This window comes from Nocardia macrotermitis (assembly GCF_009604405.1).
GTDB classification, from domain to species: Bacteria; Actinomycetota; Actinomycetes; order Mycobacteriales; family Mycobacteriaceae; genus Nocardia; species Nocardia macrotermitis.
This window is the reverse complement of record NZ_WEGK01000001.1, coordinates 687972-745642: the sequence shown is the minus strand read 5'-3', so window position 1 is coordinate 745642 and position 57671 is coordinate 687972. Positions and strand designations below refer to the sequence as shown.

Sequence of the window (57671 nt, the reverse complement as noted above, 5' to 3'; positions counted from 1 at the left end):
CAGCGGCTCACCGAGTTTCGTCAGCAGTTCGAGTTCGGTCTCGAGGTAGTCGACGTGCTCTTCCTCGTCCTCGAGAATCGTCTCGAAGATGCGGGCGGAGGTCACGTCACCGCGCGAACGCATCAGTTCGATGCCCGGACGCAGCCGGTTCACCGCTTCCATCTCGACGGCGAGGTCGGCCTGCAACTGTTCGCCGACGGTCTGGCCGATCCGCAGCACGTTGAGCTTCTGATAGTTGGGGAGTCCCTCGAGGAACAGGATGCGGTCGGTGAGGATCTCCGCATGCTTCATCTCATCGATGGACTCGTAGCGAGTGTGCTTGGCGAGCTTGGTGAGACCCCAGTTCTCCTGCATCTTGGCGTGCAGGAAGTACTGGTTGATCGCCGTCAATTCGGCGGTGAGCTGCTCGTTGAGCAACGCGATAATATCCTTGTCGCCTTCCATGAAAGCGATGATGGCACACGCCGAAAAGAGCCCGAAACACCGGGCTCACATTGTAGCAGTGCAAAGGTCAGCCACACCTCAATGTGGCAAGGCTCACCTGAGCGAATATTCAGCTTCTTCCGGACGTACCGTGCATAAGGGAAATCAGGCCGCTGAACTGTCGGATGACGCGCTCGCCGAAGCCGCCATGGCCTGGCCGAACACCTCGCTGAAACGTCGGGTGCAGCTGCCGCAGCCGGGCTTCCAGTCGCAGGCCCGCTTGACTTCCTTGGTCGAGCACGCGCCCGCCTCAACGCAGCTGTGCACGTCGGACTCTGACACGGCGTTGCAAATGCAGATGTACACGGTCGGCCTCGCGGTGCGTTGGGGCGGTTCTAGGCGAGGTTAGCCTCCCCTGCGGAGGTTAGCCTCGCCTTATGTATAGCACGGTTTCTCGTGTGTGAGAACCGTTCACCGCCCTCCGAATATGTGTTCAGGCACGGATCAGCGGCCCCGCAAACGGCACCAGCGCCGGGACACGCCGCCGGTAGCTGCGGTAATCGTCACCGAACGTGTCGATCAACATGTGGTCCTCGACCCGCACCCGGCGCAGCAGCCAGCCCAGGACGAATACCAGCAGCACGATCGAGGATCCGAAGCCGGCGATCAGCGTCAGCCCCAGCATGAGCCCGATCAGCCCGGTGTAGATCGGATGCCGCACCAGCCGATAGGGCCCACCCGTGCGCAACTGATGGTCCTGCTGGATCATCGGCCGCCCGGCCCACATCGTGCCCAGCGCCAGCCGCGCCCACACCATCAGTCCCGCCGATGCGACGACCAGGATCGCCCCGATCCCGCGCAGCACCCCGACCTTCCAGGTGATCGGATCCCAAATGCCGTGCGGCAGTAGCCGAATCACCACGCTCAGCACGATGATCCCGGCGATCATCCACGGTTCGGGCAGGAACGTCCGCACGAAGTGCCAGACCTTCCCCCAGAATCCGCCCGGCCGGACCGCGGCGAACCACACGGCGGTCGCCAACCACACGATCCCGACGACATCGATACTCCAACCGGCCAGCATGACCAGCACATCCAGAGTGTTCATGCCGTCGAGCATGCGCGTTCGAGGCCCCGCGGAACACCACCCGCCAACCGATCCCGCTCCACCCGCGGGTGGATATTCGCTGGCTCACCCCACCGGTCCGGCCCTAACCTGGCCGAACGATCTTTCGGTGAAGGGGGAATGTGGAAGCGACCGTCGCGGTGACGCCGGATCAGTTGCCCGAGTTGTTACTACACGTCGCGGTGGTGCGTCCGGTATTCCTTTGGGGCGCACCGGGTATCGGCAAGAGTTCGCTGGTGCGAGCGTTCGCGGATTCGCTCGGCCTGGACTGTGTGACGCTGCTGGGTACGCAGCTGGCCCCGGAGGATCTGATCGGCGTGCCGCAGATCGTCGAGGACCGCAGCCGATTCGCCCCGCCGGAGACGATCGCGCGTGACGAGCCGTACTGCCTGTTCCTCGACGAGCTGAACGCCGCCCCCGCGGAGGTGCAGAAGTCGTTCTACTCGCTGATCCTGGATCGGCGCATCGGCGCGTACGAATTGCCCGCCGGATCGATCGTCATCGGCGCCGGGAATCGCGCGACCGACAACGCCCTGGCGCGCCCGATGGTCTCGGCGCTGGTGAACCGCATGGTGCACGTCCATCTGCGCGCGAATGTCGAGGACTGGCTGAAGTGGGCCGCGCACAACGGAATTCACCCCTGGATCGTCGAGTACATCGTGCAGCGCCCGGATCACCTGTGGTCCGCGCCGCCCAAGTCCGAGCAGCCGTTCTCGACCCCGCGCGGCTGGCACATGCTCTCGGACGCGCTGCACTCCTACGGTGACGGAATCGGCGACGACATGCTGTGGGTGCTGGCCTCGGGCACGCTGACCACCGCGCACGCCTCGGGTTTTCGTGCGTTCGTCAAGACGATGCGGCACGCCTACGACCTGGACGCGGTGATCAAGGGCGAGGCGTCGTGGCCGCGCGATCCGGCCGATCGCGATCTGCTGTATTTCCTGTCCGAAACGTTCCGGGTGCGGTTGATCCGCGAACTGCCCGCCTCCCGTGACCATATCTCGGGTGGCGTGAGACGCTTTGTGCTGCGCGCGAAGTCGATGCTGACCGAACTCGCGGAGATCTCCGTGGAATGCGCGCAACTGGTGATCGCCTCGGACGAGGCCGGGGTTCCGGTGCTGCCGCCCTGGTTCCTGGTCGAGATCACCCGGGATCTGCCCAGGCTCGCGGCGCGGCGATGAGCGCTCGCGTGCACGGTAAGGCGTCCGATCCGTGGGGCGACAAGCGCAGGGAGGGCGCGAAACAGGTGTGGGCCAACCCGATCTTCCGGCGGCTGAGGATCGGGTGGGACGCGGGTGAGTCGCTGCCCGCCGAGGTGTGGGCGGTCGTCGGACCGCTCGGCGGTATCCGTTACAACCCGCGAGTGCGCGGGGAGCCCGGCGAGTGGGCAGGTGTCATCGCACATCTGTTGCTGCACATGGGATTCGGGCATTCGGATCCGCGGGGTGTGCCCGAGCGGGCGCTCGAGCCGAACCGGGTGAACCTGAAATATCTGCCGGCCCGGCATCAACCCGAGCAGGTGTATCGAGCGGCCTGCTGCGCGTTGGTCGACGATTATCTGGTGGCGATGAAGATCCCCCGGCCGCCGGTCGACGCGCCCCCGCTCGGCGGCACCGACGAGCTGGCGCTCACCGAACGCTGGTGGGCTGCCGGTGTGCCGGAACCGTATCGGCGGCAGGGGTTTCCGGATTTCCTGATCGGCACCGAGGAGCAGGCTCGGACCGGTGATCACCGCGCGCGTTTCGCCGCGGGCATCGCCGAGGCCGCCCGCGACGCGCTCGAGGTCACCGGACGCGATGTCACCGGTGGGCAGCGGCGGACACCGCACGCGTGGGATCGGGCACTGGGCTGGTTCGTCTCCTCGTACCCGCTGCTGGGTGCGCTGGCCGCCGGGATGACGATCGTCGCGGACGCGGATCTCGTTCGGGCATGGGATATTTCGATCGCCGCGGTGAACGCCGAGGCCGCCGAGATCTACATCAATCCGCATGCGGGCCTGTCCACCCAGGAATGGCGTTTCGTGCTGGCGCACGAAATGTTGCATGCCGCACTGCGGCACGGGGATCGGGCCCAGTGGCGTGACGCGTATCTGTTCAATGTTGCCTGCGATTACGTCGTCAACGGGTGGCTGGTGGAGATGGGTGTCGGGGAACTGCCCGAGGGCCTGCTGTACGACCCGGAGCTGAAAGGGCTTGCCGCGGAACAGATCTACGATCGTATCGCCGGAGATCTGCGCAGGGTGCGCAAGCTGGCCACGCTGCGCGGTCGCGGGCGCGGCGATATTGTCGGAGAACCCTTGCCGCACAGTGGAACTCCTGGTCGGTACATCGATCTGGACGAGTACTATCGGGGCGCTCTCGCCACCGGTCTGGCCTATCATCTGTCCGGTGGTCGCGGCCTGCTGCCCGCCGGGTTGGAACAGGAGATCAGGGCGCTGGATCAGCCGCCGCTGCCGTGGGATGCCCAGTTGGCCCGCTGGTTCGACGAATTCGTTCCCACCGTCGAACCACGTCGCAGTTACGCCCGGGCCTCGCGCCGCCAATCCGCCACCCCCGACATTCCCCGGCCCGCGTGGGTGCGCCCGGACGAATCGGTGTGCCTGCCGACATTCGGTGTGGTGCTGGACACTTCGGGATCCATGTCGAGCGAACTGATGGGCAAGGGACTGGGTGCGATCGCGGCCTATGCCCGCGCCCGCGACGTCCCGCGCGCCCGTGTGGTCTGCTGCGACGCCGCCGCGCACGACGCGGGATATCTGCCCGTCGACGAGATCGCCGGACGCGTCCGAGTGCGCGGCCGGGGCGGCACCCTGTTGCAACCGGGTATCCGTCTGCTCGAACGCGCCGAGGATTTTCCCGCCGACGGCCCGATCCTGATCATCACCGACGGCATGTGTGATGTCGTCCGCGTGCGCCGCGACCACGCCTTCCTGATTCCGGCCGGGGCGTCACTCCCGTTCCGTCCGCGCGGTCCGGTGTTCCGCATGCGCTGAGCGCATTGGGGACCGGTCGACTTCGTATGTGCCGGAACAGATTCAGCGGGTTACGTCGTTACGCCGAAAAACGTCGCCGGATCGAGGGATGCGATGGGTGTCCAGCGGGGTGCCGGGGTGTCGCCGGTCGGGGCTTGCTCGGTGTCGGCACTGTGGAAGCCCTGGAGATCCAGTGCGAGCCAGGGGTTTTCGTCGATCTGGCGGGCGAGGGCGTAGCAGGTGGCGAGCAGGTGTAGGCAGCGTGGGTTGCGGGCGGCGCAGGAGCAGTCGGTGAGGTGGAGGGTCGGGGCTACCGTGATGCCGTCGGTGCGCAGGGTCGCGTGCGTCTCATCACCGAGTTCTACCGTGTCCGTGGGGATTCGGGTGGATATGGCGGTGATTGTGGTAGGAGACAAGGGCGTGAGTTCGAGGTAGGTGGTCGAGGCCTGGGCGCCGCGGTGGATGGTGGCTCGGATGGCGGTGCCGTCGATTTCGGTGTGGACGCCGTTGTTGCGGGCGATGCTGCGGGCGCGGGGGAGTAGGGGGTCGGGGCGGGTGGTGCGCAGCGGTTCGGCGAGGCGGACCCAGTCCATTCCCCAGGCGGTGTAGCCGAATTCGTTGTCGGGCATGTCAATTGCCTCGCTTGCGACGCAGGAGGGTGAGCAGGTGGTCGTCGTCCAGGCGGGCCAGGGCGGCGACCGCGCCGGTGCCGGCATCGGTGTCGGAGGTGAGATCGGCCAGGGCGGATTTGCGGTCGTGCATCGCCGCGATGTGCTCCTCGACGGTCGTTCCGGTGGTCAGGGTGGTGACGGTGACCGTGCGGGTCTGGCCGATGCGGTGGGCGCGATCGGATGCCTGCGCCTCGACGGCGGGATTCCACCAGCGGTCGTAGTGGATCACATCGGCCGCGCGGGTCAGAGTGAGTCCGGTACCGGCCGCGCGCAGGCTCAGGATCAGCACCGGCGGCCCGTCCGCGGACTGGAATCGGGTGACGATCCGGGTGCGTTCGTCGATGCTCAGGCCGCCGTGGAAGAACGGCGCGGTGACCCCGAGCTGTTCGGCGCAGTGCCGCACCAGCAGTTCGCCGGTGCGCCGGAATCGGGTGAACACGAGCGTCGGATCGCCGAGTTCGACATTGTTGGCCAGGATGTCGGCACAGATATCGAATTTCCCGGAGCGCCCGGATAATTCGTCGAGATCACCGGAGATCAGACCGGGGTGGTTGCACACCTGACCGAGCGCGGTGAGCACCGCCAGCACCCGCGAATGCCGCTGGACGCCGCTGCCGAAGCCCTCGTCCTCGGCGCGGTCGAGCAACTCGTCGTAGAGCCGCCCCTGCTCATCGGTGAGATCGCAGATCAGATCGCAGTGGATCTTCGGCGGCAGTGCCGCGGCGACCTGAGACTTCTTGCGGGTCAACACGATCGGCTCGAGCGTGTCCCGCAGTCGCAGCGCCGCGTCGGCCGAACCCTCGTGGATCGGCCGCACGAACCGCCGCCGGAACTGCGCCTTGTGCGTGAACGACCGGGGCACGACGAGGTTCAACAGCGCCCACAACTCGTCGAGATGGTTCTCCACCGGGGTTCCGGTCAGTGCGATCCGCGCCTGCGCGGTCACCGCACGCGCGGCCTTCGCGACCTGGGTGCGCGGATTCTTCAATACCTGCGCCTCGTCGAATATTACTGTCGCCCAGGATCGTTCGCCCAACGGCCCGGCATGCCCGCGCAACGTCGGATAACCCGCGATCACCACGAGATCCGAAGCGTCGGAAGGCAACTCACCCCCTCGCCAGGCCACCGGCCGCAGACTCGGCGCGAACCGTTCGATCTCGTGCACCCAGTTGCTCACCAGCGACGTCGGGCACAACACGAGCTGTGGCCCGTCGTGTCCGAGCAGAAATCCGATGGCCTGCACGGTTTTTCCCAGACCCATCTCATCGGCGAGTACCGCACCGCCGTGCACGTCCACGGTCTCCCGCAGCCAGGCGATCCCGCGCGCCTGATACGGCCGCAGCCGCGCACGCAGCATCGTGTCGAGTTCCGCGCCGACCGCCATCGTCCCGGTCAGCGCCCGCATCGCCCGATCCGCCGAAATGATCCCGGTCCCAGTGGCATTCGGCACCGCGTGTGCGGCGGGCGGCAGCGTGCTCGCGTCCGCGGCCTCATCCAGCGCCGCGCGCCAGGCGCGCACGGACGACGTGCGGCGGGCCACGGTGAGGTGATCCGGTTCGACCAGCATGCACTCGACCTGCGTGACGGCGATATCGCCCGTGTCCGACGGAATCGCCAGCGCGATCCGATCCGGTTCGCCCTGTCCACGAGGTGCGGGCCCGGGCCGACGCCCGGTCCAGGTCCACAGCGCGAACATGTGCCGATCGGGCAGATAGGTGGCGTGAGTGGCGGGCAGAGCGTGCCTCCCTTATCGGCGTACAGCGTACGGTGTAGAGTAACGCCGTACAGTGTACCGAAATTCCAGGAGTCGCGCCGTGACCGAAGAATCGGCCCTCGACCAGGCAACTCGTCTGATGAGCCTGCTCTGGCGAGACGCGCTGCCGCCCCCGGCGCGCGCCCGCGGCCCCCGGCAGGGCGTATCCGTCGACGCGGTCGTGCGCGCCGGAATCGCGATCGCCGACCGCGAGGGCTACGAACGTGTCTCGATCCGCACGGTCGCCGCCGAACTGGGCCTGCGCCCGATGAGCCTCTACACCTACGTCCCCGGTAAGGACGCGCTGATCATGCTCATGGTCGACGCGGTCGCCGCCGAGGACGCACCCATCGATCCGGCCCGGCCGGTGCGCGAACGCATGGCGGCGATCGCGCACGGGGTGCGCGCCGAACTGCTGGCCCACCCCTGGCTGCTCGAGGTGCCGCCGTGGCGACAAGTGTTGGGCCCCGGCCGAATCCGCCGATTCGAACGTCAACTCGCCGCCCTCGACGGCACCGGCCTCGACGATCTGGAGATGGACCGCGTCATCGCGGTGCTGTCCGAATTCGCCACCGGTAACGCCCGCATGGCCGTCGCCGCCGCACGCAGCGCGCGGGAGATGAGCGACGCGCAGTGGTGGGAGATGCACGGACCGCTGCTGGCGCAGGTCATGCCCGAGTCGGACTATCCGCTCTCCAGCCGGGTGGGCGCGGCCGCCGGGCAGACGTACGAGGCCCCCGGCGATCCCGACGGCGCGTTCGACTACGGCCTGGCACGTTTGCTGGACGGTATCGAGAACCATTCGCGATAGTTGTCCGTTCCCCGCACAACAATCGGATCACCCGTCTGCGAGCCGCGACAGGATGAATCGTGGCTTCCGTTACGGTGGCTCGCTGGTAACCAGCCAGGTCGACAGGAGAGGCGCGGAGCTGTGAAATCTCGTCGGATACGTCGCGGCACACGGATGGCGGCCCTCGCCGCGGCCACGGTCTTCCTCGCCGCCGTCGGCATCCAGACCGGAACCGCCGGGGCACACGCGGATCCGATCATCACCTCCGGCTCGCTGCTGGGCGACCGGTCCGCGCCGGACGGTTCGCGGGTGCAGTCGGCCAAACTGCTCGGCAAACGCGACCTGCAACTCATGGTGTATTCGACGGCGATGGGTAAGGCCTTCCCGGTGAACGTGCACCGCCCCGCCGACACCTCGGTCCCGCGCCCGACGCTGTACCTGCTCAACGGCGCCGGTGGCGGTGAGGACAGCGCGACCTGGGACCACAACACCGATATCGTCTCCGGCTTCATGGCCGACAAGAACGTCAACGTGATCCAGCCGATCGGCGGCGCGTGGAGTTACTACACCGACTGGATCAAGGACGATCCGACGCTGGGCCGCAACAAGTGGAAGACGTACTTCACCGAGGAACTGCCGCCGATCATCAACGCGGCCCTGGGCGCCAACGGCATCAATGCCATTGCCGGACTGTCGACATCGGGCACGACGGTGCTGGCGCTGCCGATCGCGAAGCCGGGCCTGTACCGCGCGGCGGCGGCGTACAGCGGCTGCGCCCAGACCAGCGATCCGATCGGCGCGCAGTACATCAAGCTGACCGTCGACGTGTGGGGCGGGGGCAACACCGACAACATGTGGGGTCCGGAGGGATCGCCGCTGTGGGCGGCCAACGATCCGTATCTGCACGCCGACAAGCTGCGCGGCCTGGGTCTGTACGTCTCCTCGGGCAACGGGCTGCCCGGCCCGTACGACACCCTGGACGGCAAGTACGCGCTGCCCGGTCCGGGCGGTCTGGCCAACCAGTTGATCGTCGGCGGCGTCATCGAGGCGGGCGTGGACTACTGCACCCACAACCTCGCCACCCGGCTCGCGCAGCTGCACATTCCGGCGACGTTCAACTTCCAGCCCTCGGGCACCCACTCGTGGGGGTACTGGCGGGAGAACTTCATCCGGTCCTGGCCGGTGCTGGCCAAGGGGCTCGGGGTGTAGCTCCGGTCCGGAGAACAGGAAACGGGCGGCCCCGGAAGGGGCCGCCCGTGTGTGTTTGTCTTCGAAGATTCAGTTGTCGAGCTGACGAGAGGAGCTGATTACAGCGCCGGTGCCGACTCCGTATCGATCACGGCCTCGAGTTCGCGCAGACGGTCCATGTGCTCGTTGGCGTGGTGGTTGCAGAAGAGCAACTCGCCACCGGCGGGCAGGACTGCGCGTACGCGTGCAGCCGCACCGCAGCGGTCGCACCGATCGACCGCGGTCAGTGGGGTGCTAGTCAGGGTTCCTGGCATGACTCCTCCGTCCTGGCTCCCGGCACACAAACCGTTCGCCTAGGTGTGGGGCCCGCGGTCTCCTCCGCGAGCTCGCTGCCGCTACTTCCCAGCAGTGGTATTGACTACTCTGTCAGACGTTTGGGACGGGGGCTTTGTTCCCGAAGATGTTTCACTGTGTTTTCCGTAACATGACCAGGCGTTTCGCTGTGCGCGAACATGCCCGTCGGAAACGGTCTCACCTTGCTTCCGGTTGTCGAGAACTTGCCGATCCAGTTGTCTGTTCGGAGATTACCCCGGCGCACCGACACTCACACTCCGGATACGGCAAACTTCGAGGCCAGTAAGGGTGTCGGATCGGCTAGGGTCGAGGCATGGACGCGCCCGACACCGCAATCCCGAACGCGCACAAGCTCGTTCACATGTGCACCCGCGACGAGTGGGACCGCGCGCGGGCCGCGGGGGACCGGCGTCCCGAGTCGCTCGAGGCCGAGGGGTTCGTCCACCTCTCCGCGCCACGCCAGGTTCACCTCCCGGCCAACCGATTGTTCAGTGGCCGTGACGATGTCGTTCTGCTATGGCTCGATCCGGAGCTGCTCGGCGCGCCCGTGAAATGGGAGCCGGGCGTGCCGTCCGATCCGGAATCCATGCGTTTCCCGCACCTGTACGGCCCGCTGCCGACGCGGGCGGTGGTGTCGGTCAGTGCGTATCGCCCGGGTCCGGACGGGAGCTATCCGGAGCTGTCGGAGTAGCCGTCGCGCGTCGCTCGCTCAGTCGCTCCAGGCGACGCGAGATCAGCAGTGCCACACCGCCTGCCGCCAATCCGATCAGGACCGCGGCGAGGTGGCCGTAGTCGGTGAAGGTTCGCCCGCGCCACACGCCCAGCACGTACCAGCCCACCAGGCACAGCGCCCACACCACGCGCGCGCGACCGGGCAGCCGGAAGGCCAGCGCGGCCAGCACCGCCGAAAAGCCGTACGAGGTACCGACATCCGCGGCGTGCACCACCTTCAGCGGAATCAGTTGGCGCTGTACGGCATACGCGATGCCGGTGACCACGATCAGCGTCGCGCCGACGTGTCCCGAGGCGAACACCAGGATCCAGCGCACCGTCCCCAGCCAGCGTTCGGCCAGGGCCATCACGATCAGGAAGCCCAGGATGGTGCCCCACGGAAATCCGCCCTCGATCCAGAATGCCGAGGCGACCAGCACCTGCACCGGTTCGCGGCGCATATTGTGCAGATTCGTGGACAGCGACAGGATCAGCCGGTGCCCGGCGACGTCGCTGATTCCGCGCAGGGTCCACCAGGTGACGAAGAGCGTGAACGCGTACGCGCAGGAGGCCGGGGCGGCGGCGAGGTGGTCGCGGGCCGCACGCACGCAACTCCGGACCCGTCCGGGGGAGCGCCACCACTCCCGCAGGCCACGCAGGATTTCACCGAAATCTATGGTCCGGGTCCACGGGGACCGGTAGCGGATCAGCGGGGTGGGCACCCGATCATCCTCGCGCGTCCGGGTCGGGTTCGCCTCGGTGACTCGCCCTCGGAATCGGGCGGCGACCCGGCATCGCGCGGCCGGAGCCGACCACGCTCCTGTCCTTCGCGCGACCGGAACGTGGGGACGGGCACCACCGTCGCGGCATGCGCGGTCCGGAAGCCGTTGTCCTGCGGTCGGATCCGGGTCTCGGACGAGTTCAGTCCCGGCTGGGCCAGTACCGGCTGGCGTGCTGCCCCTGGATGCGCGAGAGGTCGGGCTCGTCCGGATCGGTGATACCCACTTGCAGGAACAGCAGGATCGTCACCATGCTGACGCCGATGATCAGCGGTGTGAGCAGCTGCTGGGCGGGTGCGCCGGACGGAATGGCCATCCGGTCCGCCAGATGGGTGTGCATGGCGTACATGCCGGTGTAGTGCATACCGCAGACCGCGACGCCCATGATCATGGCCGCCCCGATCGAGGCGAGCACGCCGCGCACGTGCAGCGCGAACCACAGGGCCGCGGAGGAGGCGAGGATCGCGATGGCGATGGAGAGCAACACCATCCACGGGTCGTATTCCATTGCGGCATTGGACTTCATGGCGTACATGCCCGCGTAGTGCATGGCCGCGACGCCGAGTCCGGTGGCCGTGCCGCCGGTCAGCAGCGAGGCGGGTTCACCGTGTCTGCGGACCACGACCCACAGGCCGATCCATACCACCGCGATCGCGAGCACCGCGCTCAGCAGGGTGATGGGGACGTTGTAGCGGATGCTCGCGCCGTGTATCGAAAAGCCCAGCATCGCAACGAAATGCATCACCCAGATGCCGGTGCCGCCCAGTGCGATGGCGGCGGTGATGATCCAGCCGCGAGGTTGCGGGCTGGTGCGCGCCCGGGTCATGCACCGTAACGCCAGCAACGATCCGATGACGGACTCCTTGCTGGCCAGTCCCCGCCTCATCGATCGGCGACGACATCACCGCACAGTAGCCGCATACTCGCTGGTAGCAAATTTAAATGAGGAACTTCCGGTAAATTGCTGGGATATGCGGACCGAACGAACCGGGCTCCGGCCAGGTCGCGGCGACCGGAGTGCCGATCGGCGTGTCGCCAGTGCGTCAATGGCACTGGAACGTCGCGGCCCGCCGCCTCGGCGAATATCGGGCGACCATCGGCCGATATCGGAGGTTCGCGCGGAACATCCAGTCGCACAGGCGAAGTCGCGGATCGGTGCATTCGTCGGCCGACCGGGTGTGGCACATCCCGGGGCGGGCGATGCTACAGGAACGGCGGCGGCCGCAGGTCCAGTCGGCGCATCATGCGATCCACCAGCTCCGGCGGCATACCGGGCTCGCGGCGCGCGGCCATCGCCTCCGCGCGCCCGGCCTCGAGCACATCGTGGGTGATGCCGCGGATCGTATTGGAGAACCGCAGCGGCTTGTCCGCATCCTTCACATCGCCCGCGGTCGAGGGATCCGCGGTCGCCAGCCGACGTTCGAAACCCTCGCGCAGCCGTTGGGAGACCGCGGGCGGCAACTGCTCACTGCCGACGAGTTCGTCCAGCCGGGTCAGCTCGGCCCGCAGGATCCGCACCCACAGATCGCGTTCCAGGGCGCGCTCGACCTCGGTATCGGCCTGGACGTGACTGACCCGCACCACCGTCGGCAGGGTCGTGCCCTGGAGCAGCAGCGTGAACAACACGACCGCGAAGGCGGTGAACAGGATTTCCGAACGTCCGGGGAACTGCGCCCCGGCATCGGTGGTCAGCGGCACGGCCAGCGCCAGCGCGACGGTCGCCACCCCGCGCATCCCGGCCCACCACGTCACGATCGTCTCGCGCCAGGTGCGGGGCTCGTCGGTGGTGTCGCTGTGGATGACGCCCCGCACGATCAGGGTGCTGACCATCAACCACACCAGGCGCAGCCCGACCACGACCGCGATGACGATGCCCGCCCCGGCCAGCATGCGCGGCCACTCCGGTCCGGTGGCCGCGAGCACCGAACTGAGTTCCAGACCGATCAGCCCGAAGGCGAATCCGGTCACCAGCATATCGATGACGTCCCAGAACGAATCGCCGACGATCCGGTAGTCGCTGTCGCTGAAATCCGTTGCGGCATCGGTCAGATAGAGCGCGCAGACCAGCACCGACAGCACCGCCGAACCGTGCGCGGCCTCGCTCAGGCCGTAGGCCGCGAACGGTAGCAGCAGACCCAGCGCGACCTGCCAGGGGGCCTCCTCGGGACGGCGCATGAGCCGGCTGCCCACCCAGCCCAGCACCAGTCCGACCACGACCGCGACCACCGCGGAGATCACGAATTCCAGAATCGTGTGCAGGGTGGAGAACTTGCCGGTCACCACGGCCTGGATGGCGACGTTGTAGAGCACGATCGCGGTGACGTCGTTGAACAGGCCCTCACCCTCGAGCACCGACATCAGGCGGCGGGGCAGGCCGAGCCGGTCGGCCAGCGCGCTCACCGCGACCGGATCCGGTGGCGCGACCACCGCGCCCAGCGCGAGCGCCGCGGCCACCGGAATTCCGGGATACCAGAGGTGGAACACCGCCGCCACGGCCGCGGCCGTGGCCACCACGAGCCCGACCGCGCGCAGCAGGATCGGGCTCGCGTTACCGGCGAACTGCTGCCAGGAGGTGCGCCGCGCCGAGGCGTACAGCAGCGGCGGCAGCACCAGCGGCAGGATCAGTTCGGGGGAGATCGTCACATTCGGAACCTGCGGAATGATCGCCAGCACCAAACCGAGAACGGTCATCAGCACAGCCGGCGCCACGCCTGTCCGGCGCCCCAAGGGCTGCGCCAGGATCGTCGCGAACGCCAGAATGAAAACCAACACCAACTGCTCCACAAACGACCAGTCTGCCAGCATTTGTGTTGTCGGCGAAGGCATGTCGCCGGGAAGTCCGCGGATTTACCGCCGAAAGCGTTGGGCGAGAAGCGGATCGCAAAATCGGACAAAACGGGCGCGTCGCCGGGTCATCCGGCGGCACGCCCGCTGATTCGTGTCCTAGTCCAGGTAGTCGCGCAACACCTGCGAGCGGCTCGGATGACGCAGCTTGCTCATCGTCTTCGACTCGATCTGCCGGATGCGCTCACGGGTGACCCCGTACACCTGACCGATCTCGTCCAACGTGCGCGGCTGGCCGTCGGTGAGGCCGAAGCGCAGCCGGACCACGCCGGCCTCGCGCTCCGACAGCGTCTCGAGCACCGACTGCAACTGATCCTGCAGCAGCGTGAAGCTCACCGCGTCGACCGCGACCACGGCCTCGGAATCCTCGATGAAGTCACCGAGCTGGCTGTCGCCCTCGTCGCCGATGGTCTGATCCAGCGAGATCGGCTCGCGGGCGTACTGCTGGATCTCGAGGACCTTCTCCGGGGTGATGTCCATTTCCTTGGCCAGCTCCTCGGGCGTGGGCTCGCGGCCCAGGTCCTGCAGCAGCTCGCGCTGGATACGGCCCAGCTTGTTGATGACCTCGACCATGTGCACCGGAATACGGATGGTGCGGGCCTGGTCGGCCATCGCGCGGGTGATCGCCTGACGGATCCACCAGGTGGCATACGTGGAGAACTTGTAGCCCTTGGTGTAGTCGAACTTCTCCACCGCGCGGATCAGACCCAGGTTGCCCTCCTGGATCAGGTCCAGGAACGCCATGCCGCGGCCGGTGTAGCGCTTGGCCAGCGACACCACCAGACGCAGGTTGGCCTCGAGCAGGTGGTTCTTCGCGCGGTTGCCGTCGCGCATGATCCAGTTCAGATCGCGGCGCGTGGTGACCGGCAGCTTGTCGCCCTTCTCGGACAGCTCGCGGAACTTCTCGGTGGCGTAGAGCCCGGCCTCGATGCGCTTGGCGAGCTCCACCTCCTCCTCCGCGTTGAGCAGCGCGACCTTACCGATCTGCTTGAGGTAGGCGCGGACCGAGTCGGCGGAGGCGGTGAGCTCGGCGTCCTTGCGCGCCTGGCGCAGGGCTTCGGATTCCTCCTCGTCCCAGACGAAGTCACCGGAGGCCTTGTCGGCCGCGGTGGGCTCGTCGGCCTCGGCCTCCTCGGTTTCCTCGGCGGCTTCCTCGACGACCTCCTCCTCGGTGAGGTCGTCCTCGGAGACCTCCAGGTCGCCGAGATCCTCGAGATCGAGGTTCTCCTCGTCGGGGTTCTCCTCGCCCTCGCCGTCCGGCCCGGCCTTCTTGGTCGTCGCCTTCTTCGCGGGTGCCTTCTTGGCCGCGGCCTTGGCCCCCGCTTTCTTGGCGGGCGCCTTCTTGGCGACGGCCTTCTTGGCCGGTGCCTTCTTCGCGGCAGCCTTGCGGACAGGCCGTGCGGCGTTGTCCGCGGAGTCGGCCTCGGCCGGCTCGGCGGTCTGTCGGGTATTCGTGGCTACCACGTACGCCCTTTCGTGACTGTGTTCGTGCGGCGTCACGCCAGAGTGATCATTCCGGCGGAGCGGTTCTGTCGGGGTATCCCGGCTCTCGTGCCGGGGTCGGTTTCCGGCTCACCGCCGGGCATGCGTTCCATTGTAACTATCCGAACGATGTGCTTACGGCGCGATACCGGCATCGACGGCCATCGCGGCCCCCACGATGCCCGCGGTGTTGCGCAGGTGCGCCGCTACGACCGGAGTTCGGTTGCCCAGCAACGGGATCCAGTGTTCGGCATCGCGGCTGATGCCACCGCCCGCTACGAACACGTCCGGCCACAGCAGATTCTCCAACGTCACCAGGACCTTGGTCACCTGTTCGGCCCATTGCTTGTAGGACAGATTCTTTCGTTCCTTCACCGAGGAGGCGGCGCGGTGCTCGGCTTCCTTGCCGTCGATATCGATGTGTCCGAATTCGGTGTTCGGCATCAGCGTGCCGCGGTACATCAGGGCCGAGCCGATGCCGGTGCCGAAGGTGAGCAGCATGACCAGACCGTCGATGTTCTTGGCCGCGCCGTACTGATCCTCGGCCATGCCCGCGGCGTCCGCGTCGTTGAGCACCACCACCTCGCGCCCGCCCAGCGCCAGGGAGAACAGTTGGTGCGCGTCGGTGTCGACCCAGCTCTTGTCGATGTTCGCGGCGGTGCGGGCGATGCCGTTGACCATCACGCTGGGCAGGGTGATGCCGACCGGGCCCTTCCAGTCGGCCTTGGTCACCAGTTCGGAGACCGTCTCGGCGATGGCGTTCGGTGTGGCCGGATGCGGGGTGGCGATCTTGATGCGATCGTGTACGAGGTCTCCGGTGGCCAGATCGACCAACGCGCCCTTGACGCCGCTCCCTCCGATATCGATCCCGAATGCTTGTCCCCGAGTGGACATTGACGACTCCTCGTTCCTGTGATGCCGGGCCGAAACAAGTGCGCGCGGCACGATACACGCCGATGTGCGGTGGAGTGCGCGACGGACTGATCTGTGTCGTGCACGACAAGCCTAATGCGCGTGGCGGGACATCTGTGATCCGATGGAGGTCGTGCCGGAATCGACCACTTCTGCCGTCCCTGCCCCCACCCCCGAACTGATTACCGAATTGCGCTGTGTCGCAGTGCATCTCGCGCGAACCGCGGCCGCGCACGTGCGGCTGCGACGGACCCAGGTCCGCGGCGCGGCGGGCGCGTTGCGCGCCGACGCCGTGCAGTCCAAGAGCACCCCGACCGACCCGGTCACCGTCGTGGACACCGAAACCGAGGAACTGATCCGCGCGCTGCTGTCCGAATCGCGGCCCGGGGAACGGGTGTTCGGCGAGGAGGGCGGCGGCAGCGTCGGCGACGGATCGCAGATCGTCTGGGTCGTCGACCCGATCGACGGCACCGTGAACTTCATGTACGGCATCCCGGCATATTCGGTCTCGGTGGCCGCGATGCAGGGGGGCCGCTCGCTGGCCGGTGCGGTCGCCGACGTGCCCGGGGATCAGGTGTACAGCGCGGGTCTGGGCGCGGGGGCCGAGCGGATCGGCTCCGACGGCACGGTCACCGCGTTGCGCTGCACCGAGGTCGACTCGATCTCGATGGCGTTGCTGGCCACCGGATTCGGCTACAGCGCCGAACGCCGCGCCCGGCAGGGACAGCTCATCGCCGAGGTGCTGCCCCGAGTGCGCGACATCCGGCGGGTCGGCTCGGCGGCCCTGGACCTGTGCATGGTCGCGGCCGGCCTGGTCGACGCCCACTACGAACACGGCCTCAACACCTGGGACTGGGCCGCGGGCGCGCTGATCGCCGCCGAGGCGGGCGCGCGGCTACGCCTGCCCGCCGCCGGCACGGTCGCGAAAACCGGTGAACTCGTTGTCGCCGCGGCCCCCGGCATCGCCGAAGAACTCATGACCCTCTTCGACGACCTCGGCGTGTCGAAACCGGTGCCGTAGTACGAGTTCGCCACTCCAGCAACCACACATCGCGCCGCCGACCCAGTTCCGTCAACCCCGTAGGACGCCGACAGCAAGGTTTGCGGCGCGGCTTGCCGCCCGGACGCGTGGCGGGTGCGAGGAACGAGTGCCCGACACGGGGCCGGGCGGTGAGCCTCAGGGCGCCGCGAACCCGCCGTAGCGAAGCGGAGGCCAAAGATACAGCTCAGCAGTTGGCGGTGCGGGCGGCGTCCAGTAAGCCGGAGTCGACGGCCGGGTTGCCCGGGGCCGGGTTCTTGAGGGCCTTGAGGACTTCCTCGGCGTTGTCGCTGGGTTGCAGGTCGTTGCCGAACAGGGAGCCCAGGGCCAGATCGACGGTGTCGTCCTTGCGCTGGTCCTCGATGAGTTCCGCGCAGGGGGCGACGAGTTGGACCGCGGCAGCTGCGGGGCGGCCGCTGACGCCGAACCGGATCTGGCCGGTGCAGTTCAGATCGCCGTTCACGTAGACCGGGTCGTTGGAGTACTGCGGCGGGGGCGGGCTGGCGAAACCGAAGTCGCGCAGGCTCGTCGCGATGTGTTCGGCCAGACCGCGCTCGCCCGAGGCGTTGTAGACGCGCACCTTGGACTGGGCCAGCGGCGCGGGTTCCACATCGTGCAGGCGCGAAGGCGACACCCGCTCACCCAGCCCGGCCGGTTGGGCCGCCTTCGGATCGGTGGCCGGCGAGGGCGAGTTGCACGCCATCGCGGTATGGCTGTGATCCTCGGTCGTCAACGCCTTGATCCAGATGACCGCGCAGATCAGCGCCAGGATCGCAACCATCGCGACCCATGGCTGATAGCGCCGCCGCAGGAACGGACGCCCCTTCTTGTCGGTGGGGCTGCCTTCGGTGATCAGTGAAACCACACCCGACACCATACGAGTTGGCCGGGCTCGAGCAGGTATTTGGCCTCCGTATAAAGGTCCGGTCTCGCCGCGATCACGGGGTGTGGCCGGAGTGGACACCGAATCGTGTCGGTCCCGGTGTGGCGTGTCGATTGCCCCTCAGTTTCGACTCACGAGTGTTTTGATTGCGACTTTTGCCCGTGGGTCCGCTATTGTCTGGCGGCCTGATCCGAATCGACCGAGGTGAATCAGGTACGCGTTATCGGGAACAACCAGGGCACGTCCTGCGTTTACCGAGCGCGATCCGGAACGGATTCCGCAGATCCGGACCGGTGTGCGACGGGTGTACACGTGACGTACACCACCGGCGGGGCGGTACTCGCCGAGCCGATTCCGGCAGGGATCGGTGCGGAGGGAACCGGTCCGGGATATACGAAGTAAGGACGAGGGGATACGACATGGCAACCGACTATGACGCACCTAGGCGCAGTGAATCCGACGAGGTTTCCGAGGACTCGCTCGAGGAGCTGAAGGCTCGTCGCAACGAGGCCGCGTCCGCCGTCGTGGATATCGACGAATCCGATACCGCGGAGTCGTTCGAGCTCCCCGGGGCGGATCTGTCCGAGGAAGTGCTCTCGGTTCGGGTGATCCCGAAGCAGGCCGACGAGTTCACCTGTACGAGCTGCTTCCTGGTTCACCACCGCAGCAGACTCGCCAGCGAGTCCGGCGGACAGCTCATCTGCATGGACTGCGCCGCCTGAGCAGGGCGCGGTAGTAAGCACCACGGGGCGGTCCCGCGTAGCCCTGCACGCCACGCGAACAGCCGTCCGAGTTCCACACAGCTCCCCGTGCAGCCCACGGGAAACACATCCGACAGCCCGCGCTCGGTTCGCCGAGCGCGGCATTCACCTGCGTGGGGCCACCACGCCGGGCATCAGCTCTTGCGCGGTTCGATGCCCAGTGCGGCCAGTACCTTGTCCGGGTGACGGGCGCTGATCAACCAGTACGGTGTCGGGTCGTCCGGATCGTCGAGGACGAGCAGCACCATGGGCCCGATCCAGGGTCGATGCTGAACGAAGGCGGCGGGGTCCAGCTGACGACCCATCGCGGCGCTCTTGGCGCTGGTCGGGACGACTGCTGCCCGGGCAACATACGTTACCGGTAGATGCGCCTTGTCCGTGCGCAATTCGAGAGTTCCGTTCGCATCCGGCGCGACTTCCACTCGATGCCGGCCCATCCACAGCAACACCCACACCGGCACCGGGATCAACAGCACGTACGGCAGCCAGGCGTGGATTCCGGGCGCACCCATGTGCAGGGTGGCGGCCAGCAGGCCGATGATGCCCAGCCCCACGGGCCACCACCACAGCGGCGCCCACTGGCGTTCGGAGTACACCGGCGCGGCGGTCTTTTCGTTCGGCATGGTTACCTGCTGGGGCTGGTCGGACACCACCTCAGACTAGGTCAGGCGACGACCGGGTGACCGCGTAGGCTCCCTGGATGTGACCGGTATTCCATCCATCCCCCTGCTGCGGCTCGATCCCGGCATCCCCGTGCCCACGCGCGCGCACCCGGACGATGCGGGCGTGGACCTGTGCACCACCGAGGACGTCATCCTGGAGCCCGGCGAGCGGGTGCTCGTGGGGACCGGCATCGCGATCGCCCTGCCCAGCGGCACCGTCGGCCTGATCCATCCGCGCTCGGGCCTGGCCGCCAAGACCGGACTGTCCGTCGTCAACACCCCCGGCACGATCGATGCCGGATACCGCGGCGAGATCAAGGTCTGTCTGATCAACCACGACCCGCGCACGGCGATCGAACTGCGTCGCGGCGACCGTATCGCCCAGCTGCTCGTGCAGCGGGTGGAACTGGTCGATTTCGTGGCCGTGGACCGGCTCGACGAGACGGTGCGCGGCGCGGGGGGATACGGGTCCAGCGGCGGACACGCCAGCCTCGATAATGGGAGCGGTGCCGGTGGGGAAGGCCCCGTCGGCGAGGAGGCATGAAGATGTTCGGACGGAAGAAGCGCTCCGGAGACGACGCCCGCGGCGCGGGTGAATACGACGACTACGCCTACGACGACGAGTACGACGAGGCGGAGTACGACGACTATGTCGAGGACGACTACGACGGCCCGTTCGACGAGCCGGTCCACGACGAACCGGCCCATCGCGAACGGTCCTATGCGGCAACGCGTTACGAGGAGACGGCGCGTTACGAGGACGACGAGGAAGCGGACGAGGGGCCGCGGACCGGTCCCTACGATTTCGACGACGTGGCCGATCTGCTCGACGACGTCACCGATCAGCGCTTGGATCTGGGGTCGGTCATCGTGCCGGTGCCGCAGGGCGGGCAGTTGCAGGTCGAGATGACCCCCGACGGGACCCCGCAGGCGGTCCATCTGGCCACCGAGTACGGCCGGTTGACGGTGGCCGCGTACGCCGCGCCCAAGTCGCCCGGACAGTGGCGCATGGTGGCCGCCGACCTGGCCGAGTCACTGCGCAACGACGGCGCCCAGGTGTCGGTGCAGACCGGTCCGTGGGGTCGCGAGTTGCACGCCGTCACCGAGGGGGCCGACCTGCGGTTCATCGGGGTCGACGGGTACCGGTGGATGGTGCGGCTGGTCGCGGCTGGGCCGTCCGGTGCGGTGGACGAGGGGCAGCCGCTGGTCGCGGCGGCGCGCGGTGTGCTGAGTGAGACCGTGATCCGGCGCGGTGACGATCCGTTGCCGGTACGCGATCCGCTGCCGGTGGTGCTCCCGCAGGAACTGGCCGATCAGTTGCAGGCCGCGCATCAGCAGCAGGTGCAGGCGCATCAGCAGGCGTTGGCGGCGCAGGCCGCGGCCGCGCAGGCGCATGCAACGGGCAGTTTCCCGGCGGTCACGCCCGAAACCGAACGGCCGCGTCGCGGTTCGGAGGGGTCGGCCATGCAGCAGCTCGGCCTGAACTAGCGTTCGCGGGCGGCCCCGGCCCGGTGGTCCAGCAGACCGTCGAGGCCGTGGTCGCCCAGCACCGCCGGGTCCGCGCCGAGTTCGGCCAGGGTGATGCGGCGCAGTTCGGCGTGCGGGATCAGTTCGGCCCAGTCGGTGGCGACCGTCGCCGGATGCACCGGATCGTCGACCGCGGCCACGATCGTGGTCGGAACCTTCAGTCCTGCAAGGGTTTCCGCGATCGGCCAGGAGTAACCCGCAGCCTCTTCCAGGGCCTGCGGCAGATCCGGCCACTGCGCGCGCCAGGACTGCGTCAGCGCCCGCGCCAGCCAGGGAGGACTGCTCTGACGCATCCGTTGGACCACGGCCTCGAGGCCGTCCGCGCGCAACTGGGCGGCGGTGGCCGCGGCACTCAGGGCGGCCGGACATCCGGTCGTGTCGGCGCCGGTCCACGCGGGCAGCGCCGCGATCACCCCGAACGCGGATTCGCTTCGCGCGCAGGCCCATTCGACGGCGATGGCCGCACCCAGCGAGATCCCCGCCGCCAGCACCGGCCCCGATCGCGCCGCCTCGTCCAGCGCCGCGCGGCAACTGGCCACCACATCGCGCGGATCGGGCTCCACCGCGACGAACGGCAGATCCCTTGCGGCACAGGCGGGTTCGAACGCGCGTCGGGCGAAATCGGCGTCGGAGCCGGTGCCGGGCAGGCCGACGACGATCGCCGGGCGGGTGGGATCGGGCATCGGCCGAGCCTAGTGGGTGCCGTTCCCGATCGATCCGAGGTGCGGGGAAAGGTCACCGCGATCGGCGGTTCGCGGGTTGTTCGGGGGCGTTTACCTGGGTGTTCCGATTCGTCGGCGTGGATCCGATCGAGGTGGGTTGACCGGTCGGAGTCGGGGGTATCACTGGGGTGACCACACCGCCGGTGCAACGGCCGTCACATCGGGACCGGGCAGCGTGGCGGGCCCGTCGGGCCCGTTCTACAGTGGCGGTGTACGGCCAACCCGGCCGGTCGTACGGAAACCGATGGCGCACCCGCGCCGTCCGCAGTGCAGGAAGTGTTGCGACATGCCTTTCCCCGGCAGAAACAAGGCGGGATCCGGTGCCGTCGCGCGCAAGGCCGGACCCGACAGTGGGTATTTCCGCCGTCTCGGCTACCGGCTCACGGCCGATCTGGACAGCCTCGACGCCCAGGAGCTGGCCGAGACCTCGGAGGCGTCAGGGGCCTGTCAGGCCGCCGAATGCCGCCGCGGCGAAGAGGTCACCATGCTGGGTCGGCTGCGCAGTGTGGAGGCCTGCCCGAAGGCGGCCAGCGCCTGCCTCGAGGCCGAATTCTTCGACGGCACCGACGCGATCACCCTGGTGTGGATCGGTCGCCGCCGCATTCCGGGTATCGAGCCCGGACGCCGTATCCTGGTTCGTGGGCGCATCGGTGAACGCGATGGCGCCAAGGTGATCTTCAACCCCTACTATGAACTCCGCGGGAATTCCTGACGTATGTCGACAACCGATAACGACGAGGGCGCTCTCCTCGATGACCAGCGCCGCGTCGTGTCCCCCGGCGAGCACGCCTCGCCCGCCCTCCCCGCCGATCGCGGTCCGCGCCACGCCCTCCGGGACGATGCCGGATCCGAGAGCGACGACGATCCCGACGACACGGATCCCGAGGATCACGACGATCCCGAGGACACCCTGCTCGATCAGCTCGGCGGTATCAGCGGCCTGATCTACTCGACGTTGCCGGTGGTGGTGTTCGTCCCGGCGAACGCGCTGTGGGGCCTGGCCGCGGCGATCTGGACGGCGCTGGGTGTCGCGGCCGCGATCCTGGTGTGGCGGCTGGTGCGCCGCAATCCGATCCAGCCCGCGATCTCCGGATTCCTGGGTGTGGGCGTGTGCGCGTTCATCGCCTACCGGATGGGTGCGGCCAAGGGGTTCTTCCTGTTCGGCATCTGGGCCAGCCTGCTGTACGGGGGTGTGTTCCTGGCGTCGCTGGTGGTGCGCTGGCCGTTGGCCGGGGTGATCTGGGGCGTGCTGAACGGCCACGGCACCGAATGGCGTTCGGACAAGCGGGCGATGCGCCTGTACGACCTCGCGACGCTGGTGTGGGTGCTCGTCTTCGGCGCCCGGTACCTGGTCCAGTCGCACTTCTACAACGACAACAGCACCGGGCTGCTCGCGATCACCCGCATCGCCATGGGCTGGCCGCTGACGGCGATCGCGCTGCTGGTCACGGTGTGGGCGGTGCGTCGCGCCGGGCACGCTCCGGCCGAGCGCGACTGACCGATCGCCCGCTCGTCGCGGCGGGAAATCCGGTGGGGTGAGGGCGAATCCACCCCTGGGGTGTCTGGTCGCCGGCCCCGGATCGCAGCAGGATTCTCTGTGAGACATGGAGAATCGGCGAAGGGATCCGGAGTGATCACCCAGGAGAGCCCGGCGGTATCGACGGCACGCACGACCGGATCGTCGCGCCCCGGTGCGCCCGCTCGTTCGGAGAGCCAGCGGATCGCCGCGGAACTGGATCGGCTGATCCCCCCGGCCGCGGCCGGTGACGATCGGGCGGTCACCGATATCGTGCGCATCGTGCATCCGCTGGTGCGGCGCTACTGCGCGGCGCGGCTGGGGTCGGGCGGGAATTTGCAGGTCACCGCCGACGACGTCGCCCAGGAGATCTGCCTGGCGACCGTGCAGGCGATTCCGCGGTACCGCGATCAGGGCAAGTCGTTCCTGGCGTTCGTGTACGGCATCTCGGCGAACAAGGTGGCCGACGCGTTCCGCCGGGCCGGGCAGCACACCGCCTATCCGGTGCCGGACTTCCCGGACCGGCCCTCGACCGCACCGGGCCCGGAGGAGATGGCGCTGGCGGCCGAGCGGCGGCACGCCACCTTCGAACTGATGCAGATCCTCGCGCCCGCGCACCGCGAGGTGCTGGTGATGCGGCTGCTGCTGGGGTGGACCGCGGCGCAGACCGCCGAGGCGATCGGCACGAGTCCGGGCGTGGTGCGGGTCATGCAGCATCGCGCGCTGAACAAGCTGCGCGCGCGGCTGCGGGACGAGGAGTTGCTCCCGGCCTGAGTCCGCTCAGGAGGCGGTGGTTCAGGAGGCTGTGGTGCGGAAACCGTTGACGCCCAATGCCGTACGGAGTTCCTCCTCGGCCTCGACCGACGTCACGAACAGCAGTTCGTCCTCGCCCTCGAGTGGATCGTCCGGCTGCGGCACGATGACCCGGCCGCCGCGCAGGATGGTCACCAGGGCCGCGTCGCGGGGCAGGGTCAGGGTGCGGACCGCGCGTCCGGCCAGGGGAGTGTCGACCGGGAGGGTGATCTCCACCAGATTGGCCTGACCCTGTCGCAACGTCATCAGGCGGACCAGATCGCCCACCGAGACGGCCTCCTCGGCCAGCGAGGCCAGCAGGCGCGGGGTCGAGACCGCGACGTCGACGCCCCAGGACGCGTCGAAGAGCCATTCGTTGCGCGGATCGTTGACCCGGGCCACCACCCGCCGGATCCCGAACTCGGTCTTGGCGAGCAGGCTGAACACCAGATTCGCCTTGTCGTCGCCGGTGGCCGCGATGACCACCTCGTAATCCTGCAGCCCGGCTTCCTCGAGCAGTTCCAGCTCGCAGGCGTCGCCGTGCACCCAGACCGCGGCGGGTACGGCGGCCTGGTCGATGTGATCGATGCGGCGTTCGACGAGCATCACCTCGTGGCCGCCGCGTAGCAGTTCCTGGGCGATGGAGCGGCCGACCGCGCCCGCCCCGGCGATGACTACCTTCACGACTCCTCCTCGTTCGAGGGTGCGGTGGCGGCGAGGGCGACGGCCTCGCCGACGCGGCCGGAGGTGGCGGCGACGTACACGGTGTCGTCGGCCTGCAACAGCGTCTTCGCGGTCGGCAGTACGCCCTGGCCGAACCGGACGATGAACGCGACCCGGGCGGCGACGGCCTCCTCGAGGTCCTGCACGGTGTGCCCGAACCAGTCCTCGTGCAGGGCCAACTCGGTGATCGCGACGGTGCCGGTGGGGTCGCGCCAGGTCGAGGAGGTGTTCTCGTCGCCGATCAGGGTGCGCAGGAAGCGGTCGGTGGTCCACGGGACGGTCGCGATGGTGGGGATGCCGAGACGTTCGTAGACCGCGGCGCGTTTGGCGTCGTAGATGCGCGCCACCACCCGCTCCACGCCGAACGTCTCGCGTGCGACGCGCGCGGCGATGATGTTGGAGTTGTCCCCGGAGGAGACCGCCGCGAAGGCTCCGGCGCGCTCGATTCCCGCGCGCTGCAACACATCCCGGTCGAAGCCGACGCCGGTCAGCTGTTCGCCCGGGAAGTCCCGGCCCAGGCGTCGGAACGCGCTGGGGTCGCGGTCGATCACGGCCACCTGATGCCCGATCCGGACCAGTGCGCGCGCGAGGGCGGAGCCCACCCGACCACACCCCATGATCACTACGTACACCGTTGCCAACCCCATTCCGGAAACCGTGGTGTGCGGTCTGATTCGTTTCGCGTCGACGGTACCCGCTGCCCGTCCTGGCACCCTCTTTCCCCTGGACGCGCCCGCCGAAACCCCTGACACGCTGCAAGGTCATCGTCGTCACAGTCCTATGCTGACCGGAATGTTCCCCTCGACGGAATCTGTTGATCCGTACCTGGCTTCGCGCTGGGTGTCCCGTATGCGTGCCGGGCTGTCCGAATGGCGATCGCGGGTCCGCCCCTCGCACGGTCGGCTCGCCGTCGACCTCGCGGGTCCGGTCCGGTTCGTCGGCCGCTGTGGGAGAGCCGTTCGCGATGACCACCGGCGATGTCGAGGTGTGTCCAGCGCGCCGCATCGGCCGTGCGCTGACGCCTCGGAATCTGGCGGGGTCGCCGTGGCAGGCCAGCTTGGCCAGTGCCCGGACGATGCCGTCCTCGGTATGTGGGATCGCCCACCGGTCGATGCGGGCTCCGGCGTCATCGATGACGCTCACGTCGTGGGCAGCGTTTCCCCAGTCCCAGCCGACGAACAACGGTGGTCTCCTTCGAGGTCGGGTTCACACCTCGCCGGTGAGGGGCGCTGCCGGAAGCTCACTGATCGGCCCTCGATCGGGCGTGTTCCTGATGCCGGTCCGCGGGCCTCGGCCGGGCGGGGCTGGCGGTACTCATCGTGGCCATCGAATGGCTCGCGCACCAGGCCATGCACCCACCGGGACCGAGAGGTCACAACCCTACCTGTTCGGCTGCGGAAAGGATGGTGCCCTAGTGAGCGGGCGTGGTGAATCGGGTTGGGCGGGACAGGTTTTCGAGGTGACACTGGGGGCTCCCGGGCACGGTGGGTTCTGTGTGGCGCGGCACGAGGGCCGGGTGTTGTTCGTGCGGCACGGGTTGCCCGGCGAGGTGGTGCGGGCTCTGGTGACCGAGGACCGGGGTGGGTCGTTCTGCCGGGCGGAGGCGGTGGAGATTCTGGAGGCGTCGGCGGATCGGGTCGCGGCGACGTGTCCGGTGTCGGGCCCGGGTGGGGCGGGATGCTGTGATTTCTCGTTCGCCACGGCTGCCGCGCAGCGGGAGTTGAAGGCCGCGGTGGTGCGGGAGCAGTTGCGGCGGGTGGCCGGGTGGGAGACCGAGGTGGAGGTGGAGGCCATTCCGGGCGGGGAAGTGGCCGGTGGTGGGTGGCGGACCCGGATTCGGCTGGCCGTGGATCAGCAGGGGCGGGCGGGGGTGCACGGGTTCCGGAGTGCCGGGATCATCGCGGATCTGCGCTGCCCGCAACCGGTTTCGGGGGCGATGGACGGGATTGCGGAGCGGAGTTGGACTCCCGGAGCGGATCTCGTTGTCGCGGTGGACGGTGACGGGGTGCGGCACATCGTCGAGATCGCGCCTGCGGAAATCGCGCACGATCGGGGTGCGGCCGGGAGCGCGGATCGGTTCGGCGATCGGCGGGGCGGGCGTGCGGATGGCGGAGGACGTACGGACGGCAAGGGAGGTGCGCGCGGCGGGGGACGGGCTGATCGCGGGTGGCGCGCGGATGGTGGTGACGGAGGCGGTGAGCGTCGGCGTCGTGGGGCCGCGGCCCGGCGCGCGGCCGCACACGCGCCTCGGCGGGAGCGAGTCGTCGAGGGGACCGGGCGGGCGGTGCAATACGTGGCGGGCCGCCGGTGGGAGGTGTCGGCGACGGCGTTCTGGCAGCCGCATCGTGGTGCGGCGCAATGCTATTCGGACATCGTCGCGGAGTGGTCGGAGCTGTCGCCGGGGCTGCGGGCGTGGGATCTGTATTGCGGCGCGGGCGTTTTCGCCGCGCGGATCGGGTCGAGCGCGGGGGTGAGCGGTGCGGTGTTCGGGGTGGAATCGGCGCGGGGAGCCGTGGCGGACGGCGCGGCCGCACTCGCCGACATGCCGTGGGTGAGCCTGGACCCACAGCGGGTCGAACGCTGGCTCGACGACGGAATCACCCGTGCCACACCGGATGTCGTGGTGCTGGATCCGCCGCGAGCCGGGGCAGGCAAGGCGGTGATCACCCCGCTGGCCGCGGCCGAACCGGCGCGCATCGTGCACATCGGTTGTGATCCGGCGGCATTCGCGCGCGACATCTCGCTCTATCGCGCCAACGGTTACGCGCCCACTCGGCTGCGTGCCTTCGACGCGTTCCCGGCGACCCATCACGTCGAATGCCTGGCGCTGCTCGAGCCGATTCGCGCGTGACGCGCGGCGGTCCGGTCCGGACGACGCGGCCGTCGTGTCCGATTCGTCCGCCCCGGAATTCCCGGAGGTGGTGAATCGATGTGACGTGGCCGACGGCTCGCCGGTGTGTCGCGGGAAGGTCGCTGTTCCGGTCATCGGCTCCCCGGACCGCTCCGTAGACTGTTCGGAACAGACGACACCTCCGGAGTAGGGAGCGATAACGGTGGGAGTGCTTTCCCGGGTCGAGACGCCCGAGGACCTGCGCCGGCTGACGGCACCGGAATTGAGTGAGCTGGCGCGGGAGATTCGTGAGTTCCTGGTCCAGAAGGTCGCGGTGACAGGTGGTCACCTCGGGCCGAATCTGGGCGTGGTGGAGATGACGATCGCGCTGCACCGGATCTTCGACTCGCCGGCCGATCCGATCATCTTCGACACCGGACACCAGTCCTACGTGCACAAGATGCTCACCGGCCGCAAGGACAACTTCGACCGGCTGCGCAAACAGGGCGGCCTGTCGGGCTATCCGAGCCGCTCCGAGAGCCCGCACGACTGGGTGGAGTCCTCGCACGCCTCGGCCTCGCTGTCCTACGCCGACGGTCTGGCGAAGGCGTTCGCGCTGACCAAACAGCGCCGCCACGTCGTCGCGGTGGTCGGAGACGGCGCGCTCACCGGCGGGATGTGCTGGGAGGCGCTGAACAATATCGCCGCCGGGCAGGACCGTTCGGTGGTGATCGTGGTGAACGACAACGGCCGGTCCTATTCGCCCACCATCGGCGGCCTGGCCGATCGGCTGGGCGCGTTGCGGATGCAGCCCGCGTACGAGCAGGCCCTGGACGCGACCAAGCGGTTCGTGCAGGGGATTCCGCGGGTGGGCGGGTCGGCGTATTCGATGCTGCACGCGCTCAAGGCCGGGATCAAGGACGCGGTCGCGCCGCAGGAGTTGTTCAGCGATCTGGGGCTGAAATATCTCGGCCCGGTCGACGGGCACGACACCGTCGCGCTCGAGGCGGCGTTCCGGCGCGCCAAGGATTTCGGCGGGCCGGTTGTGGTGCACGTGGTCACGCAGAAGGGGCGCGGATATCAGCCGGCCGAGGATCACGAGGCCGATCAGATGCATTCGATCGGTGCGATCGATCCCGAGACCGGGAAGCCCACCGGCGGCAGTTCGGTCGGTTGGACCTCGGTGTTCTCCGACGAGCTGATCCGGCAGGCCGAACGGCGCGAGGACGTGGTGGCCATCACCGCGGCCATGCCCGGCCCGACCGGGCTGACGCCGTTCGGTGAGCGGTTCCCGGAGCGGATGTTCGATGTCGGCATCGCCGAACAGCACGCGGTCACCTCGGCGGCCGGTCTGGCGCTGGGCGGGCTGCATCCGGTGGTCGCGGTGTACTCGACGTTCCTGAATCGCGCGTTCGATCAGCTGGTGATGGATGTCGCGCTGCTGAAGCTGCCGGTGACCCTCGTGCTGGATCGTGCCGGGGTCACCGGTGACGACGGCGCGAGCCACAACGGCATGTGGGATCTGTCGGTCCTCGGCATCGTGCCCGGTATCCGGGTCGCCGCGCCGCGCGATGCGGCGACGTTGCGCGAGGAGTTGGCCGAGGCGCTCACCGTCGCCGACGGCCCGACCGTGCTGCGCTTCCCGAAAGGCCCCGTCGCGGAGGATATCTCGGCGCTGGAGCGGTTGGACGGGGTCGATGTGCTGCGGATGCCCGAGGGCGGTTCGGCGCAGACCGTGCACGGTGACGTCCTGCTCGTCGCGGTCGGTCCGTTCGCGCGGACCGCGACGCAGGTCGCGGATCTGCTGTCGCCGGAAGGGATTTCGGTGACGGTGGTGGATCCGCGCTGGGTGCTGCCGGTTTCGGACACCGTGATGAAACTGGCCGAGAACTACCGGCTGGTGGTCACGCTGGAGGACGGCGGCGTGCACGGTGGCATCGGCTCCACGGTGTCCGCGCGGCTGCGCGCGGGCGGGATCGACGTGCCCACCCGCGATATCGGTGTGCCGCAACGGTTCCTGGATCACGCGTCGCGGGCGCAGATCCACGCGGAGCTCGGTCTGACCGCGCCCGATATCGCGCAGCGCATCACCGGGTGGCTCGGCGGCGTCTGAGGATCCGCCTCGCGGCGGGGCCCGGTACGGCCCCGCCGCAAATCGACCGTCCGGGATAATTCGGGCGTTTTCCGGGTCGATGTTTCGATGATCATGATTGCCGGGTAATCGATTACGACGAAACGCCCATTCGTGCGTGACTTCCGGCGTTTTCCGGATTATGGTGCCCGAGCGCCCCCACTTTCGGGGGCGTGGCTTCCTGGGGATTTGCATCGAAGTGGTGCGTGTATACAGTTATGTCCTGTCTGACACGATCTTCTGCGGGGAGGCACGAAGGTATGACAAATCCTTTCGACAATCCGGACGGTAGGTTCTTCGTTCTCGTGAACGACGAGGACGAACATTCACTGTGGCCGGATTTCGCCGATGTTCCGGCGGGCTGGAATGTGGTTTTCGGCCCGGCCGACCGCGAGGAGTGCCTCGGGTACGTCGAGCGGAACTGGACCGATATGCGGCCGAAGAGCCTGGCTGTGGCGATGGACCTGCCCGCGCGGGTGTCGCCGACCGAGCAGTCCCGTTAGGGATTGTTGTCCGTAATTTCTCGAATGTCCGCCAGCCGGACAATTCGATATTTTGGCATGTCCAATATCTCCGGGGGAATATCGCGGATCAGTCGGCGGTGCGCCCGGGGCGAACAAGGAGTTCACGGGTGAATCCGAAGTTGGCCGATCTACCGGATCTTCGAGGGGAAATTGTACCGCTGTCGGCCGCGCAACACGGTATATGGTTCGCGCACAAGTTGTCCGACGGATTGCCGATCAATATCGCGCAATATGTGGAGATCCACGGAAAAGTGGATACCGCGGCCTTCGTCGAGGCGGTGCAGGCGGCCGGTCTGGAGCTGGAATCCGGATATCTTCGGATAGTCGAGTTCGACGGTGATCCGTATCAGTACGTCGATCCGGAGCTGCCGTACGACGGGACCGTCATCGATCTGCGCGACCGCCCGGATCCGGTCGCGGCGGCGCGGGAGTGGATGCGCGCGGACTACAGCGCCCCGATCGATCTGCAGCGGGATCCCCTGCGGGAGAGCCGATTGCTGCGCCTCGGTGACGCCCACTACTTCTGGTACTCGCGGTTCCACCACATCGCGGTGGACGGATACGGCGGTCTGACGCTGTCCTCGCGGGTCGCCGAACGCTACAACGCGCTGCTCGAGGGCCGTGCGCCCGCGCCGACCCGGTCCGCGACGGTCGCGGAGATCTATGCCGACGAGGTCGCCTACCGGGAATCGAGCCGGTTCGGCCGGGACCGCGAATACTGGCTCGACCGCACCGCCGGAATGCCCGATCCGATCAGCCTGGCGGGCCGCACCGCCGAACCCGCCGCGCACGATGTGGTGGCGAAGGCGCAATTGTCCGCGGGCATCACCGCGACATTGCGCGCCGCCGCCGAGCGGCACGACGCCAGTGCGGCACAGCTGGTGGTTGCGGCCCTGGGCAGTTTCCTCGCGCGGATGACGAATTCGACGGATGTCGCGCTGAGCCTGCCGGTCATGGCGCGCACCTCGGCGAAATTGAAGAACTCCGCCGGAATGCTGGCCAATATGCTGCCCATCCGGTTGCGATTGAATCCGCACACCAGTGTGGCCGAGGTGGTCGGGGCCGCGAATCGGGAGTTGACCGGCGCGCTGCGGCATCAGCGTTATCGGTACGAGGACATCCTGCGCGATCGGGCCTCGGCGGGTGCAGCCGATGTGCACGCCTCCTCCTTCGGGCCGATCGTGAACATCGTCTTCTTCGAGGCCGACACCAATCTGGGCGGTTCGACCGGCACCTATCACATCCTGCGGTCCGGGGTGCTCGAGGATTTGCAGGTCAATCTGGTGCAGAGTGGTGCGGACGCGCCGCTGTCGGTCGAATTCCACGGCAATCCGAACCTCTACACCCAGGACGAGCTGGACACCCATCACCGCAGGTTCCTGTCCTATCTGGACCGGTTCGCGGCCGCCGAACCGGCGAGTCGGCTGCGCGATATCGATCTGCTGTCCGGTGACGAGCGGGAGATCGTCCTGGACATCCGCCCCGGCGGGCAGAGTACGGCGACGCTGACCTCCATCCTGGATCGGAGCGTGGCGCTCGCGCCGGACGCGACCGCGGTGCGGGCGGGCGATATCTCGCTGTCCTACCGGGAACTCGATGCCCGGGCCAATCGCCTTGCCCGCCTGCTGATTTCGAGTGGTATCGGTCCGGAGTCACTGGTCGCGGTGGCGTTGCCGCGATCGATCGAATCGGTGACCGCGGTGTGGGCGGTGGCGCGGGCGGGTGCCGCCTTCGTCCCGGTGGATCCGAATCATCCCGCCGAGCGGATCGCCTATATGACGGCCGCGGCGCGGGTGCGGTGCGGGGTGACATTCGCCGAATTCGCTGGCCGCCTGCCGGATTCGGTCGAATGGGTCGTCCTGGACGATGCCGCGACCGGTGCCGAGTTGGCCGTGCGGAGCGATGCGGTGATCACCGATGTCGAACGGAATCGCCCACTGCGCGTGGAGCATCCGGCCTATGTCATCTTCACCTCGGGGTCGACGGGACGTCCGAAGGCCGTCGCCATCGATCACGGGGGATTGTCGAACCTGGTCGACGAGCAGCGTCGGCGGTTCGGGGCGACCGAACGTTCGCGCGTATTGCACACCGCCTCACCGAGTTTCGACGCGTCGGTGTTCGAGCTGCTGCTGGCCTTCGGTGCCGGCGCCACCCTGGTGTTGTCCGCGCCGGATGCCTACGGTGGGGCGGAGCTGACCGAACTGCTTCGGCGGCAACGGATCACGCATATCGTGCTGACTCCGACGGTGTTGGGCACGATGGATCCCGACGGGCTGACGGAGCTGCGGGTGGTGGCGGTCGCGGGTGAGGCGTGCCCGGATCATCTCGTGCGCCGGTGGGCGCCGGGGCGGGAGATGTTCAATCTGTACGGTCCGACCGAGGCGACCATCTGGACGACCTCCTCGGCGCCGCTGCGGCCCGCGTCCGGGGTCACCATGGGCGGCGCGATTCGCGGGGCCGGTGTGCTCGTGCTGGACGCGTGGTTGCGGCCGATGCCGGTCGGCGTCGCGGGCGAGTTGTATGTTTCGGGGCCGCAGCTGGCGCGCGGGTATCTCGGTCAGCCGGGCCTGACCGCGCAGCGCTTCGTCGCGGATCCGTACGGTGCGCCCGGGACGCGGTTGTATCGGACCGGGGATCTGGTGCGGTGGACATCGGGCGGGGAGCTGGAGTACCTGGGGCGCAGTGACTTTCAGGTGAAGATCCGCGGCTTCCGGATCGAACTCGGCGAGATCGACTCCGTGCTCGAGGCGCAGGACGGCGTGGCCGCGGCCGTGACGGTGCAGCAGTCCAATGCCGCGGGCGCGAATCTGCTGGTGTCCTATGTGGTTTCCGAGTCGGGGCCGGACACCGCCGAGTTGATCGCGGCTGTGGCGCAACGGCTTCCGGAGTACATGGTGCCCGCCGCTGTGGTGGTGCTGGACCGGCTGCCGCTCTCGCCGACGGGCAAGTTGGACCGTAAGGCCCTGCCGGAGTACGAATTCGGCGGGCGTGACACCTCGAGTGCGGTGTCGTCTCCGCAGGAGCGGGTGTTGTCCGAGTTGTTCGCGGAGGTTCTCGGTGTCGCGCGGGTGGGGGTCGAGGACAGCTTCTTCGCTCTCGGCGGCGACAGCATCATGTCCCTGCAGTTGGTGGCGCGGGCCAAGAGCCGGGGTGTGGTCCTCACGGCGCGAGAGGTGTTCCGGCACCGTACCGTTGCCGCGCTGGCCGCCGTGTCGCGCCGGGCCGAGGACGATGCGGTCGCACTCGCCGAACTTCCCGGTGGTGGTGTGGGAACCATGCCGACGACGCCGATCGTGCGTTGGATGCTCACGCGCGGTGGGCGATTCGACAGCTTCCAGCAGTCGCTGGTGCTGGAGTTGCCGATCGGGCTGGATCGTGCCGATCTGGTGAAAACCGTTGCCGCCGTGTTGGATCACCACGATATGTTGCGGTCGAGGCTGGTCGAGGTCGACGGCGACATCCAGGTCGAGGTCGTCGAGCGGGGCGCGATCGATGTCGATTCGTTGATTCGCCGGATCACGTCGGGTCCCGATGACAACACGAAAATGATTGCCGCGCGGGAACTGTCGGCGGCGGCCGGACGGTTGGATCCCGGTGCCGGAGTGGTTCTGCAACTGGTCTGGCTCGACTACGGATCCGAGCGGTCCGGTCGGCTGATCGTCGTGGCGCACCATCTCGTCATCGACGGGGTGTCCTGGCGAATCCTGTTGCCGGACTTGATGTCCGCCTGGGCGCAGGTGCGGTCCGGTGGCGAGCCGGTATTGCCGCCGGTGGGTACGTCGATGCGGCGGTGGGCGCATGCGCTGGCCGAAGAGGCTGTGCGGCCGGAGCGGCTCGCCGAGGCCGGCTACTGGCGTGGAATTCTCGACGGGCCGGACCCGCTGCTGGGTACGCGCGCGGTCGATCCGGACGTGGATACCGTTGCGACACAGGACCGGATCCGGGTCGCGGTGCCGCCGCAGGTCACCGCCGCGCTCGTCGCGGGTGTGCCCGCCGCGTTCCATGGTGGTGTGGACGATGGGCTGCTTGCTGCCCTGGCCGTCGCGGTAGCGGCATGGCGGGCGCGTCGTGGTGTGACCGCTCCGGAGACGCTGATCCAGTTGGAGGGACACGGCCGTGCGGAGACGGTCGTGCCCGGTGCCGACCTGTCGCGGACGGTGGGATGGTTCACCACCGCGTATCCGGTTCGCTTGCGGCTGTACGGAATCGACCTCGATGACGCTCTGTCCGGCGGGACGGGTATGGGCGCGGCGGTCAAGGCGGTGAAAGAGCAGCTGATCTTGATCCCGGACAGAGGGCTGGGTTATGGTCTGCTGCAATGGATGTCCGGTGTCGAGGGGCTGCGTCCGGGTGCGCCGCAACTGTCGTTCAACTATCTGGGTCGTCTGTCGATCGGTGAGATCACCCGGGGGGCAACATCATCCGAGTGGTTGCCGACCCGTGAACTGGGTACCGACCCCGCGGGCGACAACGACAATGCGGCGGTTTCCGGCGTCCTCGACATCACCGCGATGGTCACCGACGACGCCGGAGGCGAAACCCTGGAGGCGTCGTTCGCCTACGCCACCGGAATTTTGTCCGCCGACGAGGTGCGCGAGCTGGCCCAGCTCTGGGTTCGGGCGCTGACCGCGCTGTCCGAACATCTCGCCACGCCGGACGCCGGTGGGCACACCCCGTCGGACTTCGATCTGATCACGGTGCGGCAGCACGAGATCGACGGCTGGGCGCCGTACCGCCCGGTCGATATCTGGCCGCTCTCGCCGCTTCAGGAAGGGCTGCTGTTCCATGCCACGTTCGCGCAGGATGCGGTCGATGCCTATGCCGCACAGCTGACGCTGAGCCTCGAAGGGCAGGTCTCCGCGGCCCGTCTGCGGGCGGCCGCCCAGGCGCTGCTGGATCGCCATCCGAATCTGCGGGTCGCCTTCGCCACCGCGCACGATGCGCCCGTGCAGATCGTCTGCGATCGAATCACCCTGCCGTGGCGCGAAATCGACGTGCGTGGAGACGACGCGGCGGCAGAATTCGAGCGCATCGCGGCGGTCGAACGCACCACGCCGTTCGATACCGCAGTCGCGCCGCTGCTGCGTTTCGCCCTGATCCGGCTCGACGACCAGCGGTGGCGGCTGCTGCTGACCAATCACCACATCCTGTTGGACGGCTGGTCGATGCCGCTGCTGGTGCGTGAGCTGTTGCAGCTGTACGTCGGCGGTGCGATGTCGGCCGCTCGTTCCTACCGGGGCTTCTTGGAATGGCTTGCACGACAGGATCATTCGGCGTCCGTCGAGACCTGGAAGCAAGCCCTGGTGGGAGTGGACGAGCCGACTCTGCTGGTACCGCGCGCGACGGATCTGCCGCCGCGTGAACAGCCGCGCGACCACTTGATCGAACTGGACGAACCGGGCACCGCACGGCTCGTCGAGCTGAGCACCCGGCTCGGCGTGACGGTGAACTCGGTATTGCAGGCCGCCTGGGCGATCGTGCTGTCGCGTTCGACCGGGCGCGGTGACGTGGTGTTCGGCGCGACCGTCTCCGGACGGCCGCCGCAGCTGCCGGGTGTCGAGGAGATGCTCGGCCTGTTCATCAACACCGTGCCGGTGCGGGTGCGGGTTCGGCCGGGTGAGACGGTGGCCGCGCTGCTACGGCGCGTCCAGGACGAGCAGGCCGCGCTGCTGGACCATCATCACGTCGGGCTGACCGAGATCCAGTCGGCCCTCGCGATGCCCACGCTGTTCGACACCCTCGTGGTCTTCGAGTCCTATCCGATGGACACCGACGCGCTCGCTCGCTTCGCGAACGATCTGGACGGTATGGCCGTCACCGCCGCCGACGTGCACGACGCCTCGCACTATCCGCTCACCGTCGTCGCGAATCTCGATGCGCGCCTGCGTATCCGGATGGGATACCGGCCGGATGTGCTGGACGCCGGCGACATTGCCGAGATCTCCGATCGCCTACTGCGCGTACTCGACGGGCTCGCCACCGCATCGGCGCTGGCCGAGGTCGATGTGCTCACTCCCGCCGAACGCGCCGATCTGCTGTCCCGGCACGGCGGCCCCGCCGAACCGGCGCGGGTACTGCCCGAACTCCTCGATGCCGCGGCCGCGGCGAACCCCGACGGCATCGCGATCGTCTGCGAGGGTGTCGAGCTGACCTATCGGGAGCTGTCCGAGCGATCGAACCGATTGGCGCGCTTGCTGATTCACCGTGACATCGGCCCGGAGGACCTGGTCGCGATCGGTATCCGGCGGTCGATCGACTCGATCGTCGCGGTCTGGGCGGTGGCGCGCGCGGGCGCGGCCTTCGTGCCGGTCGATCCGGCCTATCCGCGCGACCGGATCGAGTTCATGCTGACCGACTCGGGTGCCGCGATGGGCTTGTCGCTTGTGGCACAGGAACTTCCGGATACCGTCGAGTGGTTGCGGCTGGATGATCCGGCCGTCCTCGCCGAGGTGGAGACGGTGTCGGCGGGGTCGGTCGAGACCGGTGAGCGGGTCCGGCCGCTGCTCGTCGGACATCCGGCCTACGTGATCTACACCTCCGGTTCGACCGGCCGCCCCAAGGGGGTGGTCGTCGAACATCGGGGTCTGGCGAACTTCGCGGCGGAACAACACGAGCGCTACTCGGTCGAATCCGATTCTCGCGTACTGCTTTTCGCCTCGCCGAGCTTCGACGCATCGGTGCTGGAGCTGCTGATGGCCGTCGCGGCGTCGGCGACCATGGTGATCGCGCCGACCACCGTCTACGGCGGTGCGGACCTGCGCGAACTGCTCATCGGGCAAGGGGTGACCCATGCCTTCCTCACCCCGTCGGTACTGGCCTCGGTCGATCCGTCGGGCCTGGATGCGCTGCGGGTGGTGATCGCCGGAGGTGAGGCGTGCCCACCGGGATTGGTCGGCCGCTGGGCTCCGGGCCGGGCGTTCCACAATGGGTACGGTCCGACCGAGACCACGATCATGACCAATGTCAGCACCCCGTTCGCCGCGGACGCGCCGGTGCGCATCGGCGGCCCCGTTCGCGGTATCACGGCGTTGGTGCTGGACGATGGGCTGCGACCCGTCCCCGAAGGCGTGACCGGTGAGCTGTATCTCGCCGGAATCCAGCTCGCCCGCGGCTATCTGCACCGGCCCGGGTTGACCGCGGAACGTTTCGTCGCCGATCCCCACGGGCTGCCGGGTGAGCGGATGTACCGCACCGGCGATCTGGTCCGCTGGAGTGGCGATGACGGTCTGGAGTACCTGGGCCGCAGCGATTTTCAGGTGAAGGTGCGTGGCTTCCGGATCGAGCTCGGCGAGATCGATGCGGCGCTGACCGCTGTGGACGGTGTCGAGGCGGCCGTCACCGTGACCTGCACCGGCGACACCGGGGTGACGCGACTGGTCGCCTATGTCGTTCCGGCACAGGGGATCACGGTCGATCCGAGCGCGGTGCGGGCACAGCTAGCCGAGAGCCTGGCCGACCACATGGTGCCCAGTGCGATCATGATCCTGGATCGGCTGCCGTTGACGCCGGTGGGCAAGCTCGACCGGCAGGCGCTGCCCGAACCGGTCTTCACCCGCGAGGTGGAATACCTTGCGCCGCAATCGGAGCACGAACACATCCTCGCCTCGCTGTACACCGAGGTGCTCGGTGTCGACGAGGTCGGCGTCGAGGACAGCTTCTTCGCGCTCGGCGGCGACAGCATCATGTCCATCCAGTTGGTGGCCCGCGCCAAACAGCGCGGCCTGATGCTGACCACCCGCCAGGTGTTCGAACTGCGCACCGTCGGAGCGTTGGCCGCCGCCGCGACAACGGATTCCGCCGATCGCGCGGTCCTGGCCGAACTGCCCGGCGGCGGGGTGGGTGCGCTGGAACTGCCGCCGATCGCCCGATGGCTGCTCGAGCGCGGCGGTGATCCGGATCGGTTCGCCCAGTGGCTGATGCTGGCGCTGCCGGTGGGTATCACCGCCGAGGTGCTGGACGAGACGTTGGCTGCGGTCGTGGCGCGGCACGACATGCTGCGCGCTCGAACGACTTTCGAGTCCGGTCGGCCGGGTCTGCTGGTCGATCCGGTACTGCCGGAGGCGCCCGGACTCGTGCATCGCGTCCGGGTGGCATCGGAGCTGTCCGCGGAACGATTCCGTGAGATCGCGTCGGTGGAACTGGAACACGCGCTGGATCGGCTCGACCCCGCCGAAGGGGTTGTGCTGCAATGCGTCTGGTTCGACGACGGTAGTGCCGGGCGGCTGCTCGTCGTGGCGCATCACCTCGTGGTGGACGGCGTCTCGTGGCGAATCCTGGTCCCCGATCTGATGGCGGCCTGGTCGGCGGCGAGCACCGGTGCGGACAGTGCGCTGCCCGCCGTCGGTACCTCGATGCGACGATGGGTGCATGCTCTCGCCGAGGAGGCTCGCAGGCCCGAGCGTGTCGCGGAACTTCCTGTGTGGCAGGAGATTCTGGCAGGGCCGGACCCCGCACTCGGCGCGCGAGCGTTCGATCCCGCGCTGGACCATGCGTGCGAGGTCGAACGCGTCCGGGTGGACTTCTCGCCCGCGGTGACCGAGCGACTGGTCGCCACGGTGCCGGAACTGTTCCGCTCCGGCGTGCCGGACGGACTGCTGGCCGCCCTGGCTATCGCCTTGTCCGCGTGGCGATCTCGTCGCGGCATCGACGAGCCGAGCACACTGATCCGGCTGGAGGGACACGGCCGCGAGGAACAGGTGGCCCCGGGCGCGGACCTCTCGCGCACCGTCGGCTGGTTCACCACCATGTTTCCGGGCCGCCTCGATCTGACCGGCATCGATATCGGTGACGCCCTTGCCGGTGGCCCGTCGGCCGGTGCGGCGGTCAAGGCGGTGAAGGAACAGCTGCTTGCGTTGCCGGACAAGGGAATCGGCTACGGTCTGCTGCGTTACCTCAACCCGGACACCGCCGATCTGCTCCCCGCCGATGCTCCCGCACAGGTGAGTTTCAACTACCTCGGCCGGGCCGGTGTGGCGGATCTCGCGCCCGGTACGCCCTGGACACCCGTCGGTGAACTCGACGATCTGCGTCCGGCCACCGATCCGGCACCGGCCACCGCGGCGGTCGACATCAACGCCGTGGTCTCCGCCGGACGGCTCACGGCCAGTTTCGCCTACCCGCCGACCCTGCTCGATCGGGCCGCGGTCGCCGAACTCGCCGACCTGTGGGTGCAGGCCGCCGGCGCGCTGGCCTTCCACGTCAGCGGCGGGCATGCGGGCGGATTCACGCCCTCGGATCTGGCGCTGGTCGCCGCGCGCCAGGCCGATATCGATGGCTGGGAGGCCCGGTATCCGACGTTGTCGGACGTATGGCCGCTGTCCACTTTGCAGCAGGGGCTGCTGTTCCACACGATGCTGGCGCAGACCTCGATGGATGTCTACACCGCGCAGCTGACCCTGCGCATCGAGGGTGTGGCGGATGCGGCGCGCTGGCGTCGCGCGGGCGCCGCACTGCTGCAACGTTATCCGAATCTCCGCGCGGCCTTCGTCGCCGGTGAGGACGGCACCGCGGTTCAGGTCATCGTGGACGACGTCGAATTGCCCTGGGCGGAAGTCGATCTCACGGACCATGCGGATCCGGAGCCCGAGTTGCAACGCATCCTGGCCGAGGATCGCGGGACCCGGTTCGATCCGGCCGATCCGCCGATGCTGCGGATGTCGTTGATCATGCTCGGCGCGGGCCGGTTCTGTGTCGTGCTGACCAATCACCACATCCTGTTGGACGGCTGGTCGATGCCGCTGCTCATGCGCGATCTGGTGGCGCTGTACGCGGTGCGGGGTGATCTCGCGCGGCTCGCGCCCGCGCCGACCTATCGCAACTTCCTGGAATGGCATGTGCGGCAGGATCGTTCGGCGACCATCGCGGCCTGGTCCCGTGCCCTGTCCGGACTGTCCGAGCCGACGCTGGTCGCTGGTTCGGACAACGCCCGTCAACTCGCCAGCCTGTCCGACGAGATGTGGTTCGAACTCGACGAGTCCGCGACCCGCGCGCTCACCACGTTGGCCGCCGAACTGGGCGTCACGGTGAACATCCTGCTCCAGGTGGCCTGGGGCATCGTGCTGACCCGGCTGGTCGGCCGCACCGATGTGGTGCTGGGTGCGACGGTGTCCGGACGTCCGCCGCATCTGCCGGATGTGGAGGCGATGGTCGGGCTGTTCGTCAACACCATTCCAGTGCGAATTACCTTCCGCCCCAACGAATCCGTGGCCGAACTGCTGGCCCGGGTGCAGGCCGAGCAGGCCGCTCTGCTGGATCATCACGATCTCGGACTGGCCGAGATCCAGGCGGCCGCCGGGTTGAGCGAACTCTTCGACACCCTGGTGGTGCTCGAGTCGTATCCGGTGGACGGCGCGGGAATCGCCGCACAGGCCGGTGCGATCGACGATCTGAGCATCGCGGGTGTGGAGGCCGCGGACTCCACGCACTACCCGCTCGCGCTGATCACGCTGCTGCACGAGCGGTTGCGGGTGCGCGCGACGTATATGCGAGATCTGTTCGACGAGAACACTGTTCGCGATATCGGCGACAAGTTGATCCGGGTTCTGGAACTGCTGCCCGAGCAATTGGATACCACGGTCGTGGCCCTGCCGGTAGCGGATCCGATCGAGTGCGCGGATCTGCTCGCGCAGGCCGCGGGCAGCCGCAAACCCATCGATCCGGCCGCCACGGTGGTGAGTCTGTTCCATGAGCAGGCCGCGCGTACGCCGGACGCCGTCGCGGTCCAGTCCGACACCGAACAGCTCACCTACGCGGAGTTCGCCGGGCGCGTCCACGGGTTGGCGCGCGAACTGGCCTCCGAAGGGGTCGGTCCGGAATCGCTTGTGGCCGTGGCCATGCGACGTTCGGTGGATATGTTGATCGCGCTCTACGCGGTGCTGGAGACCGGTGCGGCCTATGTGCCCGTCGATATCGATCAGCCCGCCGAACGCATCGACTACGTCCTGGAAACCGCTGCGGTGCAGTGTGTTCTGATCCGGCCGCAGGATCGGTTCCGTCCGGCGGGGAAGCGGCGGGTGCGGTCCGTCGACACGGTGGCGTCCGGGATGTCGCCGCTGCACGACCAGGATCGAACCGCCCCGCTGCGACCGTCCAACCTGGCGTATGTGTTGTTCACCTCCGGCTCCACCGGCCGCCCCAAGGGGGTCGCGGTGCCGCACGGCGCGGTGGTCAACCAATTGCTGTGGCTCACCGGCGAATACGGTCTGGGTGAACAGGATCGCGTGCTGTGGAAGACCCCGGCGACCTTCGACGTGTCGGTGTGGGAACTGTTCGGTGCGATCTGCACGGGTGGTCGCGTGGTGATCGCCGCACCGGACGGGCATTACGATCCGGCGTATCTGGCCGGGCAGATCGCTGCCCACCGGGTCACGATGACCTCCTTCGTCCCCTCGATGCTGGCCGCCTTCGCCACGGAAGCTGCTGCCGGACAGCTGGATTCGCTGCGCACGCTGCTCGTTGCCGGTGAGGCGCTGCCGCCCGCCACCGTGGCTGCCATCCGACAGGTCAGCACGGCCGAAGTGCACAATCTCTACGGGCCGACGGAATTCACCGTCCACGCGACGTTCGCACCGGCGCACGCCCACGGTGATCTGGTCCCGATCGGACGCCCGGTGTGGAACACTTGTGCCCAGGTACTCGACGACTGGCTGCGTCCGGTTCCGATCGGGGTGCCAGGACAGCTGTACCTGTCGGGTACGCAGGTCGCGCGCGGCTACTACGGCCGCGGCGAGCTGACCGCCGAACGTTTCGTCGCCGACCCCTACGGACCGCCCGGTGCGCGCATGTACCGGACCGGTGACCTGGTGCGCCGCAACGAATCCGGCGCTCTGGAATACCTGGGCCGCAGCGATTTCCAGGTCAAGTTGCGTGGTCTGCGTATCGAGGCCGGTGAGGTGGAGGCCGCGCTCACCGCACACGAGGGCGTCGACCGGGCCGTCGCGATGGTGCGCGAGGACGTCCGGGGCGAACAGCGTCTGGTGGCGTACGTGGTGTTGGATCGCACGTATCGGCGGCGCGACATCGAGGGCGAGCACGAACTCGTCGACGAATGGCAGCGTGTCTACGACGACGTGTATTCGGTTGCGGAGGAAGCAGATTCGGATGCGGCGCAACCCGGATTCGGTGAGGACTTCAGCGGGTGGATCTCGAGTTACACCGGACGTCCGATCCCACTGCCGGAGATGCGGGAGTGGCGTTCGGCCACGGTCGAAGGCATCCGTGGACTGCGGCCGCGGCGAATTCTGGAACTCGGCGTCGGATCGGGACTGCTGTTGTCCCAGTTGGCTTCCGAATGCGGTGAGTACTGGGGGACGGATCTGTCCGGTGTCGTGATCGAGCAGTTGCGCGCCGAATTGGGCCGTGCCCGTCCGGAATTGGCCGATCGGGTCGTGCTGCGCGCACAACCGGCGCACGTCACCGATGGTCTGCCCGAAGGCTATTTCGACACCGTCGTACTGAATTCGGTGGCGCAGTACTTCCCGAGTGCGGAGTATCTGGTGGAGGTCGTGCGGGCCGCGCTGCGTCTGCTGGCACCCGGTGGTGCGATATATCTCGGCGACATCCGCAATTTCGCACTGCTCGATCACTTCGCGCACGGGGTGCGCGCGGCGGCGGACGACGGGGAACCGGCCACGGAAGTGGCCGACACCGCGGAACTGCTGCTGGCACCCGAATTCTTTCTCGCACTGGCCGATTCGGTCGACGGGATCGACGCGGTGGATATCCGGCTCAAGCGCGGGCGGGCGGTGAACGAACTGCTGCGGTATCGCTACGAGGTCGTGTTGCGTTCGGGGCCGGTGGGTACGCGATCGGTGGCCGATCTGCCGCGAATCGATTATCGCGGCCGCGAAAAGATGCTGGAAGATGTTGCGGCGCAAGGTGAATCCGGCCTCCGGATCACAGGGATTCCGCATGCGGGTCTGACTTCCGAGCCCGAGGCGCTGCTGCCGGAGGATCTGTACGAGTACGGACGCGTGCACGGTCTACGGGTCGCGGTCACGTGGTCCGCGCAGGCCGGGACGATGGACGCGGTGTTCCTGATGTCCCACGCCGACGATGTCGCGCTCACGGATGTCTTCGTGCCCGCCGCACCGGTCACCACCATGACCGAGTACGCGAGCGGCCGTGCTGTGAGCACCGCCGAACTGCGCACGTTCGTCGCGGATCGCTTGCCCGCGTACATGATTCCGGCCGATATCGTCGTCATCGATACCGTGCCGGTGACCTCGGTGGGCAAGCTCGACCGGGCCGCGCTGCCGGTGCCGGTGGTGCGGCAGCGGCGATTCCGTGCTCCCGCCACACCGACCGAGGCGGTGGTAGCCGAAATCTTCGGGGCCGTACTGGGTCTGGACCGGGTCGGTGCGGACGACGACTTCTTCGCGCTCGGCGGCAATTCCCTGATCGCGACCCGCGTCGTCTCGCGGATCAACGCCGCCTTGGCCACGCAGTTGCCGATCCGGGTGCTGTTCGATTCGCCCACGGTCACCGCGCTGGCGGCCTGGGTGGACGACGGCCCGTCGGCCCGGCAGGTCGCCCTGACGCGGCGGGAGCGGCCGGATCGAGTGCCGCTGTCGTTCGCCCAGCAGCGCATGTGGATCCTGAACCGCTACGACATGTCTTCTGCCGCATACAATGTGCCGGTCGCGCTGCGGCTGGCCGGACCGCTGGACGTGGCCGCGCTGCGGGCCGCGCTGGGTGATGTGCTCGCGCGGCACGAGGTGCTGCGCACGCGATACCCCGAGGGGGCGGGCACCGGATATCAGCAGGTGCTCGATATCGGTGAGACCGCCCTCGACATCGTCGCGACAAGTGGTTCGGATGCCGAGATCATCGGCTGGGTAACCGATTTCGCGTCGCGCGGATTCGATGTCGTGGCCGAGCCGCCGGTCCGGATCGCATTGCTCGAGTGCGGCCCCGAGGAACACGTGCTGGTGTGGGTGGCCCATCACATCGCCGCCGACGGCGCGTCCATGGCCCCGCTGACGCGTGATGTGATGACCGCGTACGCCGCCCGATCCCGGGGCGCGGTCCCCTCATGGGCCCCGCTGCCGGTGCAGTACGCCGACTACAGCCTCTGGCAGCGGGACGTCCTCGGTGCCGAGGAGCACTCGGAATCGCTGATCACCCAACAGATTTCGTACTGGACCCGGACGCTCGCCGGTATCCCGGAGGAGCTCTCGCTGCCCACCGATCGGCCGCGCCCGACCGTCGCCTCGCACGAGGGCCGCTGCCACCGCTTCACCATCGATGGCGCGATCATGGACCGGCTGCACATCCTGGCCCGGGAACAGGGCTGTTCCCCCTTCATGGTCGTGCACGCCGCGCTGTCGGTGCTGCTGGCGCGGGTGAGCGCCGCCGACGATATCGCGATCGGCACCCCGGTCGCCGGTCGCGGTGACGCCGCGCTCGATCAGCTGGTCGGCATGTTCGTCAACACCCTGGTGCTGCGGGAAACCGTCCGATCCGGGGAGTCGTTCGCCGATCTGCTGGCCCGGGTCCGCACCACCGATCTGGATGCCTTCGGCCATGCCGACGTGCCGTTCGAACGCCTCGTGGACATTCTCGAGCCGCAGCGCTCGCAGGCCCGGCACCCGCTGTTCCAGGTGGTACTGGCATTCCAGAACTTCGAGCACGCCGAGCTGACGCTCTCGGGCCTGGACGTGACCCCGTTGCGGCTGGATCAGACCGTCGCGCGCTTCGATCTGCAATTCACCCTCGGCGCGACCGAGGGCACGGCCGAGCGGGGAGTTCCTGCCGAGATCACCTACGCCGCCGATCTTTTCGACGAGTCGACGGTCGCCGAACTGGCCGCGCGATTCGTGCGGACGCTGGCGGCGATCACGGCGGATCCGGGAGTGCGGGTCGGGGACATCGATCTGCTGTCGTCCTCCGAGCGGACCGAGGTGCTGGCGGGCTCCTCCGATCCCTCGGTGCCGGTCGCGTCCGAGCTCACGCTGGTGGACCTGTTCGAGCTGTCGGCCCGGCGGACGCCACAGGCCGTCGCGGTGCGCGACGGTGACGTGTCGGTGCCCTACGCGACTCTCGGCACCCGGGTGAATCGCTTGGCGCGCAGCCTGATCGAGCTCGGAGTGGGTCCGGAATCCCGGGTCGCGGTGGCACTGCCGCGTTCGGCGGATCTGATCGTCTCGGTACTGGCCGTCCTCACCGCGGGCGGCGCGTACGTGCCGGTCGATCCGGCGTATCCGGCCGAGCGGATCGCGCACACCCTGCACGACTCCGAGCCCATATGCCTGATCACCACCTCGAAGCGGGGATTCGTGGTGCCCGAGGGGATGCCGGTCATCGAGATCGATCGGTACGATCCGCCCATCGGCGATGCCCGTCCGATCACCGACGCCGACCGGCTCGCGCCGCTGCGTCCGGACAACGCCGCCTACGTCATCTACACCTCCGGATCCACCGGGATGCCGAAGGGCGTCTGCGTGGCCCACCGCAATGTGGTGCGGCTGATGGCGAATGCTCAGTCCCGCTTCGGATTCGGCGAACACGATGTGTGGACGATGTTCCACAGCTACGCCTTCGACTTCTCGGTGTGGGAGTTGTGGGGCCCCTTGGCATTCGGCGGCCGGCTGGTCATGGTCGACTACTACACCTCGCGCTCGCCGGAGACGTTCGCCGAACTGGTCCGCGACGAACGGGTCACCGTGCTGAGCCAGACCCCGTCGGCCTTCTACCAGTTCGCCGCCGCGGACGAAGCGGTCGGTGGCAGCGCGTCGGATACCTTGCGCTACGTCGTATTCGGCGGTGAGGCACTGCAGTTGGGCGCGCTGCGGCAGTGGTACGAGCGGCACGGTGATCGTGGTCCGCGACTGATCAACATGTACGGCATCACCGAGACGACCGTGCACGTGACACTGCGCGAAATCGATGCGGCACTGGCGAATTCGAATTCCGGCAGCATGATCGGCCGCGCGCTGCCCGGCCTGTCGGTGCGGGTGCTGGACGATCGGCTGCATCCGGTGCCGATCGGCGTCGCCGGTGAGCTGTACGTCTCCGGCGGCCAGCTCTCGCGCGGATATCTGGGCCGGGCGGGGTTGACCGCATCCCGTTTCGTCGCCGATCCGCACGGCGCGCCGGGGGATCGGATGTACCGCACGGGCGATGTGGTCCGGTTGCGGCGCTCGGGTGAGCTGGAATACCTGGGACGCAGCGACTTCCAGGTGAAGGTCCGGGGATTCCGGATCGAACTCGGGGAGATCGACGCGGCGTTGACGGCCCATGCGGGCGTCGGGTTCGCGGCGACGATTCCGCACGAGAGCTCGTCGGGCGATCAGCGGTTGGTCTCCTATATCGTTGCCGCCCAGGGAAATACCGTGGACACGGCGGAGCTGCGCGAGTTCGTCTCGGGCAGACTGCCGGAGTTCATGATGCCCGCGGCGATCATGGTGCTCGACGAGATCCCGCTCACTGCGGTCGGCAAGATGGATCGAAAAGCATTGCCGGAACCGGTATTTCAGGTCGCGGCCTATCGCGCCCCGCGCACCCACGCCGAGACGGTGATCGCCGTATTGTTCGCGCAGGTACTGGGCGTCGATCGAGTCGGGTTGTCCGACAGCTTCTTCGGGCTCGGCGGCGACAGCATCATGTCGATCCAATTGGTGTCGCGGGCCAAGGCGCAGGGGGTGAGCTTCACTCCGCGTCAGGTGTTCGAACTGCGGACCGTGGCCGCGCTGGCGGCCGCCGCCGAGGTGAACGAGACGCGATCCGGCCCGGTGCTGGCCGAATTCGACGGCGGCGGAGTGGGAGAGATGCCGCTGCTGCCGATCGCGCGGTGGCTGCTCGAGCGTGGCGGCGATATCGGCCGCTCGTATCAGTCGATGACGCTGCGGCTGCCGCACGGCATCGATGAGTCCGGTGTGATCGCCACGCTCCGGGCGGTGATCGACCACCACGACATGCTGCGGGCGCGGCTGGCCGAGGACGCGGACGGGCCGCGCCTCGTGGTCGGTGTGCCCGGCGGCGTGGATGTCGCGGGGCTCGTGCACGTCACCACCGACGATCCGGCCAGCGTGCGCCGAGCGGTGGATGATGCTGTGCGGCAACTCGATCCGATTGCGGGTGTGGTCCTGCGCTTCGTACTCGTACGCTCGGATTCGGGCGTGCGAGGCGTGGCAGCGCCGGACGCCGAGGACGCTGGCGTAGAGGTGGCGCATGCGGACCGGCTGGTCATCGTGGCGCACCACTTGGTGATGGACGGTGTGTCCTGGCGCATCCTGATCCCGGATCTCATGGCCGCCTGGGCGCAGGTGGCAGCGGGCGAACCGGTGGCGTTGCCCGAGGTCGGCACCTCGATGCGCCGCTGGGCCGCCGCGCTGGCCGAGGTGGACCGTGCCGCGGAACTGCCGCTGTGGCACGCGATCCTGGACGGCCCCGACCCGCAGATCGGTTCGCGCACAATGGATTCTGCCGTCGATGTCGAGGCCCGGGTGCGCACGGTCCACGTGGAATCGTCCCCCGAGATCACCGAGACGGTCCTGACCCGGGTGCCCGCGCTGTTCCACGGCAACCCGAACGACGGTCTGCTGACCGCCCTCGCTCTGGCGCTGACCGAATGGCGGCGTCGGCGCGGTGTGACAGCGGATTCCGTCCTCGTCCGTCTGGAGGGCCACGGCCGCGAGGAGCAGGCCGCACCCGGTGCCGACCTCGCACGCACCGTCGGCTGGTTCACCACGATGTTCCCGGTGCGAATCGACCTGACCGGACTGGATGTCGCGAACGCGGCGGCGGGCGGCCCGGCCCTGGGCGCGCTGGTGAAACGGGTCAAGGAACACCTGCGGGCGGTGCCGGACAACGGCATCGGCTACGGCCTGCTCCGCGACGATGCCGGTCTGCCGGTGCAACCCGCTCAAGTCAGCTTCAACTACCTGGGCCGCGCGACGACGGGCGAAATCCCTGACGGCGCAGCAGAATTGGGCTGGCTCCCGGACGACGAGCAGATCCAGGCCACCTCCGAAGGCGATCTCGCCGCCGCCGCGGTGCTGGACATCAACGCGATCGTGACCGGCGACCGGCTGCGGGTGTCCTTCGGCTACCCCGACACGCTGCTGGACCACGACGACGTCGCGGAACTGGCCGAGCTGTGGACCGCGTCCCTGACGGCACTCACCGCGCATGCCGAAACACCGGGCGCGGGCGGCCTTACCCCGTCGGATCTGGATCTGGTGCCCGTATCCACGACCGAGATCGCCGAACTGGAATCGACATACCGGACCGTCGCCGATGTGTGGCCGCTCGCACCCCTGCAACAGGGACTGGTCTTCCACGCCCTGATGGCCCGGACCTCGGTCGATGTGTACACGGTGCAGCTGCTGGTGGAATTGACCGGCATCCCGGACACCCGGCGTCTGCACGCCGCCGCGCAGACCGTGCTGGACCGGTACCCGAACCTGCGTGCCGCATTCACCACCACCGAATCGGGTTCGGCGGTTCAGGTGATCGTCGACGGACTGGACGTGCCCTGGCGCGAAATCGACCTGCGCGCAGCCGATTCCGATGAGATTCGGCGGATACTGGCCGACGATCAGGAGACCTCCTTCGACCTGCGCACCCCACCGCTGATCCGCTTCCTGCTCGTGCGCACCGCCGCCGAGCGGTACACCCTCGCGGTGTCGTACCACCACGTGCTGGCCGACGGCTGGTCCATGCCACTGCTCATGCGCGATCTGCTGATCGCCTACGCCGCAGGCGATTCCGCGCTCGACCGCGCGCCGGACTACCGCTCGTACCTGGCGTGGCTGGCCGATGTGGACCGGGCCCGTTCACTCGAGGCATGGCGCGACGCACTGGCGGATGTCGGACCGACCCTGCTCGCCGGTGGGGTACCGCGCGAATTGCACACTCGCGCCGAGGAAATCGCCTTCGAACTCGACGAGACCGCCACCCGCCGGTTGTCCGGCCTGGCCGCCGAGAACGCGGTCACCGTGAACACCGTCATCCAGCTGGCCTGGGGAATCGTCCTGGCGCGCATGACCGGTCGCGGCGATGTGGTGTTCGGCGCGACGGTGTCCGGCCGGCCGCCGCAGGTGCCGGATGTGGAGAACATGGTCGGGTTGTTCATCAACACCATTCCGGTGCGAATTCGATTGGGAGACCACGAATCCGTGGCCGCCACCCTGACGCGCGTGCAGGCCGAGCAGGCCGGACTGCTCGACCATCACCAGGTCGGCCTGACCGATATCGAGCAGGCGGTCGGCGTCTCCGGACTGTTCGACACGCTGACGGTCTTCGAGTCGTATCCGGTCGACCGCGACGGCCTGCTCGCCCACGCGGACGCCATCGACGGACTGTCGGTGAGCGCCATGTCCTCCAACGACTCGCCGCACTATCCGCTGTCCCTGGTCGTCGACGCCGGTGACCGGTTGCGCGGCCGCCTGCAATATCTGCCGGAGCTGTTCGACGCCAACGAGATTCGCATCTTCCGGCAGCGCCTGATCCAGGTGCTGGAGATGATCGTGGCCGATCCGGCCATGCGCACCGCCGACGTCACCATCCTGGACGAGACCGAACGCGCGGTACTGCTCGAAAGATTCAACGACACAGCGCATCCCGTCGACCCGGACGCGACCCTGGCATCGCTGTTCGACGCCCAGGTGGAGCGGACCCCGGCGGCGATCGCACTCACCGACGGCACCCGGGAACTCAACTATGCCGCTCTGGCGGAACGTGTGAATCGCTTGGCGCGCAAGCTGATCGGTCTGGGTGTCGGCCCCGAGACGCTCGTCGCGGTCGCGGTGCCCCGCTCGATCGAGATGGTCGTCTCCGTGCTGGCGGTACTCGAGGCGGGCGGCGGCTACCTGCCGATCGATCCGGACTATCCACTCGACCGGATCGAACGGATGCTCACCGCCGGACAGCCGATCTGTGTACTGAGCCCGGCCGGATTCGAGCTGCCCGAGGGCTGGAATACGCTGGATCCCAACGATTTCGGATCGGACGAATACCCGGCATCGCGGATCGTCGACGCCGACCGCAACGCACCGCTGCGTCCGCACAACATCGCCGACGTGATCTACACCTCCGGATCGACCGGAACACCCAAGGGCGTCACCGTGACCCACGCGGCCCTGGTGAACCAGGTGCTGTGGCTGGCCGACCGGTTCGACCTCTCGCCCGTGGACACGGTACTGCTCAAGACACCGCTGTCCTTCGACGTCTCGGTGTGGGAACTGTTGTGCCCGTTGATCACCGGTGCGCGGGTGGTCGTGGCCGAGCCCGGCGGGCATCGCGATCCGGACTACCTGGTTCAGATGGTCGATCGGCATGCGGTGACGCTGATGTCATTCGTCCCGTCCATGCTCGACGTGTTCGCCGCCCACGTCCCGGCGGGGCAGTGCGGATCGCTGCGGGCCGTCCTCGCGGCGGGCGAGCAGCTGACCGCGCGGACCGCGGACCGCCTGCGCACGGTGCTGCCGGGCGCACCCGTGCGAAACCTGTACGGCCCCACCGAATTCGCCGTCCACGCGACCGCCTCGGCGTTGGAGCGGGACTGCGGGAACGTCGTCCCGATCGGCTCGCCGGTGTGGAACACCGCGGCCTACGTCCTGGACGAGACCCTGCGCCCGGTGCCGATCGGAGTGGCCGGTGAGCTGTACCTGTCCGGCCCGCAGGCCGCCCGCGGCTACCACCGGCGACCGGATCTGACCGCCGAGCGATTCGTCGCCGACCCGTTCGCACCCGGTCGGCGGATGTATCGGACCGGCGATTTCGCCCGCTGGGACGGTGCGGGTGAGCTGGAATACCTGGGCCGCATCGACTTCCAGGTCAAGGTCCGTGGTTTCCGGATCGAAACCGGTGAGATCGACGCGATGCTCGCCGAACACGACGAGGTCGAGTTCGCGGTCACCACCAGCTGGGCCGGCCCGGACGGGACCGAGGCGGTGGTGTCGTATGTGCTGGCGCGGCCCGGCCGCGAGATCGATCCCGTCGCGGTGCGGCGCGCGCTCGCCGCACGCCTGCCCGCGTTCATGGTGCCCGCCGCGGTGACGGTGATCGACGAGGTGCCGATGACGCGCCTGGGGAAGCTGGACCGCCGGGCGCTGCCCGCACCGGTCCTCGAACGCACCACCTACGTCGCGCCCCGAGCCCCGGGCGAAACGGCGCTGGCCGACCTGTTCGGTGAGGTGCTGGGCGTCGAATGCGTCGGTATTCACAACAGTTTCTTCGATCTCGGCGGTCATTCGCTGCTGGCGACCAAGCTGCTGAGCCGGATGCGCACCGAACTCGGGGTCGACGTCGAGATCCGGCAGATCTTCGCCCATCCGACCGTCGCCGAACTCGCGCCGGTGGTGGCGGCCGCCGACGCGGTGCGGGCGCCGCTGGTCGCGCAGGCCCGGCCGGAGCGAATCCCGTTGTCCTACGCGCAATCCCGGCTCTGGTTCATCCACCGTTTCGAGGGTCCGTCGGCGACCTACAACATGCCGATGGCGGTCCGGATCAGCGGTGCGCTGGATCCCGACGCGATGCGGGCGGCGTTCGCGGACCTGGTCGGTCGTCACGAGAGCCTGCGGACCGTCTTCGGCTCGGACAACGGCGAGGCGTATCAGCGCATCCTGCCGATGGGCGAACTCGAACTGCCGCTGCCGATTTCGGATGTGGTCGCATCGGACCTGCCCGCGATCGTCGCCGAGAGCGCCGGCTACCGGTTCGACCTGTCGCGGGAGATCCCCGTGCGCGCCGAACTGTTCCGGTGCGCCCCGGATGAGCACGTGCTGGTCATGGTGGTGCATCACATCGCCGGTGACGGCTGGTCCTCCGCGCCGCTGGTGCGCGATATCGCCACCGCCTACGCCGCCCGCCGCGACGGCAACGCTCCGGGCTGGACGCCGCTGCCGGTGCAGTACGCGGACTACACGCTGTGGCAGCGCCACACACTCGGCGTGGAGACCGATCCCGACAGCGTGCTGTCCACCCAGTTCGATTACTGGCGGCAGCGACTGGCCGAGGTGCCGGAATGCATTGCGCTGCCGACGGATCGGCCGCGTCCGGCGGTGGCGAGTTATCACGGTGACCGGGTACCCGTGCGGATCGGCGCGAGCACCTACGATGCGGTGAATACGCTGGCGCGCGAACACAATGCGACGGTGTCGATGGTTCTGCAAGCCGCGCTCGCGGTACTGCTGCACCGCCTCGGCGCGAGGGAGGACATCGCGATCGGCAATCCGATCGCCGGACGCACCGATGAGGCGCTGTCCGATCTGGTGGGCTTCTTCGTCAACACCTGGGCGTTACGGGTCGACGTCGCGGGCACGCCGCGTTTCGCCGACGTGCTCGACCAGGTCCGCGGTTACGCCCTGGACGCGTACGAGAATCAGGACGCGCCGTTCGAACGCCTGGTGGAACTGCTCAACCCGAACCGCTCCACCGCTTATCACCCGATCTTCCAGGTGTCCTTCGCCTGGCAGAACAACACCGCGCCCGATATCGAGTTCCCCGGACTGCGGCTGACCCCGCTGCCCGCGCCGACCGGCACGGCGAAATTCGATCTGTTCTTCGAGCTGAACGAGGGGACCGACGACGACGGTGCGCGTGCCATCGTCGGCTCGATCGAATACGCGACCGATCTGTACGACCGTGCGACCGTGGGCGCCATCGCCCGCCGGTTCGCCCGGCTGGTCGAGCTCATCGCCGCCGATCCCCGGCGGCCGATCGACCGGTACGAGCTGATCGACGCCCGGGAACGAGAGTTGGTGCTGCACACCTGGAACGACACCGCCGCACCCGTTCCCGCGCTCACCCTGCCGCAACTGTTCGCCCGGCAGGTCGAGCGAACACCGGACGCCACAGCGGTCAACGCACCCGACGGTCGGCTGACCTACCGCGAGCTGAACATCCGGGCCGATCGGCTGGCACACGTGCTACTCGCCGCCGGTGTCGAGACGGAATCGATTGTCGCGGTGGCACTTCCACGTTCCACCGCATTGATCGTGGCCGAGCTGGCGGTATCCAAAGCGGGCGCGGCCTACCTGCCCATCGACCCCGATTACCCGAGCGACCGCACCGGATATCTGCTCACCGATGCCGCGCCGCAAGTGATCCTGGTCGACACGACGACCTCGGAGTTGTTGCCGGACAACAAGATCACGCGGATCAACCTCGATCTACCCGATCCTGCCGAGGTCCCCGACACCCCGGTCGACCGGTCGCTGCACCCCGATCAACTGGCGTACGTGATGTACACCTCCGGATCGACCGGCCGCCCCAAGGGCATCATGACCACCCATCGCGATGTGGCGACGCTGGCCGTGGACCACAACTGGCGCGGCGGTGCGCATCGGCGGGTGCTGCTGCACTCCTCGACCGCGTTCGACGCGTCCACCTACGAGATGTGGGTGCCGCTGCTGGGCGGCGGCGAGGTCGTCGTCGCACCGGACGGGCAGGACATCGCGCGGCTGGCCACCACCATCGCCGACAACGGGATCACGGGCATGTTCCTGACCACCGCGATGTTCCAGGTGCTCGTGGACACCGCGCCCGAGGCACTGCTGGATGTCGACGAAGTGTGGTTCGGCGGCGAGGAGGTCTCGCCCGAGGCGGTCGCCAGGGCGCACGCCGCGTGTGGCGGAGTGCGGTTCGTGAACGTCTACGGGCCGACCGAAACCACCACGTTCGCAACGAGATTCGTACTCGATGCCGATACCGGCGGGACGATCCCGATCGGCATGCCGCTGGAGAACGTCCGGGTGCGGGTGCTCGACCCCGGACTGCGGCCGGTGCCGGTGGGCGTCGTCGGCGAGCTGTACATCAGCGGCCCGCATCTGGCCCGCGGCTACCGCGAGCGGGCCGGTCTCACCGCCGAACGCTTCGTCGCCGATCCGTTCGGCGCGCCCGGCGACCGGATGTACCGCTCCGGGGACCTGGTCCGCTGGACCCGCGACGGCGCCCTGGTCTACGCCGGACGCGCCGATCAGCAGGTCAAGGTGCGCGGATTCCGGATCGAACCCGGTGAGGTGGAATCGGCGCTGGCCACGCATCCGGCGGTCGCACGGGCCACCGTGCTCGCGCGGACCGACGCGGGCGGGGCGAAACAGCTGGTCGGATACGTGGTGGTGGATCCGGACGTCACGATGCGCCGCGAGCACACCCGTGAGGACGAGTTGGTGGGCCAGTGGCGGCGGATCTACGACGATCTGACCTCCGGCGAGGAGCTCTACACCCGCCAGGGCGGTTCGGCCGAACTCGGCGCGGACTTCTCCGGCTGGAACTCCAGCTACACCGGAGAGCCGATCGATCTGGAGCAGATGCGCCGCTGGCAGGACGCCACGGTCGAACGGATCCGGGCGTTGCGGCCCGCGCGGGTGCTGGAGATCGGCACGGGATCCGGTCTGCTGCTGTCCCGGCTCGCGCCGGAGTGCGAAGAGTATTGGGCGACAGACTTTTCCGCGACCTCGATCGACCTGCTGGCGGGTCGGCTGCGGGCGTCCGGCGCGGACTGGGTGCGCCGGGTGCAGTTGCGGGTGCAGCCGGCCGATGTGGTCGACGGGCTGCCCGAGGGGCGGTTCGACACGATCGTGCTCAACTCGGTCGTGCAGTACTTCCCGAACGCCGGTTATCTGCTGGACGTCATCGAGAAGGCGGTGCGGCTGCTCGCGCCGGGCGGTTCGCTGTTCATCGGCGATGTGCGCAACCACGCGTTGCTCACCGAATTCGCCACCGGTGTGGAACTGGCGAAGCTGACCGGCGATCCGACGGTTTCCGTTGTGCGCGACCGTATTCGGCGCGAAATCGGCTCGGATCAGGAACTGCTGCTCGCGCCGGAGTTCTTCACCGGGGTGGCCGATCGGATCGCCGAGGTCGGTGGCGTGGACATCCAGCTCAAGCGGGGCCGGTTCGACAACGAGCTGAGCCGGTATCGCTATGAGGTTGTGCTGCACAAACTTCCGGCCGAATCCGATGCATGTGGCGGGGCTCGGAACGAGCCGGGTGCGGTGGCATCCGTCGCCGGGGTACGCGTCGTGCCCTGGGAGGAACTGGGCCGGACGGAAGCCGTGCGGGCTCGGCTGCTCGAATCGGACGGTGACCTGCGGGTGAGCGGTGTGCCGCACGCGGGCATCCGGCCCGATCACGCCATCGTGCTGGCGCTGCGCGACGCCACGGATCGCGCGTCGATCGCCGCGGTCCTGGATGCGGTGTCGATCGAGGCCGGGATATGGCCGGAGGACTTCCACGAACTCGGCGCGGAGCTGGGATACCGTGTCGCGGTGACGCTTTCGGCCCGGCCCGGCCGGATGGACGTGGTGTTCCTTACCGCGACGCCGGGCGCGATCACGGACCTCTACCTGCCCGCCGAACCGAGCGGCCGGTTGTCCCGATACGCCAACGACCCGGGTGCCAGTGGCCGCGCGGCGGAACTGCGTTCCTTTGTCGCCCAACGTCTTCCGGAGTTCATGGTGCCCTCGGCGATCGTGCTGCTGGACGAACTGCCGCTGACGGTGAACGGCAAGGTGGACCGGCGGGCGCTGCCGGATCCGGAATTCGCGGGCGGGGTCTACCGCGCGCCGCGCACCGACGCCGAGCGGCGGCTCACCGAGCTGTACGCGGAGGTGCTCGGCACCGGGACAGTCGGTATCGACGACAGCTTCTTCGATCTGGGCGGGCACTCGCTGCTGGCGACACGACTGGTCGGCCGCATCCGTGATGAACTCGGCGTCGAGGTGCCGATCCGCACCGTCTTCGAATCGCCCACGGTCGCGGGTCTGGCCGCGCGCCTGTCGGATCCGCACGAGGAGGGCGAGGGGAATCCGTTCGCACCGATCCTGCCGATCCGCACCGGTGGTTCGGGCGCGCCGCTGTGGTGCGTCCATCCCGGCGGCGGTCTGGGCTGGTCGTATCGGTCGCTGGCCGAACACGTCGGCGATCGTCCGGTCTACGGCATCCAGGCGCGCGGATTGGACGGTGCCGTACCCATCGCGACGTCGATGAGCGAACTGGTCGAGGACTACGCCGATCAGATCGTGCGGACGCAACCAGAGGGGCCGTACCGGATCACGGGCTGGTCGTTCGGCGGCACCGCCGCCCAGGCCATCGCCGCCGAACTGCAACGCCGCGGGCACGAGGTCGCGATCCTGGCCGTCATCGACGGTCTGCCCGCCACCGGTGACACCGCGGCCGCCGGTGCCGAGCCCTCGGAACAGGAGTTGAGTGCGGCGATGCGCGCCTGGGCCGGCGCCCGCTACGGCGAGATGGCCGACTCGGCCGAATACCGTCGGATCGCGGACGTCGTCCTGGCGGTCATGCGCAACAACCGGCACATGGTGCTGGACTACCGCTCACCGGTCTACCGCGGCGACGCGGTGGTATTCCGGGCGGGCCTGGCTCCCGACGGCACACCGGCGAGCGAGTCCTACGCCGAACCGTGGTCGCGGGTGATCCACGGTGCGATCACCGAATACGTGATCGACAGCGTCCACGACGACATGGATCGCCCGGAACCCAGTGCCCGGATCGGCAGGGTGCTGGCAGAGTTGCTGGCCGACAGCGACCGGGCGGCCGCATCACTGTGAGCGGCAGGGGTGGCTCAGTGTTCGTGAGCGGGCGGGACAGTGGCGAACAGGGCCTCGGCCAGCGGGGCGACGTCCAATTCGCGCTGCCAGGGTCGGGCTCCACCGGCGGCCAGATAGCTGTCGATCGCGCGAGCCGGATCGTCGGGGGCTGTGCCGGAACGGAATTCGGGCAGCCCGTCCCAGCACAGGCGGCGCAGCAGATCCGGGGTCAGCAGGTTCTCGATCGGCACCGAATAGCGCGTCGACAGCTCGCTCATGGCGGCGCGGGCGGCGGTGAGCCGGGCCGAGGCGACCGGATCACGCCGCTCCCAGCGGTTCACCGGGGGCGGGCCGTCGAACGGTTGCGCGATCGTGGGCAGGGCCGAATCCGGTAGCGCGCGTGCCCGTTCCACCGCACCGAGCCAGTCCCGGGAGTACCGGCGCTGGCGCGGGCCACCGAAGACCGGCAGCGCCCGCAGTGCGGCGAGGTTCTTGGGGTCGGCGTTCGCGGCCGCCACGATCGCCGAATCCGGCAGGATCCGCGCCGGGGCGATATCCCGGCTCCGGGCCAGATCGTCACGGGTGGACCACAATTCGCGCACCACCGCGAGCTGACGCGGTCGGCGCAGCGTGTGGATACCCGAGGTGCGCCGCCACCGCTCCGGCTTCGGCGCGGCGGGCTCGATGGTCCGCACATGCTCGAATTCCTGTGCGGCCCAATCGGTCTTACCCTGGTCGTGCAGCGATCCGGCGACCGCCTCACGCAATTCCAGCAGCAATTCCACATCGAGCGCGGCGTAGTTGAGCCAGTCGTCCGGGAGCGGGCGGGTGGACCAGTCCGCGGCGCCGTGTCCCTTGCGCAATTCGCGGCCCAGTAATTTCTCCACCATCGCGGCCAACCCGACGCGTTCGAATCCGGCCAGGCGACCGCCCAATTCGGTGTCGAACAGTCGCGCCGGGCGTAAACCCAGTTCGGCCAGTCCGGGTAGGTCCTGATCGGCCGAATGCAGTACCCATTCCAGACCGTTGATCGCCTCGGCCAACGGTTCCAGCGCATCGGTC

33 protein-coding genes (2 of these 33 cut by a window edge) are annotated in these 57671 nt (G+C 68.3%); 17 read left to right on the top strand and 16 right to left on the bottom strand.

Going from position 1 to position 57671, the window contains the following annotated elements; translation table 11 throughout:
• Nucleotides 1-444: the 5' portion of a bacterioferritin gene (bfr, locus tag NRB20_RS03215; RefSeq protein ID WP_153407603.1), read on the bottom strand. Its footprint begins 39 nt before the window's first position; the window shows 444 of its 483 coding nt (coding positions 1-444); the start codon lies at nucleotides 442-444; its stop codon lies beyond the left edge, outside the window.
• Between bfr and NRB20_RS39750 the strand changes: the two genes are divergently transcribed.
• Nucleotides 443-832: a hypothetical protein gene (locus NRB20_RS39750; protein WP_454786535.1), complete on the top strand. Its 390-nt coding sequence runs from the start codon at nucleotides 443-445 to the stop codon at nucleotides 830-832. The genes bfr and NRB20_RS39750 overlap by 2 nt on opposite strands.
• 84 nt (nucleotides 833-916) lie before the next feature.
• On the opposite strand, the gene NRB20_RS03205 is transcribed toward NRB20_RS39750, so the two are convergent.
• Nucleotides 917-1531 (bottom strand): methyltransferase family protein, encoded by a 615-nt coding sequence (locus NRB20_RS03205; RefSeq protein WP_194289697.1) that lies wholly within the window; start codon nucleotides 1529-1531, stop codon nucleotides 917-919.
• Between the two features lie 140 nt (nucleotides 1532-1671).
• Here NRB20_RS03205 and NRB20_RS03200 point away from each other — a divergent pair, with 140 nt between their 5' ends.
• On the top strand, nucleotides 1672-2730 hold the full coding sequence (locus NRB20_RS03200) for an ATP-binding protein (protein ID WP_319944387.1): 1059 nt from the start codon (nucleotides 1672-1674) through the stop codon (nucleotides 2728-2730).
• Nucleotides 2727-4541, top strand: a complete 1815-nt coding sequence (locus NRB20_RS03195; RefSeq protein ID WP_153407601.1) for a vWA domain-containing protein — start codon at nucleotides 2727-2729, stop codon at nucleotides 4539-4541. The genes NRB20_RS03200 and NRB20_RS03195 overlap by 4 nt, the downstream gene beginning before the upstream one ends.
• A 50-nt stretch (nucleotides 4542-4591) precedes the next feature.
• Here the strand turns inward: NRB20_RS03195 and NRB20_RS03190 are convergent, their stop codons facing one another.
• Nucleotides 4592-5149 carry a hypothetical protein gene (locus tag NRB20_RS03190; RefSeq protein ID WP_153407600.1) on the bottom strand — a complete coding sequence of 186 codons (558 nt, stop codon included), beginning with the start codon at nucleotides 5147-5149 and terminating at the stop codon, nucleotides 4592-4594.
• Between the two features lies 1 nt (nucleotide 5150).
• Nucleotides 5151-6887, bottom strand: a complete 1737-nt coding sequence (locus NRB20_RS03185; RefSeq protein ID WP_153407599.1) for a DEAD/DEAH box helicase — start codon at nucleotides 6885-6887, stop codon at nucleotides 5151-5153.
• A gap of 157 nt (nucleotides 6888-7044) precedes the next feature.
• On the opposite strand from NRB20_RS03185, the gene NRB20_RS03180 reads away from it, so the two are divergent.
• Complete coding sequence (locus NRB20_RS03180; protein ID WP_153407846.1) at nucleotides 7045-7755, top strand: TetR/AcrR family transcriptional regulator C-terminal domain-containing protein; 711 nt, start codon at nucleotides 7045-7047, stop codon at nucleotides 7753-7755.
• A 120-nt stretch (nucleotides 7756-7875) separates the two neighbouring features.
• Nucleotides 7876-8943, top strand: a complete 1068-nt coding sequence (locus NRB20_RS03175) for an alpha/beta hydrolase (RefSeq protein ID WP_319944386.1) — start codon at nucleotides 7876-7878, stop codon at nucleotides 8941-8943.
• Between the two features lie 98 nt (nucleotides 8944-9041).
• Here NRB20_RS03175 and NRB20_RS03170 read toward each other — a convergent pair whose 3' ends face one another.
• On the bottom strand, nucleotides 9042-9236 hold the full coding sequence (locus tag NRB20_RS03170; protein WP_153407598.1) for a DUF7455 domain-containing protein: 195 nt from the start codon (nucleotides 9234-9236) through the stop codon (nucleotides 9042-9044).
• Nucleotides 9237-9589: 353 nt separating this feature from the next.
• Between NRB20_RS03170 and NRB20_RS03165 the strand changes: the two genes are divergently transcribed.
• Nucleotides 9590-9967, top strand: a complete 378-nt coding sequence (locus tag NRB20_RS03165; RefSeq protein WP_153407597.1) for a DUF952 domain-containing protein — start codon at nucleotides 9590-9592, stop codon at nucleotides 9965-9967.
• On the opposite strand, the gene NRB20_RS03160 is transcribed toward NRB20_RS03165, so the two are convergent.
• The 5 genes from NRB20_RS03160 to ppgK form a co-directional block, all read right to left on the bottom strand.
• Nucleotides 9915-10709, bottom strand: a complete 795-nt coding sequence (locus NRB20_RS03160) for a rhomboid-like protein (RefSeq protein ID WP_194289696.1) — start codon at nucleotides 10707-10709, stop codon at nucleotides 9915-9917. The two genes, NRB20_RS03165 and NRB20_RS03160, sit on opposite strands and share 53 nt — an antisense overlap.
• 199 nt (nucleotides 10710-10908) lie before the next feature.
• Complete coding sequence (locus NRB20_RS03155) at nucleotides 10909-11652, bottom strand: MHYT domain-containing protein (RefSeq protein WP_153407596.1); 744 nt, start codon at nucleotides 11650-11652, stop codon at nucleotides 10909-10911.
• A 317-nt stretch (nucleotides 11653-11969) separates the two neighbouring features.
• Nucleotides 11970-13538: a Na+/H+ antiporter gene (locus tag NRB20_RS03150; RefSeq protein WP_319944385.1), complete on the bottom strand. Its 1569-nt coding sequence runs from the start codon at nucleotides 13536-13538 to the stop codon at nucleotides 11970-11972.
• Between the two features lie 171 nt (nucleotides 13539-13709).
• Complete coding sequence (locus tag NRB20_RS03145; RefSeq protein WP_319944436.1) at nucleotides 13710-15074, bottom strand: RNA polymerase sigma factor; 1365 nt, start codon at nucleotides 15072-15074, stop codon at nucleotides 13710-13712.
• Between the two features lie 153 nt (nucleotides 15075-15227).
• Nucleotides 15228-15986: a polyphosphate--glucose phosphotransferase gene (gene ppgK, locus NRB20_RS03140; protein WP_153407594.1), complete on the bottom strand. Its 759-nt coding sequence runs from the start codon at nucleotides 15984-15986 to the stop codon at nucleotides 15228-15230.
• Nucleotides 15987-16128: 142 nt separating this feature from the next.
• On the opposite strand from ppgK, the gene NRB20_RS03135 reads away from it, so the two are divergent.
• Nucleotides 16129-17025 (top strand): inositol monophosphatase family protein, encoded by an 897-nt coding sequence (locus NRB20_RS03135; RefSeq protein ID WP_153407593.1) that lies wholly within the window; start codon nucleotides 16129-16131, stop codon nucleotides 17023-17025.
• Between the two features lie 205 nt (nucleotides 17026-17230).
• Here the strand turns inward: NRB20_RS03135 and cei are convergent, their stop codons facing one another.
• Nucleotides 17231-17908, bottom strand: coding sequence for an envelope integrity protein Cei (cei, locus tag NRB20_RS03130; protein WP_319944384.1), 678 nt, complete (start codon nucleotides 17906-17908; stop codon nucleotides 17231-17233).
• A 437-nt stretch (nucleotides 17909-18345) separates the two neighbouring features.
• Here cei and NRB20_RS03125 point away from each other — a divergent pair, with 437 nt between their 5' ends.
• Nucleotides 18346-18648, top strand: a complete 303-nt coding sequence (locus tag NRB20_RS03125) for a DUF4193 domain-containing protein (protein ID WP_153407591.1) — start codon at nucleotides 18346-18348, stop codon at nucleotides 18646-18648.
• A 173-nt stretch (nucleotides 18649-18821) separates the two neighbouring features.
• Here the strand turns inward: NRB20_RS03125 and NRB20_RS03120 are convergent, their stop codons facing one another.
• Nucleotides 18822-19310: a DUF3093 domain-containing protein gene (locus NRB20_RS03120; RefSeq protein WP_153407844.1), complete on the bottom strand. Its 489-nt coding sequence runs from the start codon at nucleotides 19308-19310 to the stop codon at nucleotides 18822-18824.
• 79 nt (nucleotides 19311-19389) lie between these two features.
• On the opposite strand from NRB20_RS03120, the gene dut reads away from it, so the two are divergent.
• Complete coding sequence (gene dut, locus NRB20_RS03115; RefSeq protein WP_319944383.1) at nucleotides 19390-19893, top strand: dUTP diphosphatase; 504 nt, start codon at nucleotides 19390-19392, stop codon at nucleotides 19891-19893.
• A gap of 2 nt (nucleotides 19894-19895) precedes the next feature.
• Nucleotides 19896-20837 (top strand): DUF3710 domain-containing protein, encoded by a 942-nt coding sequence (locus tag NRB20_RS03110; RefSeq protein WP_153407589.1) that lies wholly within the window; start codon nucleotides 19896-19898, stop codon nucleotides 20835-20837.
• Here the strand turns inward: NRB20_RS03110 and NRB20_RS03105 are convergent.
• Nucleotides 20834-21559, bottom strand: coding sequence for an alpha/beta fold hydrolase (locus tag NRB20_RS03105; RefSeq protein WP_153407588.1), 726 nt, complete (start codon nucleotides 21557-21559; stop codon nucleotides 20834-20836). The two genes, NRB20_RS03110 and NRB20_RS03105, sit on opposite strands and share 4 nt — an antisense overlap.
• Before the next feature lie 325 nt (nucleotides 21560-21884).
• On the opposite strand from NRB20_RS03105, the gene NRB20_RS03100 reads away from it, so the two are divergent.
• The 3 genes from NRB20_RS03100 (at nucleotide 21885) to NRB20_RS03090 (ending at nucleotide 23888) form a co-directional block, all read left to right on the top strand.
• Complete coding sequence (locus NRB20_RS03100) at nucleotides 21885-22310, top strand: OB-fold nucleic acid binding domain-containing protein (protein ID WP_227833118.1); 426 nt, start codon at nucleotides 21885-21887, stop codon at nucleotides 22308-22310.
• Nucleotides 22311-22313: 3 nt separating this feature from the next.
• Nucleotides 22314-23096 (top strand): DUF3159 domain-containing protein, encoded by a 783-nt coding sequence (locus tag NRB20_RS03095; RefSeq protein ID WP_406603771.1) that lies wholly within the window; start codon nucleotides 22314-22316, stop codon nucleotides 23094-23096.
• A 99-nt stretch (nucleotides 23097-23195) separates the two neighbouring features.
• Nucleotides 23196-23888 (top strand): sigma-70 family RNA polymerase sigma factor, encoded by a 693-nt coding sequence (locus NRB20_RS03090; RefSeq protein WP_319944382.1) that lies wholly within the window; start codon nucleotides 23196-23198, stop codon nucleotides 23886-23888.
• Between the two features lie 21 nt (nucleotides 23889-23909).
• Here the strand turns inward: NRB20_RS03090 and NRB20_RS03085 are convergent, their stop codons facing one another.
• Together NRB20_RS03085 and NRB20_RS03080 are read right to left on the bottom strand one after the other, a co-directional pair.
• Nucleotides 23910-24590: a potassium channel family protein gene (locus tag NRB20_RS03085; protein ID WP_319944381.1), complete on the bottom strand. Its 681-nt coding sequence runs from the start codon at nucleotides 24588-24590 to the stop codon at nucleotides 23910-23912.
• Nucleotides 24587-25261 (bottom strand): potassium channel family protein, encoded by a 675-nt coding sequence (locus NRB20_RS03080; RefSeq protein ID WP_319944435.1) that lies wholly within the window; start codon nucleotides 25259-25261, stop codon nucleotides 24587-24589. The genes NRB20_RS03085 and NRB20_RS03080 overlap by 4 nt, the downstream gene beginning before the upstream one ends.
• Before the next feature lie 782 nt (nucleotides 25262-26043).
• Between NRB20_RS03080 and NRB20_RS03075 the strand changes: the two genes are divergently transcribed.
• The 4 genes from NRB20_RS03075 (at nucleotide 26044) to NRB20_RS03060 (ending at nucleotide 56630) form a co-directional block, all read left to right on the top strand.
• Complete coding sequence (locus NRB20_RS03075) at nucleotides 26044-27480, top strand: class I SAM-dependent RNA methyltransferase (protein WP_319944380.1); 1437 nt, start codon at nucleotides 26044-26046, stop codon at nucleotides 27478-27480.
• A 202-nt stretch (nucleotides 27481-27682) separates the two neighbouring features.
• On the top strand, nucleotides 27683-29572 hold the full coding sequence (gene dxs / locus NRB20_RS03070; RefSeq protein ID WP_319944379.1) for a 1-deoxy-D-xylulose-5-phosphate synthase: 1890 nt from the start codon (nucleotides 27683-27685) through the stop codon (nucleotides 29570-29572).
• 278 nt (nucleotides 29573-29850) lie between these two features.
• Nucleotides 29851-30093: an MbtH family protein gene (locus tag NRB20_RS03065; protein ID WP_153407585.1), complete on the top strand. Its 243-nt coding sequence runs from the start codon at nucleotides 29851-29853 to the stop codon at nucleotides 30091-30093.
• Nucleotides 29988-56630 (top strand): non-ribosomal peptide synthase/polyketide synthase, encoded by a 26643-nt coding sequence (locus NRB20_RS03060; RefSeq protein WP_319944378.1) that lies wholly within the window; start codon nucleotides 29988-29990, stop codon nucleotides 56628-56630. The genes NRB20_RS03065 and NRB20_RS03060 overlap by 106 nt, the downstream gene beginning before the upstream one ends.
• A 14-nt stretch (nucleotides 56631-56644) precedes the next feature.
• Here the strand turns inward: NRB20_RS03060 and NRB20_RS03055 are convergent, their stop codons facing one another.
• Nucleotides 56645-57671, bottom strand: partial view of an HRDC domain-containing protein gene (locus NRB20_RS03055; RefSeq protein ID WP_153407583.1) — the 3' portion only. Its footprint extends 266 nt past the window's final position; only the last 1027 of its 1293 coding nucleotides appear in the window; its start codon lies off the right edge, out of view; its stop codon occupies nucleotides 56645-56647.

Bases quoted from the DNA above. Each gene is read 5' to 3' on its own strand.
- NRB20_RS03120 (WP_153407844.1), bottom strand. From the start codon at position 19,310: ATGCCGAACGAAAAGACCGCCGCGCCGGTGTACTCCGAACGCCAGTGG.
- NRB20_RS03110 (WP_153407589.1), top strand. From the start codon at position 19,896: ATGTTCGGACGGAAGAAGCGCTCCGGAGACGACGCCCGCGGCGCGGGT.
- ppgK (WP_153407594.1), bottom strand. From the start codon at position 15,986: ATGTCCACTCGGGGACAAGCATTCGGGATCGATATCGGAGGGAGCGGC.
- NRB20_RS03155 (WP_153407596.1), bottom strand. From the start codon at position 11,652: ATGAGGCGGGGACTGGCCAGCAAGGAGTCCGTCATCGGATCGTTGCTG.
- NRB20_RS03135 (WP_153407593.1), top strand. From the start codon at position 16,129: ATGGAGGTCGTGCCGGAATCGACCACTTCTGCCGTCCCTGCCCCCACC.
- NRB20_RS03165 (WP_153407597.1), top strand. From the start codon at position 9,590: ATGGACGCGCCCGACACCGCAATCCCGAACGCGCACAAGCTCGTTCAC.
- NRB20_RS03095 (WP_406603771.1), top strand. From the start codon at position 22,314: ATGTCGACAACCGATAACGACGAGGGCGCTCTCCTCGATGACCAGCGC.
- NRB20_RS03205 (WP_194289697.1), bottom strand. From the start codon at position 1,531: ATGAACACTCTGGATGTGCTGGTCATGCTGGCCGGTTGGAGTATCGAT.
- NRB20_RS03100 (WP_227833118.1), top strand. From the start codon at position 21,885: ATGCCTTTCCCCGGCAGAAACAAGGCGGGATCCGGTGCCGTCGCGCGC.
- NRB20_RS03170 (WP_153407598.1), bottom strand. From the start codon at position 9,236: ATGCCAGGAACCCTGACTAGCACCCCACTGACCGCGGTCGATCGGTGC.
- NRB20_RS03185 (WP_153407599.1), bottom strand. From the start codon at position 6,887: ATGTTCGCGCTGTGGACCTGGACCGGGCGTCGGCCCGGGCCCGCACCT.
- NRB20_RS03125 (WP_153407591.1), top strand. From the start codon at position 18,346: ATGGCAACCGACTATGACGCACCTAGGCGCAGTGAATCCGACGAGGTT.
- NRB20_RS03105 (WP_153407588.1), bottom strand. From the start codon at position 21,559: ATGCCCGATCCCACCCGCCCGGCGATCGTCGTCGGCCTGCCCGGCACC.
- NRB20_RS03065 (WP_153407585.1), top strand. From the start codon at position 29,851: ATGACAAATCCTTTCGACAATCCGGACGGTAGGTTCTTCGTTCTCGTG.
- NRB20_RS03180 (WP_153407846.1), top strand. From the start codon at position 7,045: ATGAGCCTGCTCTGGCGAGACGCGCTGCCGCCCCCGGCGCGCGCCCGC.
- NRB20_RS39750 (WP_454786535.1), top strand. From the start codon at position 443: ATGAAAGCGATGATGGCACACGCCGAAAAGAGCCCGAAACACCGGGCT.
- NRB20_RS03195 (WP_153407601.1), top strand. From the start codon at position 2,727: ATGAGCGCTCGCGTGCACGGTAAGGCGTCCGATCCGTGGGGCGACAAG.
- NRB20_RS03190 (WP_153407600.1), bottom strand. From the start codon at position 5,149: ATGCCCGACAACGAATTCGGCTACACCGCCTGGGGAATGGACTGGGTC.